43 protein-coding genes and 1 pseudogene (2 of these 44 only partly in view) are annotated in these 42392 nt (G+C 68.0%); 11 read left to right on the top strand and 33 right to left on the bottom strand.

All coding sequences use genetic code 11. The annotated features are described in order from the left end of the window. Positions 1 to 120: 120 nt before the first annotated feature. The 3 genes from HNP02_RS39500 to HNP02_RS39490 are packed head-to-tail and all read left to right on the top strand — an operon-like array spanning position 121 to position 2672. Positions 121 to 651, top strand: a complete 531-nt coding sequence (locus tag HNP02_RS39500; RefSeq protein ID WP_184446107.1) for a putative immunity protein — start codon at positions 121 to 123, stop codon at positions 649 to 651. Between the two features lie 46 nt (positions 652 to 697). After that, positions 698 to 1927 carry a serine hydrolase domain-containing protein gene (locus HNP02_RS39495; protein WP_184446106.1) on the top strand — a complete coding sequence of 410 codons (1230 nt, stop codon included), beginning with the start codon at positions 698 to 700 and terminating at the stop codon, positions 1925 to 1927. Positions 1928 to 1952: 25 nt separating this feature from the next. Continuing rightward, the gene (locus tag HNP02_RS39490; RefSeq protein ID WP_184446105.1) at positions 1953 to 2672 is read left to right on the top strand and encodes a type 1 glutamine amidotransferase; all 720 of its coding nucleotides are present in this window, start codon (positions 1953 to 1955) and stop codon (positions 2670 to 2672) included. Here HNP02_RS39490 and HNP02_RS39485 read toward each other — a convergent pair. Continuing rightward, positions 2654 to 3941 (bottom strand): annotated as a pseudogene (locus HNP02_RS39485) (TIGR01777 family oxidoreductase). The gene HNP02_RS39490 and the pseudogene HNP02_RS39485 overlap by 19 nt on opposite strands. Here HNP02_RS39485 and HNP02_RS39480 point away from each other — a divergent pair. Further along, the gene (locus tag HNP02_RS39480) at positions 3934 to 4665 is read left to right on the top strand and encodes a phosphoribosyltransferase (RefSeq protein ID WP_184446104.1); all 732 of its coding nucleotides are present in this window, start codon (positions 3934 to 3936) and stop codon (positions 4663 to 4665) included. The pseudogene HNP02_RS39485 and the gene HNP02_RS39480 sit on opposite strands and share 8 nt — an antisense overlap. A 13-nt stretch (positions 4666 to 4678) precedes the next feature. Here the strand turns inward: HNP02_RS39480 and HNP02_RS39475 are convergent, their stop codons facing one another. The 19 genes from HNP02_RS39475 to HNP02_RS39385 form a co-directional block, all read right to left on the bottom strand. Beyond that, positions 4679 to 5038 (bottom strand): hypothetical protein, encoded by a 360-nt coding sequence (locus HNP02_RS39475; protein WP_184446103.1) that lies wholly within the window; start codon positions 5036 to 5038, stop codon positions 4679 to 4681. 11 nt (positions 5039 to 5049) lie between these two features. Next, positions 5050 to 5877 (bottom strand): DivIVA domain-containing protein, encoded by an 828-nt coding sequence (locus tag HNP02_RS39470; protein ID WP_184446102.1) that lies wholly within the window; start codon positions 5875 to 5877, stop codon positions 5050 to 5052. 180 nt (positions 5878 to 6057) lie between these two features. After that, on the bottom strand, positions 6058 to 6348 hold the full coding sequence (locus HNP02_RS39465) for a YggT family protein (RefSeq protein WP_184446101.1): 291 nt from the start codon (positions 6346 to 6348) through the stop codon (positions 6058 to 6060). A 108-nt stretch (positions 6349 to 6456) separates the two neighbouring features. Then, a complete protein-coding gene (locus HNP02_RS39460; protein WP_184446100.1) occupies positions 6457 to 7107 on the bottom strand; it encodes a cell division protein SepF in 651 nt (216 codons plus the stop codon). A 64-nt stretch (positions 7108 to 7171) separates the two neighbouring features. Next, the gene (locus HNP02_RS39455) at positions 7172 to 7924 is read right to left on the bottom strand and encodes a YggS family pyridoxal phosphate enzyme (protein WP_184446099.1); all 753 of its coding nucleotides are present in this window, start codon (positions 7922 to 7924) and stop codon (positions 7172 to 7174) included. Beyond that, positions 7921 to 8622, bottom strand: a complete 702-nt coding sequence (pgeF, locus tag HNP02_RS39450) for a peptidoglycan editing factor PgeF (protein ID WP_184446098.1) — start codon at positions 8620 to 8622, stop codon at positions 7921 to 7923. Before pgeF ends, HNP02_RS39455 begins: the two co-directional genes overlap by 4 nt. A gap of 32 nt (positions 8623 to 8654) precedes the next feature. After that, on the bottom strand, positions 8655 to 9797 hold the full coding sequence (gene ftsZ / locus HNP02_RS39445) for a cell division protein FtsZ (protein WP_184446097.1): 1143 nt from the start codon (positions 9795 to 9797) through the stop codon (positions 8655 to 8657). A 177-nt stretch (positions 9798 to 9974) separates the two neighbouring features. Further along, positions 9975 to 10910 carry a cell division protein FtsQ/DivIB gene (locus tag HNP02_RS39440; RefSeq protein WP_184446096.1) on the bottom strand — a complete coding sequence of 312 codons (936 nt, stop codon included), beginning with the start codon at positions 10908 to 10910 and terminating at the stop codon, positions 9975 to 9977. A gap of 28 nt (positions 10911 to 10938) precedes the next feature. Next, positions 10939 to 12384, bottom strand: a complete 1446-nt coding sequence (murC, locus tag HNP02_RS39435) for a UDP-N-acetylmuramate--L-alanine ligase (protein ID WP_184446095.1) — start codon at positions 12382 to 12384, stop codon at positions 10939 to 10941. Further along, positions 12381 to 13502 carry an undecaprenyldiphospho-muramoylpentapeptide beta-N-acetylglucosaminyltransferase gene (gene murG, locus HNP02_RS39430; RefSeq protein ID WP_184446094.1) on the bottom strand — a complete coding sequence of 374 codons (1122 nt, stop codon included), beginning with the start codon at positions 13500 to 13502 and terminating at the stop codon, positions 12381 to 12383. Before murG ends, murC begins: the two co-directional genes overlap by 4 nt. Next, positions 13499 to 15079, bottom strand: a complete 1581-nt coding sequence (ftsW, locus tag HNP02_RS39425) for a putative lipid II flippase FtsW (RefSeq protein WP_309241864.1) — start codon at positions 15077 to 15079, stop codon at positions 13499 to 13501. The genes murG and ftsW overlap by 4 nt, the downstream gene beginning before the upstream one ends. A 146-nt stretch (positions 15080 to 15225) precedes the next feature. Continuing rightward, complete coding sequence (gene mraY, locus HNP02_RS39420; protein ID WP_184446093.1) at positions 15226 to 16305, bottom strand: phospho-N-acetylmuramoyl-pentapeptide-transferase; 1080 nt, start codon at positions 16303 to 16305, stop codon at positions 15226 to 15228. After that, a complete protein-coding gene (murF, locus tag HNP02_RS39415; RefSeq protein WP_184446092.1) occupies positions 16302 to 17819 on the bottom strand; it encodes a UDP-N-acetylmuramoyl-tripeptide--D-alanyl-D-alanine ligase in 1518 nt (505 codons plus the stop codon). Before murF ends, mraY begins: the two co-directional genes overlap by 4 nt. Then, positions 17816 to 19348 carry a UDP-N-acetylmuramoyl-L-alanyl-D-glutamate--2,6-diaminopimelate ligase gene (locus tag HNP02_RS39410; RefSeq protein WP_184446091.1) on the bottom strand — a complete coding sequence of 511 codons (1533 nt, stop codon included), beginning with the start codon at positions 19346 to 19348 and terminating at the stop codon, positions 17816 to 17818. The genes murF and HNP02_RS39410 overlap by 4 nt, the downstream gene beginning before the upstream one ends. Positions 19349 to 19420: 72 nt before the next feature. Then, complete coding sequence (locus HNP02_RS39405) at positions 19421 to 21328, bottom strand: penicillin-binding protein 2 (RefSeq protein ID WP_184446090.1); 1908 nt, start codon at positions 21326 to 21328, stop codon at positions 19421 to 19423. Further along, a complete protein-coding gene (locus HNP02_RS39400; protein ID WP_184446089.1) occupies positions 21325 to 22344 on the bottom strand; it encodes a hypothetical protein in 1020 nt (339 codons plus the stop codon). The genes HNP02_RS39405 and HNP02_RS39400 overlap by 4 nt, the downstream gene beginning before the upstream one ends. Then, positions 22344 to 23498, bottom strand: coding sequence for a 16S rRNA (cytosine(1402)-N(4))-methyltransferase RsmH (gene rsmH / locus HNP02_RS39395; RefSeq protein WP_184446088.1), 1155 nt, complete (start codon positions 23496 to 23498; stop codon positions 22344 to 22346). Before rsmH ends, HNP02_RS39400 begins: the two co-directional genes overlap by 1 nt. Next, complete coding sequence (gene mraZ, locus HNP02_RS39390) at positions 23473 to 23904, bottom strand: division/cell wall cluster transcriptional repressor MraZ (RefSeq protein WP_184446087.1); 432 nt, start codon at positions 23902 to 23904, stop codon at positions 23473 to 23475. Before mraZ ends, rsmH begins: the two co-directional genes overlap by 26 nt. A gap of 378 nt (positions 23905 to 24282) precedes the next feature. After that, positions 24283 to 24687 (bottom strand): DUF3040 domain-containing protein, encoded by a 405-nt coding sequence (locus HNP02_RS39385; RefSeq protein WP_184446086.1) that lies wholly within the window; start codon positions 24685 to 24687, stop codon positions 24283 to 24285. Between the two features lie 226 nt (positions 24688 to 24913). On the opposite strand from HNP02_RS39385, the gene HNP02_RS39380 reads away from it, so the two are divergent. From HNP02_RS39380 to HNP02_RS39365, 4 genes are all read left to right on the top strand, one after another. Next, positions 24914 to 25495, top strand: a complete 582-nt coding sequence (locus HNP02_RS39380; protein WP_184446119.1) for an N-acetyltransferase — start codon at positions 24914 to 24916, stop codon at positions 25493 to 25495. Between the two features lie 86 nt (positions 25496 to 25581). Continuing rightward, positions 25582 to 26229: an LppM family (lipo)protein gene (locus HNP02_RS39375; RefSeq protein WP_184446118.1), complete on the top strand. Its 648-nt coding sequence runs from the start codon at positions 25582 to 25584 to the stop codon at positions 26227 to 26229. 88 nt (positions 26230 to 26317) lie between these two features. After that, on the top strand, positions 26318 to 27400 hold the full coding sequence (gene idsA2, locus HNP02_RS39370; RefSeq protein WP_184446085.1) for a bifunctional (2E,6E)-farnesyl/geranyl diphosphate synthase: 1083 nt from the start codon (positions 26318 to 26320) through the stop codon (positions 27398 to 27400). A 5-nt stretch (positions 27401 to 27405) separates the two neighbouring features. Next, positions 27406 to 28941: an alpha-(1->6)-mannopyranosyltransferase A gene (locus HNP02_RS39365; protein ID WP_184446084.1), complete on the top strand. Its 1536-nt coding sequence runs from the start codon at positions 27406 to 27408 to the stop codon at positions 28939 to 28941. A gap of 11 nt (positions 28942 to 28952) precedes the next feature. Here HNP02_RS39365 and HNP02_RS39360 read toward each other — a convergent pair whose 3' ends face one another. Further along, positions 28953 to 29357, bottom strand: a complete 405-nt coding sequence (locus tag HNP02_RS39360; protein WP_184446083.1) for an Rv2175c family DNA-binding protein — start codon at positions 29355 to 29357, stop codon at positions 28953 to 28955. Positions 29358 to 29379: 22 nt separating this feature from the next. Here HNP02_RS39360 and HNP02_RS39355 point away from each other — a divergent pair, with 22 nt between their 5' ends. Further along, the gene (locus HNP02_RS39355) at positions 29380 to 30552 is read left to right on the top strand and encodes a protein kinase (RefSeq protein WP_309241862.1); all 1173 of its coding nucleotides are present in this window, start codon (positions 29380 to 29382) and stop codon (positions 30550 to 30552) included. On the opposite strand, the gene HNP02_RS39350 is transcribed toward HNP02_RS39355, so the two are convergent. From HNP02_RS39350 to HNP02_RS39335, 4 genes are read right to left on the bottom strand one after another with little or no spacing between them, the layout of a single operon-like run. After that, a complete protein-coding gene (locus tag HNP02_RS39350; protein ID WP_184446082.1) occupies positions 30549 to 30893 on the bottom strand; it encodes a putative quinol monooxygenase in 345 nt (114 codons plus the stop codon). The two genes, HNP02_RS39355 and HNP02_RS39350, sit on opposite strands and share 4 nt — an antisense overlap. A gap of 3 nt (positions 30894 to 30896) precedes the next feature. Beyond that, positions 30897 to 32294, bottom strand: coding sequence for a class II 3-deoxy-7-phosphoheptulonate synthase (locus HNP02_RS39345; protein ID WP_184446081.1), 1398 nt, complete (start codon positions 32292 to 32294; stop codon positions 30897 to 30899). Between the two features lie 52 nt (positions 32295 to 32346). Then, positions 32347 to 32871: a polyadenylate-specific 3'-exoribonuclease AS gene (locus tag HNP02_RS39340; RefSeq protein ID WP_184446080.1), complete on the bottom strand. Its 525-nt coding sequence runs from the start codon at positions 32869 to 32871 to the stop codon at positions 32347 to 32349. Positions 32872 to 32873: 2 nt separating this feature from the next. Then, positions 32874 to 33698, bottom strand: coding sequence for a hypothetical protein (locus HNP02_RS39335; protein WP_184446116.1), 825 nt, complete (start codon positions 33696 to 33698; stop codon positions 32874 to 32876). A gap of 147 nt (positions 33699 to 33845) precedes the next feature. Between HNP02_RS39335 and HNP02_RS39330 the strand changes: the two genes are divergently transcribed. After that, complete coding sequence (locus tag HNP02_RS39330) at positions 33846 to 35168, top strand: glycosyltransferase 87 family protein (protein ID WP_184446079.1); 1323 nt, start codon at positions 33846 to 33848, stop codon at positions 35166 to 35168. On the opposite strand, the gene HNP02_RS39325 is transcribed toward HNP02_RS39330, so the two are convergent. The 5 genes from HNP02_RS39325 to HNP02_RS39305 form a co-directional block, all read right to left on the bottom strand. Next, positions 35165 to 35893: a 1-acyl-sn-glycerol-3-phosphate acyltransferase gene (locus tag HNP02_RS39325; RefSeq protein ID WP_184446115.1), complete on the bottom strand. Its 729-nt coding sequence runs from the start codon at positions 35891 to 35893 to the stop codon at positions 35165 to 35167. The genes HNP02_RS39330 and HNP02_RS39325 overlap by 4 nt on opposite strands. A gap of 97 nt (positions 35894 to 35990) precedes the next feature. Next, positions 35991 to 36356, bottom strand: coding sequence for a hypothetical protein (locus HNP02_RS39320; protein ID WP_184446078.1), 366 nt, complete (start codon positions 36354 to 36356; stop codon positions 35991 to 35993). Continuing rightward, positions 36353 to 37624, bottom strand: a complete 1272-nt coding sequence (locus HNP02_RS39315) for an ArsA family ATPase (RefSeq protein WP_309241861.1) — start codon at positions 37622 to 37624, stop codon at positions 36353 to 36355. The genes HNP02_RS39320 and HNP02_RS39315 overlap by 4 nt, the downstream gene beginning before the upstream one ends. After that, positions 37621 to 38058 (bottom strand): SRPBCC family protein, encoded by a 438-nt coding sequence (locus HNP02_RS39310; protein WP_184446077.1) that lies wholly within the window; start codon positions 38056 to 38058, stop codon positions 37621 to 37623. Before HNP02_RS39310 ends, HNP02_RS39315 begins: the two co-directional genes overlap by 4 nt. A 94-nt stretch (positions 38059 to 38152) precedes the next feature. Then, positions 38153 to 38542, bottom strand: coding sequence for a polyketide cyclase / dehydrase and lipid transport (locus tag HNP02_RS39305; RefSeq protein WP_184446076.1), 390 nt, complete (start codon positions 38540 to 38542; stop codon positions 38153 to 38155). Positions 38543 to 38641: 99 nt separating this feature from the next. Between HNP02_RS39305 and HNP02_RS39300 the strand changes: the two genes are divergently transcribed. Further along, positions 38642 to 40444: a long-chain fatty acid--CoA ligase gene (locus HNP02_RS39300; protein ID WP_184446075.1), complete on the top strand. Its 1803-nt coding sequence runs from the start codon at positions 38642 to 38644 to the stop codon at positions 40442 to 40444. Here HNP02_RS39300 and HNP02_RS39295 read toward each other — a convergent pair. Beyond that, positions 40441 to 41583 (bottom strand): glycosyltransferase family 4 protein, encoded by a 1143-nt coding sequence (locus HNP02_RS39295; RefSeq protein ID WP_184446074.1) that lies wholly within the window; start codon positions 41581 to 41583, stop codon positions 40441 to 40443. The genes HNP02_RS39300 and HNP02_RS39295 overlap by 4 nt on opposite strands. Position 41584: 1 nt before the next feature. Further along, positions 41585 to 42392, bottom strand: partial view of a peptidase gene (locus tag HNP02_RS39290; RefSeq protein WP_184446073.1) — the 3' portion only. The gene runs 29 nt beyond the window's last position; 808 of the gene's 837 nt are visible here — the last part of the coding sequence; its start codon lies beyond the right edge, outside the window — the gene reads right to left on this strand; its stop codon occupies positions 41585 to 41587. Then, on the bottom strand, positions 42390 to 42392 hold the 3' portion of the coding sequence (gene ripC / locus HNP02_RS39285) for a peptidoglycan hydrolase RipC (protein ID WP_221318522.1). Its footprint extends 1137 nt past the window's final position; 3 of the gene's 1140 nt are visible here — the last part of the coding sequence; the start codon falls outside the window, past its right edge — the gene reads right to left on this strand; the stop codon is at positions 42390 to 42392. Before ripC ends, HNP02_RS39290 begins: the two co-directional genes overlap by 32 nt.

The raw sequence follows: 42392 nt of genomic DNA, 5'->3' as shown, positions 1-42392 counted from the left end.
CCCAAAACCGAGGAAACCGTCACCGAAGTCCTGACACACCCACCGTCACCGATCTCCTGATGCAGAACTGTCACCGATGTCCCGAGACATCACACTGCGGACATATCGGAGGATGTGAGAGTGCCCGGCGACTTCGATCTGTCCACCGACGAACTGCGCATCGTCGCTCGCTTCGTGGCGGAGACGGCTGACGAGCTACTCCCGGTCTTCGAGGACGCCCATCCCGGCGATCCGTGGCCGCGCGCCGCCGTGGCCGCGGCGTGGCTCTTCGTAGACGGCGCGCCACGAACCAAGCTCCAGCGAGTCGCATCGATGGATGCGCACCGGGCCGCGCAGGAAGCGTCGACCGAGGCATCTCGCCTTGCCGCGCAAGCAGCGGGCGACGCCGCATCGGCCGCCTATCTACATCCGATCGCCGACGCTCACCAAGTCGGCCACATCCTGCGTGCCGCCGCGAATGCCGCACGCGTATCGGAGATCAACGCCAGCTCAGACCCCGAGGCCGCGGTCGAGATGATTCAAAGGGCGCGACAGCGCGCCACACCGGCGCTGACCGACATTCTCCTTCGCTATCCACCCGCACCTACAGGCGCGAGCCGTATCGCCCAACTGATGGCGACCTTGGACACTGCCCTGCGAGCACGCCTCTGAGCCGAGTTGCCGCGCCGCGAGACCACCCTCTGCCAAGATCCCGGGTATGCCCCTCATCTTCCGCGCCACGACCCTGCTGTGCGCGCTCGTCCTGCTGACCAGTTGCGCGTCCGCCGCACGGCAGTCCGAGTCACCGGCCACCCCCACGGACACCGCCAAGGCCGACGCGGTGATGCGCATCGTCAACGACGTCGTGAAGCAGTCGCACCTCAAGGCGGCCATCGTGCGGGTCACCGAGAACGGCAGCGAGGTCGCCACCTTGGCAGTCGGCGAGTCGATGACCGGCGTGCCAGCCACCACGGCCATGCACTACCGTAACGGCGCCGTCGCGATCTCCTATGTCTCCACGCTTCTGCTCAAACTCGTCGACCAGCACAAGGTCAGCCTCGACGACAAGCTGTCGAAGTGGCTGCCCGACGTGCCCAACTCCGACCGCGTCACGCTACGCCAGCTGGCCCAAATGACCTCCGGCTACGTCGATTACGTCATCGGCAACACCGAGTTCGAGAAGGCGCTCTACGAGAATCCCTTCCGTCAATGGGAGCCCGACCAGCTTCTCGGCTACGCGACGTCGCGTCCATTGCTCTACGAGCCAGGAACCAACTGGAACTACGCGCACACCAACTACGTCCTGCTCGGCAAGGCACTCGAGAAGGCGACAGGGAAGGACATGCCGAAGATGTTGGAGGACGAGGTTCTCCGGCCACTCGGGCTGACCAACACCGCCAACTCTTTCACGCCGGAGATTCCGGCACCCGTGCTGCACGCGTTCACCAGCGAACGCCGTGCGGCACTCAAGATACCCAGTGGCACACCGTTTTACGAAGAGTCGACGTACTGGAATCCGTCGTGGACCATCACGCACGGCGCCATCCAGACGACCAACATCTACGACATGGAGGCCACAGCGGCAGGCATCGGGTCGGGCAAGCTGCTGTCGAAGGAGTCCTACGACACGATGGTGTCCACCGACCTCCGGGGCAAGACCCATGCGTTGCCCGGCTGCACCACGTGCGGGGAGTTGAACGACGTCTTCACCTACGGGATGGGGATCGTCATCTCGGGCGACTGGCTGCTGCAGAACCCGCTGTTCGCGGGTGAGGCCGGGGTCGAGGCATACCTGCCGTCGAAGAAGATCGCGATCGCCGTCGCCGTCACCTATGAACCCGAGGCATTCGACGACCAGGGCAACTACGTCAACGCGGCCGACACGCTGTTCCGGAGGATCAGCACCGAGCTCGCCCCCGACGACGCCCCACCCATGCCGCCCAAGTGATCGCCATGCGGGAGAATGGGTCACCGTGGCTCCCACCGTGCTCTTCATCGTCAACGACCCCGTCGCACCACCGGCCATGCTCGGCGACGTGTTCTCCGAACTCGGATACGACACCGACACGTTCGCCGTCGTTGCCGAGGATCGAGTCCTCGACCCGGCGTGCGCCGTGCAGTTCCCCGATCCACTGAACTACGACGTCGTCGTGCCCCTCGGCGCCCGCTGGGCGGTCTACGACGAACGACTGCAGGAGACGTGGGTGTCCGACGAGATGGCGCTGGTGCGCGCCGCGGACGCCGCAGGGGTCGGTGTGCTCGGCGTGTGTTTCGGCGGGCAGTTGGTCGCCCAGGCGTTCGGCGGGGCCGTACGGCGATCGGCCGACCCAGAGATCGGCTGGCACCAGGTCAGCACCGATGAGCCCGACCTGGTTCCCGGCGGTCCGTGGTTCCAGTGGCACTACGATCGCTTCGACGTGCCGCCGGGGGCGGTCGAACTCGCCCGCAACGGCCGTGCGGCACAGGCTTTCGTGATCGGCCATAGCTTGGGGCTTCAGTTCCATCCCGAGCTCGACGGCCCGCTACTGGAGGCGTGGCTGGACAACGACGGGGCCGAGGCGATCGCACTGGGCATCCAGCCCGACGAATTACGTTCCGCGACAGTTCAATTGCACGACGACGCCGCTCGTCGACTCCGCGCCCTGGTGCGTGGCTTCACCGACCGGGTGGTCCGTCAGCCATGCCCGAGCTGATGGGCGAGCGCGTCCTCGACGACCGGCTGCCGAAACCGGTGGCCAAGCGCCTGCAGCTTGACCGGCACCACTCGCTGATCGGCCTCCGCCAATTCGCGGGCACCACGCTCCCCCAACAGAAGTCGCGGTCCCAGCGACGGGACCGGTAGCACCGCGGGGCGGTGCAACACGTGGGCTAGCGCCGTCGTGTAGTCGACGTTGCGCACCGGGGTCGGCGCCACCGCATTGACCGGCCCGGTGAGCCGCTCGTCGTAGATGGCGCGGTAGTACACGTCGATGAGGTCGTCGAGACCGATCCACGACAGCCACTGGCTGCCGTTGCCGAGACGGCCGCCCAAGCCAGCCAAGAACAGCGGGCGCATCAGCCGCAACGTGCCACCGTTGGCAGCCTGCACGATCCCGGTGCGCACCAATGCAACACGGAGTCCGGCATCGGCGGCGGGCGCGGTCGCGGCCTCCCAGTCGGCGACGACGTCGGCCAGGAATCCGTCGCCACGCATGCTCTCCTCGCTCAGCAGCGCGTCTCCACGGTCGAAGCCGTAGTAGCCGATCGCCGACGCGCTGACGAAGGCCCGCAGACCCGTGGTGCGCCCAGCCAGTTCGGCCAGGCGCCGGGTCGGTTCGATGCGGCTGGCGCGGATGGCGGTCTGGTGGGCATCGGTGAACCGGCCCGCGATGGACTCACCGGCTAGGTGCACGACGGCGTCCACGCGTCCAGCAGCCCCGGCGCGGGATGCTGCGGATCCCACTGCCGCTCACCGTCGTTGCGCGGCGTGCGGCGGACCCGTCACCGCCACCACCAGCGAAGCGGCGCCCGCCCCGGCGGCATCGCGGTGGGCGGCGAGGTCGTCGGCCAGTTGGCGGTGCCGGTAGACGAACGTCGCGCGCAGGGCCGCGCCGGGCACGGGCGCCTCGACCCTGTCGTGTACCCGGGTACGTGCCGAGCTGGCATCGGAGACGTCTTCGAAGTCGTGGGTGTGCCGCCACCTGGCCACCAGCCGGGGCGGTAGGGAACGCGGCCCGTCCGAGGACAGCACCTCGACGAAGCGGCGCGGCGGGTCGTAGCCGGTCGGATCGTGCTGCGCCACCCAGCAGCAGCCCGCCGGGGAGTCCCAAGATCGCCTGCCCGTCGGCCAGTGACTTCGTCTCGGCCACCACCGTCATCGGCTGCCACGGCGGAATCAGCCGCGTCATCGCGCCCGGCCGGGTGTGCCATGCAAAGACGTCGTCCAACGGATGGTCGACCACGCTCTCGAATTCGATGCCCACGATTTCACGATGGCACACTGGCTCGAGTACCCATCGGCTTAGGCTTGCGGGCATCCCGAGCACATCCTCGAAACGGACGTTCCGGGACCGCCGCGAGGCCGGCCGCGTCCTGGCAGGTCTTCTGGCGGGCAGGCGCGGGAGAACCGACGTCGTCGTGCTCGGTCTGGCGCGCGGCGGCGTTCCGGTCGGGTGGGAGGTCGCTGCCGCCCTGCAGGCGCCGCTCGAGGTGTTCCTGGTCCGCAAGCTCGGCGTCCCCAACTGGCCCGAGCTGGCGATGGGCGCGATTGCCAGTGGTGGCGGCCTGGTCGTCAACGATCACCTGATCCACAGTCTTGGCATCACCTCCGAACAGCTCGACGCTGCGATCCGCAGGGAGACCGACGAACTGCATCGGCGCGAGGCGGCCTATCGAGGCGACGACCACGTCGTCGAACTCGGTGGCAAGGAGGTGATTCTGGTCGACGACGGCATCGCGACGGGGGCGAGCATGTTCGCCGCGCTCCAGGTGGTCCGCGCCACCGGCCCAGCTCGGGTGGTCGTGGCGGTGCCGGTGGGCCCGAGGTCGGTCTACCGACGGCTACGCGACGAAGCCGACGAAGTGCTGCTCGCGGTGATACCCGACCGGTTCGAGGCGGTCGGACAGGTGTTCAATGACTTTCATCAGGTCAGCGACGACGAGGTACGAGCGGTGTTGGCCACGCCTACTGTGCCCAGTGGCGCATGAAATCCGTTGCGCGCTAGTCAGTCTTGCTGCGAGTGGTCTCGTCGGCCTGCTCGGCGTGGACAGCCGTGGTGGAGTCGTCCGACTCGACGTCCGCAGACGTCTCCGACTCCTCGGCGACCTCCGCGATCTGCGACGTCGGCTCGTCCGGGTAATCCTCAGCGGGCACCGTCTGCGCAACGAAGGCGGTGGTCTCGTCCGCTTCCTCGTCCTCGGCACCCCTGGAACGTTCCCGCAGCGCGTCGACGATGAGCAGCAGCACTCCGATGACGCTGGCACCGATGCACACCCATGCGATCAGCTCGTTGCTGGTCACGACGGCAGTGACGAGGGCGGCCAGCCCGATGACCGCGAGAACTAGCGCAATGATCAGCATCTATAAGCCGATCAGTTGTTTCCTCGGTTGAACTGGTTGAATCCGCCGCCGTCGTTGTTGGCGGTCGAATCAACCGGTGCCGCGGAGCCGCGCTGGCCAAGCTCCTCGAGCTGCGACTCCAGGTAGGTCTTGAGGCGGGTTCGGTACTCGCGCTCGAACGTCCTGAGCTGTTCGAGGCGACTCTCCAGCACGGTGCGCTGTTGGTTGATGGTGCCCATGATCTCGGAGTGCTTGCGCTCGGCGTCGGCCTGCAGTGCGTCGGCCTTCTCCTGGGCCTGCCGCAGCTGGGTCTCCGACCGGGTCTGCGCGTCGGCCAGCATGGCGTCAGCGCGGGCCTTGGCCTCGGCGACGGTGGTCTCGGCGGTGTGCCGGGCCTCGCTCACCATGGCTTCGGCCTGTGCACGGGCGTCGGCGAGTGTCTTGTCGGCCTCGGCCTTGGCGGTGCCGGTCAGACGGTCCGCCGTGTCCTGCGCGAGCCCGAGCACCTTCGCCGCCCTGACGTGCGAATCGTCGCTGACGTACGCGGGAGCCGCGGGGGGCGCCTCGTACGCCGGCTGCGGCGGTGGCGCCGGCGCTGGCTCGGGTTCCGGTTCCGGCTGGTACAGCGGGATGGCCTGAGTGGGCTGCGGAACACTGCCGCCGCTGGATCGGGCGGTCCCGAGTTCCTGGTCCAGCTCGGCGACGCGCTGACGCAAGTCGGCGTTCTCCTCGATGAGCCGAGTCAGCTCGTTCTCAACCAGGTCGAGGAATGCATCGACTTCGTCCTCGTTGTAACCGCGCTTGCCGATTGGTGGCTTGCTGAACGCGACATTGTGAACGTCGGCTGGTGTGAGCGGCATTGTCTGCCCCCTTGGAGTCTGGACCGTCAACCGGTCTCAAAGTGTAGAGCCATAGTGGTAGTAACTGGCGTCCATCCTGTCACAGCAGACCCGGCGGTTGCATGAGAGGTCGAGAATTAAGAGCGAATTTCAATCTTGACTGCACTGAATATCGACTCCGGCAAACCCACTCCGGCAACGTCAGGCTGCCGCGCCGAACGCAAGTTGCATGCCGACGAAGGCCGCGAGTAGCAACACCATGATCGACAGGTCGAAGCGCACCGCACCTATCGTGAGCTGCGGGATGATCCGGCGCAGCAGCTTCACCGGCGGATCCGTCAACGTCAAGATGACCTCGAGGATCACGACCGTGAAGCCCTTGGGGCGCCAGTCGCGACTGAACGAACGAATGAACTCGACAACGACTCGGGCGATCAGCAGCAGCCAGAAGACGAACAGCGCGAAGCCCAGAATCTCGAAGAACAGGGCCAACTGGGCGACCTCACTCCAAGCGGTGTGACATTGAATACAGGCAGGCATACAGGCGGTACGACAAGCGATTTGCCGCCAGCCTACCCGTCCCCGATGAGACCGCCCGACCTACTGGTAGGCGTAGAACCCGGCCTCTGCGATCCGCCTGCGCTCGTCGGCGCTGACGTCGACGTCCGCGGGCGAGAGCAGGAAGACCTTCGTCGCGACCTTGTCGAAGGAACCGCGCAGTGCGAACGCCAGGCCGGCGGCGAAGTCGACCAGTCGCTTGGCATCGGCGTTGTCCATCGACACCAGGTCCATGATCACCGGGGTGCCGTCGCGGAAGCGTTCGCCGATGGTGCGGGCTTCGCTGTAATCCTTCGGCCGCAGCGTGGTGATCTTCGAGAGCGGGCTGCCCTCGTCGAACAGCGCCGCCATCCGGCGGGGCTCCATGGCCACCGCGCCGCGGGTGGCACCGCGCAGAGTGTTGAACCGCGGGCGCTCGGCTTCGCGCCTTCCGCGGAAGGGTGCGTCGTCGGCGTAGCCGCCGCGGTACCCGGCAGGCACCTCGGCGAATTCACGCTCGAACTCGCGGCCGCCGATGCGCTCCTCGTAGCCCCTGCTCTCCAGGCGCCCGTAGCCCTCGTCCTCGAAGCGCTCCTCACGGGGGCGGCGCGAGTAGGACCGCGCAGAACGATCCTCATCGTCGTAGTACTCGTCGTCGTAGTCGTCCATCGGCGCCATACCGAAGTAGGCCTTGACCTTATGCAGTGTGCTCATCGGAGACCCTTCTGATGACTGAGTTCTGTGTTGTCTGTGATGAAGATGTGACTGGAGTGACTACTCAGGGTGACGTTAGAGGACGGTTCCCCAGAACCGCGGTACCGACACGCACACAGGTCGAGCCATGTTTCACCGCCGTCTCGAGGTCCGCGGACATACCTGCCGAAAGACCGAGCCGCTGCTGGTAGAGGCCTTGTACCCGGTGCAGCTCGGCTTCCAAACGCGCGAACGCCTCGTCCGCGTCGACGCCGAGGGGAGGGACGGCCATGAGGCCGACGAAGTCCAGCCCGTCGGTCGAGTCGGCGAGGGCGCACAGCTCGTCCACGAGATCCGGGCGACCGATGTCGACGCCACCGCGGGCCGGGTCGCCGTCGAGGCTCAATTGGAGGTAGACCCGCAGGGGCACGGTGCGCCGTCCGTCCTCCAGTGCCGTGACCGCCGCCCGGCCGAGCGCACCGAGCAGCGCGTCGCTGTCCACCGAGTGCGCGGCGTACGCCCACCCCGCGACCGTGCGCGCCTTCTTGCGCTGGATTCTGCCCACCATGTGCCAGCGAATTGAGGGCGCAGGCAATTCACCAGACAAAAGAGCCGCGACTTCGGCGACCTTATTGGACGCCTCCGGTTCGCGGGATTCACCGAATGCGGTGCACCCGAGTTTGGTCAGGAGAAATACATCGGAGGCCGGAAAGAATTTCGTGACGGTAAGTAATTCGATTTCTCCTGCGTCACGGCCCGCGGCAGCCGCGGCACGATCGAGGCGCGCCTGCACCGCGGCCAGCGACTCCGCGAGCTCGGCTTGCCTCGGGCTGCTCATTCCATCCACACCAACGACGCCAGCCGCCCGGTCGGCGCTCCTCGCCGATGACTGAACAGCGCGCCGTCCTCGATGGTGCAGCGCGGGTCTACTGCGATCGACACGACACCCAATTCCGTTAATTGCCTTGCGATTCCGGCCCGCAGATCGAGTCCGTCCGTGCCAGCGGAGGTCTTGGTACGACTGCCGGGCAACGCAGCCTCCACGTCGGCAGCCATGACCGCGGGCACCTCGTAGTTGCGCCCGCTGGCGGACGGACCGAGCAGCACGGAGATGTCCGCCGCGTGCGCACCTGCCCGCAGCATCGCCTCGACCCCGCGGACCACGACACCGTTCTGCGCGCCGACGCGGCCGGCGTGCACGGCGGCCACCACACCGGCCCGTGCGTCAGCCATTAACACCGGGACGCAATCGGCGGTTACCACCGCCAATGCCAATCGAGGTTCGGTCGTCACCAATCCGTCGGCATTGTCGACGGTGGGACCTGGACCGTCCACCGCCACCACACGGTCACCGTGCACCTGGTGCATCCACACGATGCGGTCTGCAAGCCCGATCTTGTCGGCAAGACGTCGGCGGTTCGCCGCGACCGCGTCGGGGTCGTCGCCGACGTGGTCTCCCATGTTGAAGGTGTCGAACGGCGCCGACGACGCACCGCCCGCACGGGTGGTGGTCACGCGGCGGATTTTGAAGCTCACGGTTGCCAGTATCGCGGCGGAGCCGAACGAACTCAGTGGCGCATGAAGGGCGGCACGTCGACGTCGTCGTCGTCATCTCCGCCGCCGCCACCGATGCTCACCGTCGCCCCATTGGTGTGGATCGGCACACTCGCCGGGTCGACCGGTTCGAAGACCGGCGTGGTGACCTTGCCGGCCTTGCCCGGCGCGATGCCGAGCCCGGCGCCGACGACCGGCTTGCGGCTCGGCCCCTGAGCGTCGAATCCTGCGGCGATCACGGTGACGCGCACCTCGTCGCCGAGCGAGTCGTCGATGACGGTGCCGAAGATGATGTTGGCTTCGGGGTGCGCGGCGTCCTGCACCAGCGATGCCGCTTCATTGATCTCGAACAATCCGAGGTCGCTGCCGCCCGCCACCGACATCAGCACGCCCTGGGCGCCCTCCATCGAGGCTTCGAGCAGTGGTGAATTGATCGCGATCTCGGCGGCCTTGAGCGCACGGCCGTCGCCACGCGCGGCACCGATGCCCATCAGGGCGGTGCCCGCGCCCGACATGATGCCCTTGACGTCGGCGAAGTCCACGTTGATCAGACCCGGCGTGGTGATCAGGTCGGTGATGCCCTGCACGCCGTTGAGCAGCACCTCGTCGGCGCTGCGGAACGCGTCCATCAGCGAGACGGCGGCGTCGCCCATCTGCAGCAGGCGATCGTTGGGGATGACGATGAGGGTGTCGCAGCTCTCCCGAAGCGCGCCGATACCGGTCTCGGCCTGATCGCTCCTGCGCTTGCCCTCGAACGAGAACGGCCGCGTCACCACGCCGACAGTGAGTGCACCGAGCTTGCGCGCGATCGTCGCGACGACGGGCGCACCACCGGTGCCGGTGCCACCGCCTTCGCCAGCGGTGACGAAGACCATGTCGGCGCCGCGGAGCAGCTCCTCGATGTCGTCCTTGGCGTCCTCGGCTGCCTTGCGCCCGACCTCTGGGTCGGCGCCTGCTCCGAGGCCGCGGGTGGAATCACGGCCGACGTCGAGCTTGACGTCGGCGTCGCTCATCAACAGCGCTTGGGCGTCGGTGTTGATGGCGATGAACTCCACGCCCTTCAGACCCTGTTCGATCATCCGGTTGACGGCATTCACGCCGCCGCCACCGATGCCGACCACCTTGATGACGGCGAGATAGTTGTGCGGGGGCGTCATGGCCGAGTTCCTCCCTGATTAATCGTGGTGCCGGAACTCCTGACCGCAAACCCTAAACCTCAACCATAGGCTTAGAGTTATGTCAAGTAGTTCCGTGCAAACAGAACGGTAGGGCGACCGTGCGGGGTATCCGTGCAGGCGCGCCGACAGTTTCCACGCATTTTCCTGCGACTTGCGTTACTTGACCGTCGGCAAATCCGGGCTGGACACGTCATAGGTGCGACCGGGCTGGGTCAGCAGCGCCCCCAGTTTGAGGGCCTTCTCCTCGGTTCGGTCGGTGGTCCCCCAGATCACCTCCCTGCCGTCGACGAGCGTCAGGGTGATCGACGCCACCGACGGCGCCGCGATCCGACTCACCTGACCCGACACCTCGGGCCGCAGCGCGAGCAGCACCTGCAGGGCCGCCTTCGTCGGGTCGTCGCTCGGGCCGGGGTTGTCGGCATCCAGATACGGCAAGCCAGGCGGTGGCGGCGCAGAGGCGAAGTCCACCCCGTCCCGATCGAAGAGGTGCGAGCCGTCGGGATAGTCCTTGACGACGACGGGCACGCGCTCGGCGACGGTGATGCGCAGCGTCGAGGGATATTCGCGTTGCACCCTCGCGCTGGCCACGCGCCGGATGGTCGCGACACGTTCGGCGACGGCGTCGGTGTCGATCTGCAGCAGCGGCGTCCCCGGCACGATCGCCGCGGCCTGCTCGACCTCCTCCTTGCTCACCGTGTTCAGGCCGCTGATCACGGTCTCGCGGGCGGCCATGACGGGCGTGAAGTACAACACCAGGCCCAACCCGACCACCACCACGCTGACCAACGCAGACCACATCAGCAACTTCAGGCCCCGGATCAGCCCTCGCGCAGGGGTTTTCGACTGATCGACCGGTTTCCCTGCGGCCCGCTTCTTGGCCTCGCGGCGCGCTTGCTCGATTGCCGTCGCCCTGGCCTGGGCCGTGCGACGTTCCTCGCGCTCGCGCCGCGCGCGGCGCCGCGGGCCCTCGAAATCGGCGGCCGCGGCGGTGTCATCGGTTTCGGTGTCGTCGGGGGTGTCGTCAGGGGTTTCGTCGGGTTCGCCGGGAACCGGATCCCCAGTCTCCTCGCCGGTGTCGGTGGGGCCGCTCATCGCCGCCCTCGGCTCTTCGCGCAAGCGCTCATCGCTGCTGCGGCCCTGGCGCGCGGCGATCCGCCTCCACCTGCAGGGCCGACAGGATCTCCTGTCCGAGGAGCGTGACGTCACCAGCGCCCATGGTGACGATGACGTCGCCTGGCCGGGCCGCGGCGGCGACGGTCGCTGCCACAGTGGAGAAGTCGGGCAGGTAGCGCACCCGGGCCGTCACGTGATCGGCGATGCTGGCGCCGCTGATTCCGGCCAGAGGAGATTCGCGGGCGGCGTACACGTCGAGCACGAAGACCTCGTCGGCACCGGACAGCGCGGACGCGAACTCGTGGGCGAAGGTCTTGGTCCTCGAGTAGAGGTGGGGCTGGAACACCACGATCGAGCGCGACTCCCCCGCGACACCGCGCAGGGCCTCGAGAGTCGCGCGGACCTCGGTGGGATGGTGTGCGTAGTCATCGAAGACCCGGACGCCGGCGGACGTGCCGACCGACTCGAAACGCCGCCGCACGCCCTCGAATCCGGCGAGGCCGTCGAGCACCGATGCCGCGCTCCCGCCGACCTCGGTGGCCGCGAGCAGCGCGGCCAACGCGTTGAGCGCCATGTGCCTGCCCGGCACCGCAAGCCGCATTCCGCGGGGATGCGACTCGCCAGCCAACTGAACGGTCGCCACACCGCCCGTGCCCTGCTGTTCCCAATTCACCAGGGCTCCAGCGAGATTCGGGTCATCGCCACTCCCGTAGCGCAGCACCCGCACACTGCTTTCGCCGACCCGCTCGGCCAGCGCGGCGGCGCCGGGATCGTCGACGCAGACCACCAGCGCGCCGCCGGGACGAAGCCGCTCGACGAACTTGTCGAAGACCGCGGTGTAGGCCTCCGCGCTGCCGAAGAAGTCCAGGTGGTCGGGATCGATGTTGGTCACCACCGCGACGTCGGGGGTGTACTCGAGCAGCGAGCCGTCGCTCTCGTCGGCCTCGGCGACGAAGACCGTGCCACTTCCGTGGTGGGCGTTGGTGCCTGCCTCGCCGAGGTCGCCCCCGACCGCGAACGATGGGTCGAAACCGCCGTTCTGCAGGGCGACGATGACCATCGACGTGGTCGTCGTCTTGCCGTGCGTGCCGGTCACCATCACCGTGGTGTAGCCGTCCATCAGCGCTGCCAGCACCGCGGGACGCATGATCACCGGTATGCCGCGGCGCCCTGCCTCGACGAGTTCGGGGTTGGTCTTGGGGATCGCGGCGTGCGTGCTGACCACGGCAGTCGGGCCGCCGGGCAGCATGTCGAGGGACGACGCGTCGTGGCCGATGCGGATCTGCGCGCCGCGGGCACGCAGCGCGGCCAGCCCGCGGGACTCCTTGGCATCGGAGCCCGATACCTGCCCGCCGCGGTCAAGCAGGATGCGGGCGATGCCCGACATTCCGGCTCCCCCGATGCCGACCATGTGCACCCGCTCCAACTCGGCGGGCAGTGCGGGAACGCTCATCGCGACCGCCTCGGGAACTCGGCGGCGACGGCGACCGCCACCTCCGCGACGCGTTGCGCGGCGTCGCGGTGACCGGCCAGCGCTGCCGATGTCGTCATCGCCGCAAGCCGCGACGGGTCGGCGAGCAGCCCACCCACGGTGTCGGCGACGAACGCCGGGGTCAGGTCGGCATCGTCGACGAGCAGGCCGCCGCCCGCGTTGACCACGGGAAGCGCGTTGAGCCGCTGTTCACCGTTGCCGATCGGCAGCGGCACGTACACCGCGGGCAGGCCGACGGCGCTGACCTCGGCGACCGTGAGAGCGCCGGACCGGCAGATCGCCAGGTCGGCGGCGGCGTAGGCGAGGTCCATCCGGCTCAGGTAGGGCACCGCGACGTACGGCGGATCGTCGGCAGCGGGCGAACGAAGGTCGAGAACGTTCTTCGGCCCGTGCGCATGCAGCACTGAAACACCCACCGCGGCAAGATCTTCCGCGGCTCCTGCGACGGCCCGGTTGATCGATTGCGCGCCCTGGGACCCGCCGAACACCAGCAGCACCGTGGCGTCGTCGGAGAAGCCGAAGTGGGCGCGGGCCTCGGCGCGCAGCGCCTGCCGGTCGAGCGACGTGATCGTCGCCCGCACGGGGACGCCGACCACCTCGACGTGGCGCAGGCCAGGATCCGGGACCGCGGACAGCACGCGTCGTGCCGAACGGGCGCCCACCCGGTTGGCCCACCCCGCGCTCGCGTTGGCCTCGTGCACCACCACCGGCACCGACCTGCGGCGCACGCCGGCGCGGGCGGCGAGATAGGCGGGCAGTGCGACGTACCCGCCGAAGCCGATGACCACGTCGGCCTCGACGTCGTCGAAAACCGCACGCGTCTGCCGAATGGCCCTGCGCACCCGCAGTGGGAGCCGCATCAGGTCACCCGACGGCTTGCGCGGCAGGGGTACCGGGGTGATGAGTTCGAGGTGGTAGCCACGCTCGGGCACCAACCGGGTCTCCAATCCACGTTCCGTGCCGAGCACCGTGATCCGAATGTCCGGATCAAGCGCCACCAGGGCATCGGCAACGGCCATCGCCGGCTCGACGTGCCCCGCGGTACCCCCACCTGCGAGGACGACGGACAGTGCGTTCACCCGTGACGTTGGCCTTCCAGTGAGCGAGCCCGACGGCCCTCTTCGCGTTGACGGCCTCCATGATGCCCTGCGTGCCGCACCGACCGGTCGGCCGCCTGGCTGGTTCGCCTCCGCTCGTCGCTGACCGGCGTGCGTCCTGGCTTCGGCTTCGGGGTCTTCTTGGGGTTCGCCTTGGCCTTGGATTTAGGTTGAGCCTTGGGCTTCGATACCGGCTTCGGCTTGGGTTTGGGTGCCGCCTCCGCCTTGGGCCGGGTGCGCAGCCGGTCGCGGGCCACCTCGAGCCGGGTGGGCGAATAGTGCTCTGGCATGGGCAGCCGCAAAAGGCGGTTGAACCGGTCGTCACGCCCTGCGCGCAGCGCGGCCACCGCGTCGGGTTCGTGCCGCGCCGCGTTTGTCATCACGCCCATCATCAGAAGCGTTGTGGCCGTTGATGTTCCGCCCGCGGATATCAGTGGCAACTGCAGGCCGGTGACGGGAAGCAGCCCCACCACGTAGCCGACGTTGATGAAGACCTGGCCGAGTACCCACAGTGTCGTGGTGGCGGTCAGGAGGCGCAGGAAGGGATCCGCCGAGCGCTTCGCGATCCGCATGCCGGTGTAGGCGAAGAGGCCGAACAGCAGCAGCAGCCCGACGGCCCCGACGAACCCCAGCTCCTCGCCGATGATCGCGAAGATGAAGTCGTTGTGCGCGTTGGGCAGATAGTTCCACTTCGCGGTGCCCTGGCCGAGGCCGTCGCCGAACACGCCGCCATTGGCCAGCGCGTAACGGGCCTGCCTGGCCTGATACCCCGAGCCTTGAGAGTCGGCGCCAGGGTTGAGCCAGGACTGGACGCGGTCGGACCGATAGCCCTCCGACATCGCCAGCACGGCCGCCGCCATCATGGCCGCCGCCAGTGAGCTGAGGAATACGCGCAGCGGGAGACCCGCGTACCAGAGCAGACCGAGCAGGATGATGCTCAGCGACACCGTCTGACCGAGGTCGGGCTGCAGCACGATGAGGAAGAGCGCAATCACCGCTGCGGGCACCAGCGGGAACAGCATCTCGCGCAACGACGCGTGCTCGAGGCGTCGTTGAGCCAGGATGTGCGCGCCCCAGATGGCGAACGCGATCTTGGCCAGCTCGGAGGGCTGCATGGAGAACCCGGCGACGACGAACCAACCGCGGGAACCGTTGGCCTCCTTGCCAATTCCGGGGATCAGCACCAGGACGAGCATGATGATCGTCATGACGAAGCCGGGGAAGGCGAGCCGCCGCATCAGGTTCACCGGCATGCGTAGGGCGGCGTAGAACGCGACGAGGCCGACGATCGTCCACAACACCTGCTTGGCGAAGATGATCCATGGCGAGCCGTCCTCGTCATACGAGTGCACCCCTGAGGCCGACAGCACCATGGTCAGGCCAAGGGTGACGAGCAGCGCGGCCACCGCAATGATCAGGTGGAAGGACGTCATCGGACGGCCCAGCCAGGCGCCGAATCGAGTGCGCGGGACGGTCTCGGTCTGGACCTGCGTGGCCTGGTCGGACGCATCGTCGGCGCCGCCCCGCCTCAGCCGCAATCGGGCAAGGATTGTGCTCACTGTCAGCTACCTGACCGCATCGATCTCAGCAGTCACATGAGCAACAGTAGACCCGTTTGTCCCTTGCACCCCAAAATCCTCCCCCGTCACCCCCGTAACGCCGGGTACATCCGGCGCGTGTCGCGAAATGCGCAGAAGAGCGCCAGCTAAGCCCCTACCGTGGCCAGCCATTCGCTGTAGAACAGCGCAACGCCGAGACCGCAGGCAATCGCCGTCAGCAGCCAGAACCGGATGATCACCGTGGTCTCTGCCCACCCGACCAACTCGAAGTGATGGTGGAAGGGCGCCATGCGGAACACCCGCCTTCCAGTGGTGCGGAACGCCAAGATCTGCACGACGACCGAGGTCACCTCGGCGACGAACAGCGCTCCGAGCACGACAGCGAGTGTCTCGGTGCGGCTGGTCACCGACAGACCCGCGATGATGCCGCCAAGTGCCAACGACCCCGTGTCGCCCATGAAGATCTTGGCCGGTGGCGCGTTCCACCACAGAAATCCGATGCAGGCGCCCGCAGTGGCCGCGGCGACGAGAGCCAGGTCGAGCGGGTCGCGTACGTTGTAGCAACCCAATCCTGGGCTGGTTGCGCAGGCGTTTCGGAACTGCCAGAACGTGATCAGCACGTAGGCGGCGGTGACCATGGCCATGGCCCCGGCAGCCAGCCCGTCGAGGCCGTCGGTGAAGTTCACCGCGTTGGACCACGCGCTGACGAGGATCACGACGAACACCACGAACACCAATGGCGCCAACGTCACCGTGGCGATCTCGCGCACGTAGGACAGCTCGGCGCTGCCCGGCGTCAGCCCGTCGGAGTTCCGGAACTGCAGGGCGAGCACCCCGAACAGCACCGCAGCGACCAGCTGGCCGACCGTCTTCGCCGTCTTGTTCAGGCCGAGATTGCGCGAGCGGCGGATCTTGATCATGTCGTCGATGAACCCGACGGCGCCGAGCGAGGTGGCCAACCCGAGGACCAGCAGGCCGGAAGCGGACGGATCGCGTCCGTCGATCACCAGCCCGACCAGGTGGGTGCCCAGGTAGCCCGCCCAGATGCCGGCCATGATGGCGACGCCACCCATCGACGGCGTGCCGCGCTTCTTGTGGTGACTGGGCGGCCCGTCCTCGCGGATCTCGTGGCCGAGCCCCTGGCGGGTGAACAGCCGGATCAGCGCGGGTGTCAGCAGGATCGACACCGCGAGAGCGATCCCGACGGCGATGAGGATCTGTCTCATGCGGTTTCGTCTCCGACGAGCGCATCATCTCCGACGAGCGCGTCGGCCAACGCGCCAAGGCCTGCCACTTTGGATGCCTTCACCAGCACCACGTCCCCCTCGCGCAATTCGGCCCGCAACAGCTCCATTGCGGCGCCGGCATCGGCGACCACGGTGGACTCACTGCCCCACGATCCCTCCATCACCGCCCCCTGGTGCATCGCGTTCAGTGATCTCCCGGTTCCGACGACCACGAGTCGTGACACATCTAAGCGCACGGCCAGTCGACCGATGCTGTCATGCTCGGATATCGCGTCGTCGCCGAGTTCGGCCATCTCGCCGAGGACCGCCCAGCTGCGGCGCCGGTCGCCGCCATTGGCCGCATCGCCCCGAGCCATCCAGGCCAGCGCCTTGAGCCCGGCCCGCATCGAGTCCGGGTTGGCGTTGTAGGCGTCGTTGATCACGGTCACTCCGTCACTTCGCGTGCTCACCTGCATCCGGCGGTGTGACACCGGCCCTGCCGCCGCGAGTGCCGCGGCGACCTGATCCAGGGTGGCCCCGCATTCCAGCGCGACCGCGGCCGCGCACAACGCGTTGGACACCTGATGGTCGCCGTGCACCGCGAGTTCGACGGGGACCGCGCCGGACGGGGCGTGCAACGTGAAGCGCGGCCGGGCCACCTCGTCGAGGGTGACGTCGTCGGCCCAGATGTCGGCGCCCGGCGAACGCGACACCCGGACCACGCGGGCCGCCGTCAGGTCCGCCATCGCGGCCACCGCGGTGTCGTCGGCGTTGAGGATCACCACGCCGGACGCCGGAACCGATTGCGGCAGTTCACCCTTCGTCGCGGCGATGGCATCGCGGGAACCGAACTCGCCGAGATGGGCGGTGCCGACGTTGAGCACTACGGCGATCGACGGCGGCGCGATCCGCGCCAGCGCGGCGATGTTGCCCCTGTGCCGCGCCGACATCTCCAGGATCAGGTAGTCGGTGTCGGTGGTGGCGCGCAGCACGGTCCACGGGTGACCCAACTCGTTGTTGAACGACCCCGGTGGTGCCACCACCGAACCCAGTGGGCTGAGCACCGCGGCGAGCAGGTCCTTGGTGGAGGTCTTACCCGACGACCCGGTTACCCCGACGATCGTCAAGCCCCCTGCGACCAGTTCGGCGGCCACCGCCGCAGCCAGTTTGGCCAGCGCGGCCAGCACCGCGGCACCCGATCCGTCGGTGTCGAATTCGAGGACGCCCGTGCCCGCGTCGACGTCGCTGCCCGCGGGGCTCACCACGACGGCTGGCACTCCGACGGGACGGGCGGCGAGCACCGCCACCGCACCGGCGGCCACCGCTGCTGCGGCGAAGTCGTGCCCGTCCGACCGCTCGCCGGGAAGGGCCAGGAACAGCCCGCCCTTGGCCACGGCGCGGGAATCGAACTCGACGGTGCCGGTGACCCGGATTGCCTCGGCGTCGCTTGGCGAGACGTCGGCGAGATCGCCGCCGACGATGTCAGCGATCTGCGCGAGTGTCAGGTCGATCACGCGTGATTCCCCAGCGCCTCGAGCGCGCGGGCCAACTCGCCGCGGTCGTCGAACGGCCGGGTCGTGCCCCCGCTGGTCTGGCCTGCCTCGTGGCCCTTGCCCGCGATGACCACGACGTCGCCGTCATTGGCCCATGCCACCGCGTACTCGATGGCCTCCCGCCGGTCACCGATCTCGACGACGCTGGTCGCCGGCCCTGCCGCAGCCTCGGCACCGGCCACGATGGTCGCGCGGATGTCGGCGGGGACCTCGTCGCGCGGATTGTCGTCGGTGATCACGACGAGGTCGGCGAGTTCGGCCGCGACGCGGCCCATCGGCTCGCGCTTGCCCTGGTCGCGGTTGCCGCCCGCCCCGAAGACCACCACGACGCGGCCCGGCGTCTGCTGGCGCAACGTCTCGAGCACCGCCCGCAACGCGCCTGGCTTGTGTGCGTAGTCGACGAGGGCAAGGAAGCCCTGGCCACGGTCGATCGGTTGCAGGCGGCCGGGCACAGCGGCCGTCCGCAGGCCGGGCGCGGCCGCCTCCGGTGACACGCCGACGGCGTCGAGCAGCGCCACCGCCAGCAGTCCGTTGGCGACGTTGTAGCGGCCGGGCAGTCCGATCCGGAGTCCGTGGTGCACGCCAGCCGGGTCCACCACGACGAATTGCTGGGCCCCATTGGGGATCGCGTGGATCTCCTCCGCCCGCCAGTCCGCCGCGACGTTATCGACGCCGACGGTCACCGGCCGATCTGCCAGCGCCGCGATGGTCAGGCCTGCCTCGTCGTCGACGCATACCACGGAAACCTCTGCGTGGGTTGATGACTGGGGATCGAAGAGCCGTGCCTTGGCGTTCAGGTAGTCCTCCATCGTTGGATGGAAGTCGAGATGGTCGCGCGATAGGTTCGTGAAGCCGCCGACCGAGAAGTGCAGGGCGTCAACCCGGCCCTGTGCCAATGCGTGGCTCGACACCTCCATCACCACGGTGTCCACCCCGAGTTCGGCCATCACGGCGAGCAGCGCCTGCAGATCGGGCGCCTCGGGAGTGGTCAACGCGCTTGGCTCGTCGCGGCCGTCGATGCGAATCCCCACGGTGCCGATCAGGCCGGGCACGCGCCCCGCCGCCCGCAGGCCGGCCTCCACCAAGTAGGTGGTGGTGGTCTTGCCCGACGTGCCGGTGACGCCGATGACGCGCAGCTGCCGCGACGGGTGACCGTAGACGGTGGCGGCCAGCTCGCCGAGCACCGCTCGTGGCGACGGGTGGGTCACTACGGGCACGCCGACGTCGCTACCCAGCAACTCGACGCCCGCCGGATCGGTGAGCACCGCGACGGCACCGCGACCCACGGCGTCACGGGCGTACACGGCACCGTGTGCCGACCCGCCAGGCAGTGCGGCGAACAGGTCGCCCTCGCGGGCGTCCTGGCTGCGCAGCGTCACCCCGGTGACACGGACCTCCGAGGCGTCCGAACCAGGCGCGGTGACGGCGTGCACGTGTTCTGCCAGTGACGCGAGGTCGACACCTTGGGGGCGGCTGGGACGCAATTTCATGGCCTTGACACAGTACCGGCCCGACTCACACATACTCCTCGCGCAAGCGCTCGTCGGTACGCGACCCGCAGCTCAGGCTTGCAGCATCAGTGGCGGGCCGGGATCGGCCGAAAGCGGCACGTTCTCCCGCTGCAGCAGCCAGGCATCGATGTTGTGGATCAGCGGCGCGGCCGTGGTTCCCGGCGACCCATCGGCGGTGTGGTGCGGGTTGTCCATCATGACGCCGACGACGTAGCGGGGATCATCGGCGGGCGCCATGCTGGCGAAGGTGATCCAGTAGACGTCGTCGTAGTAGCACCCGCAGCCCGGGTTGATCTGCTGGGCGGTCCCCGTCTTGCCTGCGATCTGGTAGCCCTCGACTGCCGCCCCCGACCCGGTGCCCTGCTGGACTCCAGCCGGATCGCGCTGGGTTACGGCCCTCAGCATGTTCCGCACGGTCTTCGCCGTATCCGGTGACACCACGCGCACGGCGTCCGGCCGGGGCTCGTCGAACCGCGTGCCGTCGGCCGCGATCGTGGACTTGATGATGCGCGGCGGGATCCGCAAGCCATCGTTGGCGATCGCCTGGTACATCCCCGTCATCTGCAGCAAAGTCATCGAAAGGCCCTGTCCGATGGGCAGGTTGGCGAACGAGCTGCCGGACCACTGGTCGATGGGTGGCACCAAACCCGAGCTCTCACCCGGCAGGCCCACGCCGGAGCGCTGACCGAGGCCGAACTTCTCGGCCATGTCGGCCCACCGTTCCGGACCGACCCGCTGGGCCAGCATCAGCGTGCCGACGTTCGACGACTTTCCGAACACTCCGGTGGTGGTGTACGGCGCGACGCCGTGTTCCCAGGCGTCGTGCACGGTGATGCCGCCCATGTCGATCTCACCCGGTACCTGCAACACCTCGTCGGGGTTGGTCAGACCGAACTCGATGGCCGAGGCGGCGGTGATGATCTTGTTCACCGAGCCGGGCTCGAACGGCGACGACACCGCGAGGTTGCCGAGTTCGCGGTTGTCCTGCCTGCCGATGTCCTGGCTCGGGTCGAAGGTGTTGTCGTTGGCCATGGCCAGCACCTCGCCGGTCTTGGCGTCGAGCACGACGGCGGACACGTTCTTGGCGCCCGACAGGTCGCGGGCCTGCTGCACCTGCTGCTGGACGTAGTACTGGATGTCGTCGTCGATGGTCAACTGGATCGTCGAGCCGTCGACGGCGTCGTGGCGGTTGCGGTAGCTGCCGGGGATCACCACCCCGTCGGAACCGCGGTCGTAGGTGACCGCGCCATCGGTGCCTGCGAGCTTCGCGTCGAGCGAGTCCTCGAGACCGAGCAATCCGTGCCCGTCCCAGTCGATCCCACCGACGATGTTCGCGGCCAGTGACCCGCCCGGGTACTGGCGGATGTCCTGACGCTCGGCACCCACCTCCGGGTACTTCGTGGTGATCGCATCGGAGATCGCGGGGTCGACGGCGCGGGCCAGATAGACGAAGGAGTCCTTGCCGCTCAGCTTCTTCAATATGGTCGCGGTGTCCGGCTTGTTGTTCAGCAGACCCGAGACGCCTGCGGCGATCTCCGCGAGCCGCTTGGCCGGGTCCGGCGCGCTTGGCGTCTTTGCCTTGGTTTCGGCGAGCTGCTTCTGCACCTTGACGGGCTGGAAGGTCAGCGCGCGCGCCTCGATGGTGAACGCCAGCTTGTCGGCGTTGCGGTCGACGATGCTGCCGCGCACGGCCTTCTCGACGTCGGTGACCTTGAGCTGACCGGCCGCCTCGGCGCGCAGGCCTTCGGCCTTGGGCACCTGGAGGTTGAACAGCTGCGCGGCCGCGATCAGAAGCAGCACCGCGATGACCGAGTTGCCCACCCTGCGGCGGAAGGCGAATGACGCAGTGCGCGTTCCGGTGTCGGCTGCCGCCTCCCTGGTGCGACGGGCACGCGCGGAATGCGACTGATCGGTTCGCGGCTTCGAGGGGGCGGACTTCTTGCGTTCGCTCCGGCTCATGCCTGGGGGCCCGGGACCGGCGCGACGGGGAGCTCGATGCCTGGTGGCGGTCCTGGCAACGTAGCTCCCTGCGGTGCGATGTGTGTTGTGTCAACGACGGGGGGCAGGTCGGCGGGAGCCGGAGCGGGCACCTGCGCCGGGTCCACCGGTACAGGCGCGGCTAGCGGCACACCGGGGGCTGCAGGCGCGACGACCGGGGCACCGGGGGCGGCAAGCGCTGCGGCAGGAACCGGTATCTCCGGATTGACTGGTGCGACGGCCCTCGGCGGCAGGTGCACGGCCACCTCGCGGGGATCAACTACGCGCGGTGCGGGCGGAGGCGGCGGCGCGGCCGGAAGGTCCTCGGGCAGCGGCGAATTCAGCGGTGGCGGAGGAACCCCTTGGGCCGGTTTGGGAGTGCCAACCACCATCCAGTTGCCCGACGGATCCTGCACGAGGTGGGCGGTGTCCCTGGAGGGGATCATGCCGAGGTTGCGTGCTGCCTCGGCAAGGGCCGGTGCGGCCTGCGCCTCGAGCACGCCGCGCTCCAAGGCCTCCTTCTGCTGCAGCAGTGCCTGATTGGTCTCCCGGACGTGGCCCAGCTGGTACGAGCGCTCGGCGGCGTCGGTCGACAGCCACAGCGTGACGGCGAGCCCGAGACCCAGTGCCCCGATCACCAGTACGACGAACGGAACCCTGGTGACGATCCGGCGCGGGTCGAGCTCGATCGACGACAGTTTGACGAGCAGCCGCTCGCGCAGTGGCAGCCGAACGACCTTGGGCGCCTTGGCCTTGCGCGCCTTCGCACGCGCCTTGGCCTGGGCGGCGTTCTTCGGCCTGGCTTGCCCTTCGGTGATCCTCGGGATCGGGCTGGTCTGTGGCGCCGGTCGCGGCGGGCGCTGCTCACGTGTGGGGCGCTGCTCGCGCGTCGTGCGACGGTTGCGCGGCGGCGCATCCTTGGGGCGGCGCTTGGCCGGCTCCCGCGTGCCGCGGCGGCGATCATCTCTGTTGCGAATTGGTTCGGGTCGCTTGGCCATCACGAAACTTCCCTTCTGACAACCTTTTCCAGAGCCCGCAGCCTTACTGATGCACTACGAGGATTGAGGTCGATCTCGGCGTCGTCCGCCTTCTCGGCGCCACGGGTCAGTGACACGAAATCCGGTTCGTGGCCGGGTAACTCGATCGGCAGGCCGGCCGGCGTTCGCGACGCGGTCGCGGCGGCGAACAGGCCCTTGACGATCTTGTCCTCCAGCGACTGGTAGGCCATGACGACGATGCGTCCGCCCGACGACAATGCCGACATCGCCGCGGGAACCGCGTCGCTCAGCGAGTCGAGTTCGGCGTTGACGGCGGTCCGCAGGGCCTGGAAGGTGCGCTTGGCCGGGTGACCGCCAGTGCGCCGGGCCGGGGCCGGGATGGCGGCGTAGAGCAGCTCCACCAACTCCCCCGTGGTGGTGAACGGCTTGCGGGCCCGCCACCGGACGATCTCGCGGGCGATCTTGAAGGCGAAGCGCTCCTCGCCGAAGTCCCGCAGGATTCGGTTCAGCTCCTTGGCGTCGAAGGTGTTGACGATCTCGGCGGCGGTCAGCGGGGCGTCGGGGTCCATCCGCATGTCCAGCGGCGCGTCGTGGGAGTAGGAGAAGCCGCGCTCGGCGAGATCCAACTGCATCGACGAGACGCCGAGGTCGAACAGCACGCCGTCCACTGTCTCGTCGTCGCGGTCGGCCCAGTAGCCGTCGTAACGGGTGCGGACGAACGTGACCCGGTCGCCGAACGGCGCCAACCGCTCCCCCGCTATGCGCAGCGCGGTGGGGTCACGATCGAGGCCGACCAGCCGCAGTCCTGGGAGGTCGGTGAGGAATCGCTCGGCATGGCCGCCTGCACCGAGCGTGGCGTCCACCAGGATGGCGCCGGCACCGGTTGCGTCGTGCCGGGTCAGTGCAGGTGTCAGCAGCTCGACGCACCGGTCGATGAGGACCGGGACGTGGCCGTGTTGTTGATCTCGAGAATCCGGGGGCATCGCAGCACCTTCGCACCGGTGGTGAAGGGTGGCCCTTGCAACGAGGTCTCTGTCCGAGATTACGTACCTGGCGTTGGGGAAGTACGCCAGGGCCGGTTCGGGCAGAGGCCACGTTGCACGGGCCGTGTCCGGCACGAGGGCCGGGTCAAATGATGTCGCGCAGAGTTTCATCGCTGGCCGCGGAGAAGTTCTCTTCGTGTGTCTCCTGGTAGTCCTGCCAGGCCTGGGCGTCCCAGATCTCCAGGTACTGAATCGAACCGATCACGACGCACTCCTTGGTCAGGTTTGCGTACCGGCGGTGATCGGCCGTCAGGGTGATGCGGCCTTGTGCGTCGGGATGTTGTTCGTCGGTGGCTGCGGCCAGGTTGCGCAGGAAGGCGCGGGCTTCCGGGTTGCTCCGCGACGCCTGTGTCAGCCGGTCCGCCAATGCCTCGAACTCGGCGCGCGGGTAGACGGCGAGGCTGTGATCTTGGCTCTTGGTGACCATCAGTCCTCCTGCCAGCGCGTCGCGGAACTTGGCGGGCAGCGTGAGCCGCCCCTTGTCGTCGAGTTTTGGCGTGTAGGTGCCGAGAAACATCCCGCCACCTCCTGCCACCCTCACTTCAACTCAGAGCCCCGGTCGCTCCGATGCACGCCACTTTACCCCACAATCCCCCACTTTGCTCCATATGCTGGCAACAGTTTGGGCGCACGCCCCACCTATCCACCACCGACCTGTCACTTTTCGGGCGCGCGTCGACACCGAAAAGGTCGCACCCAGGCGGAAAACCGCAGCTAGAGGTGCTCAATCACGAGAGTGGGGCGCAGTGGGGGGAGCTACCTGCCAACCGGCCGCGCAGGCGCAAATCCGGCGTGTCGGGCCTCATGGCGAAACGCCAGGAGGCAAACCCCAAGAAGAAGAAAAGGGGCAGCTCCCCACGAATGTGCGGAAACTACCCCTTGACCGACGAGACGATCACTCGTCGAAGCGCCTGCGGAACCTGTCCTCCATGCGATTGGTGAACGAACCACCCGAGCCCTTGGACTTCTTCTGCCGTGGCCCACCGGGTTCCGAACCCGAACGATCCTTGCCACCTGCGACCCGCGGTCCGGTGATCGCGTACACGACACCGCCGAACATGATCACGAATCCCACCACGGACAGAATCGGCAAGCCGCCGATCCACGTCGCCCGAAATGCGATGCCGGACACCAGCATGGCCAGGCCGATCACGAACAGTGAGGCACCCTGCAGCCGGCGCCTCGCCGAAGGGGCGCGCAGATTGCCACCACGCACGCTCGACGCGAATTTGGGGTCCTCGGCATAGAGAGCGCTCTCGATCTGGTCGAGCATGCGCTGCTCATGATCGGAGAGTGGCATCCGTGCCTCCCTTTGGCCGCGTCCGTCACGATTGTCAAAACCGTCGTGTGCGCTCGGTGTACGAGCAACTAACACTAATGATACGAGGTCGATCTGAGCCGTACCACCTAGTTCAATGCCCGATTGTACGACGTTGGCCACACGTGCCGAGCCGCCATGCCACTGACGAGAGCGTGACCGGATAATGGCATCGACTCCGCACTCAGACCGCGAGGGGCACCAAGAGTTGTCGACGTTTCTCATCGAGCTGTCGCAAGGCGACATGAACAGGCGCCTCGGCGACGCTCTGGCCGTCTACGTCGACGCCATGCGGTACCCGCGCGGTACGGAAGAGCAACGCGCGACGATGTGGCTGGAACACTCCCGCCGACGCGGCTGGAAGGCCGTCGCCGCCGTCGACGCGCCCCACGCCGACGCCGACATGACCGACGCACCCATGCTCGGGGTCGCCTACGGCTACTGCGGTGCACCCGATCAGTGGTGGCAACAACAGGTGATCATCGGCCTGAAGCGCGGCGGATCCGACAACTCGCACATCGCTGAGCTGATGACCAGCTACTTCGAGCTCACCGAGCTGCACATTCGTCCGGACGCCCAGGGCCACGGGCTCGGCGAAGCCCTGGCCCGACGGCTGCTCGCCGGACGCGGGGAGCCGTACGTGTTGCTATCCACCCCGGAGATCAACGGTGAGTCCAACCGAGCATGGCGGCTGTACCGCAGGCTCGGCTTCACCGACGTGATCCGCGGCTACCACTTCGCGGGCGACCCTCGGCCGTTCGCCATTCTCGGCCGGTCACTGCCGCTGTAGGGCGAGGTATCTGGCACGATGACCGGGTGCCCGACCGCCGGAGCCGAACCCACGGCCGCACGCCACACCGCACGCGGGTGCTGGCCATGCTCCTGCTGCTGGCGATCGTCCCCATGGCGGTGGGCTGCGTGCGGGTGCGCGCATCGCTGACGGTCTCGCCCGACGATCGGGTGTCCGGCCAGATCATCGCGGCAGCCAAACCGCGCAACGGTGACGACAAGGGCCCTCAGCTCCTGAACACGCTGCCGTTCAGTCAGAAGGTGTCCGTCTCGAACTACGAACGCGACGACTTCGTCGGCACGCAGGCGGTGTTCTCCGACCTCACCTTCTCCGAACTCCCTCAGCTGGCCAACATGAACCGCGACGCGGCAGGCGTCGACATCTCCCTGCGGCGCGCCGGTGACCTGGTGATCCTCGATGGCCGTGCCGACCTGACGTCGCTGAACGACCCGGACGCCGACGTATCGCTGAGCGTGTCGTTCCCAGGCGAGGTGACGTCGACCAACGGCGACCAGATCTCCTCGGACGTCGTCGAATGGAAGCTTCGGCCCGGCGTGGTCAGCACCATGAGCGCCCAGGCGCGCTTCACCGATCCGAGTGCGCGCTCGTTCACCGGCGCCGCGCTCTGGCTCGGCTTTGCGGCGTTCGTGGTGGCGGCCATCATCGGCGGGATCGCGTGGATGAGTAGGGACCGCAGCCCCGTGCTGGCCGATCCGTCCGAACCGCCGCGCTGACCCACCTGCGCACGGAGTTGCTCCGAACGGCTCGGCACGCTCTAGTCTGATTGCACTCCCGGGGTAAGGAAAGGGGCGCCCGCTGAGCGTGGAAGCCGCGGCACCGTCAGCCGTCGAACTGGCGGGCGCCGTCACTGATCAATTGCGTGACTATCTCCGCGAGCGTCGGCGCGGTGCCGAATACATCGGTGCCGATTACGCCGAGCTGACTGCTTCGCTGGAGGAATTCGTGCTGCGCGGGGGCAAACGGCTGCGACCCGCGTTCGCGTACTGGGGCTGGCGCGCGGTGTCCGCCGACGACACGGCAGGCCCCGACGTGCTGCGACTGTTCGCCGCGCTCGAACTGCTGCACGCCTGCGCACTGGTGCACGACGACGTCATCGACGACTCGGCGACGCGACGCGGGCTGCCCACCGTGCACAGGCTGTTCGCAGACCGACATCGCGAGCGCAACTGGCACGGGTCACCCAACCAGTTCGGCCTTTCCGCGGCCATCCTGCTCGGCGACCTGTCGCTGGTGTGGGCCGACGACATCGTCGCCACCGTCGATCTGCCGCTCGACGCGCACCGCCGCGTGCAGCGCGTCTGGGCCGACATCCGGACCGAGGTGCTCGGTGGTCAGTACCTCGACATCGCCGCCGAGGCCAGCGGCGCGGAGTCGGTGGCGTCGGCGATGACCGTCAACACCTACAAGACGGCTTCGTACACGATCTTGCGGCCGCTGCAGCTCGGCGCGGCCGCCGCTGCCGACCGGCCGGACGTGCAGGCGGCGTTCCACGAACTCGGCACCGACCTCGGGGTGGCCTTCCAGCTTCGCGACGACGTGCTCGGAGTCTTCGGTGACCCGGCGGTCACCGGCAAGCCGTCCGGTGACGACCTGCGGTCGGGTAAGCGGACCGTCCTGCTGGCCGAGGCCGTCGAGCGCGCCGACAAGAGCGATCCGGCGGCCGCGAAGCTGTTGCGCACCTCGGTCGGCACGGTGCTGACCGACGCGCAGGTCCAGGAGCTGTGCCAGGTGATCGAATCGGTCGGGGCTCTTGCCGCGGTGGAGGAGCACATCGACATGCTCACCCGACGCGCGCTGGACGTGCTGGCCGCCATGCCGATCGACGTGCACGCCAAGGCAGGCCTCGCCGAACTCGCCGGACGGGCGTCAAACCGGTCCGCCTGAGGAGCATGACTACCCCGACGTCGACGCGCGCCCCGAGATCCGGGTTGGCGTCCGGCATTTCACGCCTGGCAGCCTTCGCGACGTCACAGGAGGCCCGGCCTGCCCTATTCGGCTTGGCGGGTGCCTCGCTGATCACCCTCGGCGGTCTCGGCGCGGGCAGCACCCGACTGCACGACCCGCTGCTCGAGTCTTTGCACCTGTCCTGGCTGCGGTTCGGCCACGGTCTGGTGGTGTCGTCGGTGCTTCTGTGGGGCGGCGTTGCGGTGATGCTGGTGTCGTGGCTGTGGCTGGGACGGCGGGTGGTGGACCGCACTTCGACCGAGTACACGATGGTTGCGACGACGGGTTTCTGGCTGGCGCCGTTGCTTTTCAGCGTGCCGGTGTTCAGCCGAGACGCCTACTCCTATCTGGCGCAGGGCGCGCTGCTTCGCGACGGCCTCGACCCCTATGTCGTCGGGCCGATAGACAACCCGAACTCGTTGCTGGACAACGTGAGTCCGATCTGGACCACGACCACGGCACCGTACGGTCCCGCGTTCATCCTGGTCGCCAAGTTCGTCACCCTGGTGGTCGGCAACGACGTCGTCTCGGGAACCATGCTGCTCCGGCTGTGCATGCTGCCAGGCCTGGTGATGCTGATCTGGGCCGCACCAAGGGTGGCCCGTCACGTCGGCGCCAACGGCGCTGCGGCGCTGTGGATCTGCGTGCTCAACCCGCTGGTGATCATCCACCTGATGGGCGGCGTGCACAACGAGATGCTGATGGTCGGGTTGATGATGGCGGGCATCGCGCTGACCTTCGCCAACCATCCGGCATGGGGCGTCAGCCTGATCGCCATCGCGGTCGCCGTAAAGGCCACCGCAGGAATCGCGTTGCCGTTCCTGGTGTGGGTCTGGATGCGCCAGTTGCGACAGCGCAGGAGTCTCGGATCGGTGCCCGCCTTCGCGACGGCGACGGCAGGCTCGGCGGGCATCTTCGTCGTGGTGTTCGCCGTGCTGTCGTGGCTGGCCGGCGTCGGGCTCGGCTGGCTCACCGCGCTGGCCGGTTCGGTGAAGATCATCAACTGGTTGACCGTGCCGACTGCGGCCGCGAACCTCATCAACGTCGTCGGCGGGCTGCTCCTTCCTGTCAACTTCTACGCCGTTCTGGACGTCACCCGCATCATCGGCATCGCGATCATCGCCATCTCACTTCCCTTGCTGTGGTGGAGGTTTCGCCACGACGACCGCGAGGCGCTGGCAGGCATCGCGCTGGCGTTGCTCGTCGTCGTGCTGTTCGTCCCAGCGGCGTTGCCCTGGTACTACACGTGGCCGCTTGCGGTGCTCTCCGCGCTGGCGCAGAGTCGGTCGGCCATCGCGGTGATCGCCGGTTTCTCCACGTGGATCATGGTGATCTTCAAGCCCGACGGCTCACACGGCATGTACTCCTGGTTGCACGTACTGCTGGCCACGACGTGCGCCGGGCTGGCCTGGTACTCACTGTCCAGGGCGCCCGAAACGCCGGAGCCTGCTGCGGAACAACAGGCCCTCAGTAGCCCATAGACGGCGAGCCGTCAATAGCCCATAGCCTGCGCGCGGCGCACCACTTCGCGGGCCTGATGGGAAGACAGCGCGTCGACGGGACGTCCGTTGGGCTGCGGTTCTGCGCCCCCATCGCGGCTGATCGTCAACGACGGGTCCGGGGTGAACAGCCAGCGCACGATCTCGGTCGGGTTGTATCCGCCGTCGTGCAACACCACCAACAATCCGGGCAGCGATTTGACCAAGTGTCCGGCGTCGTCGAAGAACGCCTTCGGCACGACGGTGATGCCGTCGCGGCGCACAGCGATCAGGTGTCGTTCACGCAGGCGCTGGTGCACCTTCGTGACCGGGATGCCCAGCAGGGACGCCACAGTGGGTAGGTCGTAGACGGCTTCGTCGGGGTCAAGAACGTCCTCGGCGGCCGGAATGGTGCTCACGGTGCGAGTCTAGGATGCTGGCGTGGAGACCAGCCAGCGATCGGACCCGCTTGTCGGCGCCGTTCTGGACGGCCGCTACCGCGTAGACGCGATGATCGCGACCGGCGGCATGTCCACCGTGTACCGCGGCCTCGACATCCGGCTCGACCGGCCGGTCGCTCTGAAGGTGATGGATTCCCGCTACGCGCAGGACCAACAGTTCCTCACGCGGTTCCAGCGCGAGGCGCGCGCGGTCGCCAGGCTGAAGGATCCCGGCCTGGTATCGGTCTATGACCAGGGCTTCGACGCTCACCACCCGTTTCTCGTCATGGAACTCGTCGAGGGCGGCACGCTGCGCGAGCTCCTGCACGAACGCGGCCCGATGCCGCCGCACGCCGTCGCCGCAGTCTTGGCGCCGGTGCTCAGCGGGCTCGCGGTGGCCCACCGCGCGGGTCTGGTGCACCGTGACGTGAAGCCGGAGAACGTGCTGATCTCCGACGACGGCGACGTCAAGATCGCCGATTTCGGTCTGGTTCGCGCCGTCGCCGAGGCGAAGATCACATCGACCAGCGTCATCCTCGGCACCGCGGCCTACCTGTCACCCGAACAGGTGGGCACCGGCGATGCGGGCCCGCGCAGCGACGTGTACGGCGTCGGCGTGCTTGCCTACGAACTGCTCACCGGCGACACGCCGTTCAAGGGCGACAGCGCATTGTCGGTGGCATACCAGCGGATGGACAACGACGTGCCACCGCCGAGTACGGCGATCGCAGGCGTCCCAACGCAATTCGACGAACTGGTGCTGTGCGCGACGGCGCGCAACCCGGCCGACCGCTACGCCGACGCGCAGGACATGGGCGCCGAACTCACGACGATCGTCGAGGAGCTCGGGCTTCCGCCCTTCCGGGTGCCCGCGCCGCGCAACTCGGCCCAGCACGCGTCGGCCGCGGCTCAACACGTCAGCGTGCACGCCGAACGGACCACCGAGGCCACCGCGCAGCCGCCACGCCAGCACACCCGCGAGTTCACCCGTGGACCGGAGGACTGGCCGCACGATCCGGATCGGTTCGCGGGCATCGAGATCGACGAGTTCGAGTGGGCCAGACAGCGCGCAAGGCGGGCGACCCTGTTCTGGGTGATCGCCGTCCTGACGCTGGCCGGGCTCGTCGCCGTCGGCGCGTGGACGCTCGGCAGCAATCTGGACGGGTTGTTCTAAACCGTCTTGGGAAGGCCGTCGTCGTTCAGCGGCTCCCACGGACTCTCGATCATCCGGTACGTGGTCATGATCCGCCGCTGATCCCAAAGTGGCTCGGTGTCCCGGAGGTACGGCTCGCGCCAGGCCGCCCGCATGCTCGCCTCGAAATCCGCGCGGTCGGCCCAGTGCTCGTAGAGCAATATGTGAGCGGGATCCGCGTCATCGCGGTGAAGCCAAAAGCGCAGCATCCCACGCTCTTCGACGCAGGCCGGGCCATAGGTGTCCAGCATCAAGCGCAGCCATTCATCCACCCGCTCGGGCTTCAGCCGGAACTCAGCGGTGACGACGATCGCTTCGCTCATGGATCAGTCCCGCAGCATCTCCGCGACGAGGAAGGCCAACTCGAGGCTCTGCTGGGTGTTCAGGCGTGGGTCGCACGCGGTCTCGTAGCGGCCAGCCAGGTCGGAGTCCGAAATGTCCTGTGCCCCACCGAGACACTCGGTGACGTTCTCGCCGGTGATCTCGACGTGGATGCCGCCGGGGTGGGTGCCCAGCGCGCGGTGCACCTCGAAGAAGCCCTGCACCTCGTCGACGATCCGGTCGAAATGCCGGGTCTTGTAGCCCGTTGACGACTCGTGGGTGTTGCCGTGCATCGGGTCGCACTGCCAGATCACCTGGTGGCCGGTGGCCTGCACCTTCTCGATGATCGGCGGCAGCAAGTCGCGCACCTTGCCGTTGCCCATCCGGCTGACCAGCGTCAGGCGACCGGGCTGGTTGTGCGGATCGAGCCGTTCGACGTACTCGACGGCCAGTTCCGGCGTCATGTTCGGCCCGATCTTGACGCCGATCGGGTTGGCGATCACCTCGGCGAACGCGATGTGGGCGCCGTCGAGCTGGCGGGTGCGGTCCCCGATCCAGACGTAGTGCGCGGACAAGTCGTACAGACGCGCCTCGGGGGCCTCGGACGGGTACTCGTCGGACAGCCGCAACATCGCGCGTTCGTAGTCGAGCACCAGCGCCTCGTGGCTGGCGTAGATCTCGGCGGTCTGCAGGTTGCGGTCGTTGACCCCGCACGCCGTCATGAACTTCAGCCCACGATCGATCTCGGCGGCCAGCGCCTCGTACCGGGCACCCGCGGGTGAAGTCCTGACGAACTCACGGTTCCAGTCGTGCACCGAATGCAGCGACGCCAGCCCCGACGACGTCAGCGCCCGCACCAGGTTCATCGCGGCGCTGGCGTTGGCGTAGGCCCGCACCAGACGCGACGCGTCGTGATCGCGGACCGAGGCGTCCGGCGCGAAGCCGTTGATCATGTCGCCGCGGTAGGACTTCAGCCCGAGCGCGTCGAGATCGGCCGAGCGCGGCTTGGCGTACTGCCCCGCAATGCGAGCCACCTTGACGACGGGCATGCTGGCGCCGTAGGTCAGCACGACCGCCATCTGCAGCAGCGTGCGAATGTTGGCGCGGATGTGCGGCTCGGTGTTGTCGACGAAGGTTTCGGCGCAGTCGCCGCCCTGCAGCAGGAATGCCTCACCACGCGCGACGTCGGCAAGCAGCCCCTTGAGCCGCTCGATCTCCGACGGCACGGTCACCGGCGGGACGCTCTCCAGCACGGTCCGCATCGCCTTGGCCTGATCGGCCGGCCAGTTGGGCTGCTGCGCGGCCGGCTTCGCCAGCGCGGCGTCGAGCCTCGTCCGCAGGCTGTCGGTCAGCGGCGGCAAGTCCGGCAGCTGGTCGATGGGTACGTCGACGGTCCAGTTCACCCGTCTATGGTAACTGGACGAAAGAGCCGGTTTCGCCAGCCATACCAGCAGCTCAGGCGCGTGCGGCCCAGGCCCCGTCGTCTCCGTCTTCGTCAGAGCGGCCGCCCGTCATCACCTGGAACCGGAGCAGATTGTGCTTGGCGTCGACGAGCGCGTCATGCGCGTCGCGCGGTCGCGGTGGCATCCGCGGGGAGCCCCGCTCCTCCCAGAACTGGCGCAATTCCCTGGTGAACCGCGGGATCGCGGGCGGCAGGTCGGTCATCGGGCCCCACAGCTGGCACATCACCACGTGGTCGTAAGCGGCGACCCATGCCCACAGCTCGATCGTGTCGTCCCCGTCGACACCGAAGAAGTCCTCGAGGTCCGCGCGAATCTGACTGCGCGACCGCCACAGCTTCGACGACGGTGACGGCAGCTTCGGGAGCACGTGCTTGCGCACCCACTGGCCAGCCCGCTCCGGGTCGAATTCCGTTGAGATGGCGTAGTACTCGCGGCCGTCCTCGGCGGCCACGCCGATCGAGATCAGCTCGATGGTGCGGCCATTGTCGATGAACTCGGTGTCGTAGAAGTAGCGCATGGTCAGGTCGCGTCCACACTCGCGGTGACCGGCGCGGGTGCCGGGTGGATCTCACGGTCCAGCTGCGCGTTGACCTCGCTGTCGTCGGGGAAGTGCGGCTCCCCCGCGACCACGTGCTGCAGCCACAGCTTGGCCTGGACGACGGGGCGGCGCAGTCGTCGCTCCCGTTCCAGCGCGCGGTGCATCCTTCTGGGGCGGTCGGCGTAGCGCCACCGCGCCCAAGGCGCGTGCGGGCGCGACAGCCGGACGGCTCCGATGATCAGCAGTGGTGTGATGAACATCCCGACGAGCCCGGTCCACACCTTGCCCTTGAGCAGCACGATCACCGCGAGCAACAGGGTCAGCACCGCGACCCCCACCACGGCGGAGCGCGCCAGCAGGGTGTCGTCGGCCCTCCAGATGTCGATGTCGAAGAACGACAGCGGATTGAGTCCCATGATCAGCAGGCCGGCCACCGCCACCGCAGCGAAGACGGCATCCACCGAGGTCCTGCCGTCCTCGGACCAGTAGACGTCCTGAAGGTGCAGGATCAACGCGAACTCGTCAAGCACCAGGGCCGCGCCGATCCCGAAGAAGATTGCTGCCGCGGTGAATTCGGGCACACCCCCGTCGACCGCGAGGGTCACCATGGTCACGCCGGAGATCATCACGAGGATCACGCCGACCACCACGTGGTGGATGTGCATGCCGCCTGCGCCATCCGAAACCGAGATGTTGCGGGGTTGCCACCACTTGGGCGGAGTGGTGCGGTCGGCGTTGTGACGGATGTAACGGACGATCGTCCTGGTCACCAGGAACGTCAGCAGAAACGCGATCAGGCACCACATCAGCGGCAGTCGGCCAGGCGGGATCGCCAAGGCGAACCTCAGGTCGAATTTCGGATCGAGCACGGGCAAAACTTACGCCGACCTGCGCGCGTCACGCACCGGATGGTGTCCGACTCGCCGTGGCGCACCGATAGGCTGTCCGGCGAGATGAGTATTTTCCAGGCCCCCGGCAGGGCCCATCTTTGGCCGACCATCGGCTGGCGGCTGTTCCAACTACTGACGCTGGCCGCACTGGCGTGGGCGACCTGGCGCTTGCTGTTCGACGCGCCGTACCGCATCGACATCGATGTCTACCGGATGGGCGGGCGCGCCTGGCTCGACGGCACCCCGCTCTACAGCGACGGCACCATGTTCCACACCCGCGCCGGTCTGGACCTTCCGTTCACCTATCCCCCGCTGGCCGCAGTCGTGTTCGCGCCGTTCGCATGGCTGTCGCTGTCCGGCGCTGGCGTCACCATCACGGTGATCACCCTGCTGCTGCTGGTCGTCTCGACCTGGATCGTGCTGACCCGGTTGCAGGTCTTGGAACGCGCGGCGTTCGCCCAAGGGCCTGCCTGGCTGCGACGTGGCTGGCTGGCGGTGGCGATCGTCGCCCCTGCCGTGGTCTATCTGGAGCCGATCCAGGCGAACTTCGACTTCGGCCAGATCAACGTCGTACTGATGACGCTGGTGATCGCCGACTGCGTGCCACGCCGGACACCGTGGCCGCGCGGACTGCTGCTCGGCGTGGCGATCGCGCTGAAGCTCACCCCAGCGGTCTTCCTTCTCTACTTCCTTCTGCGCAGGGACACCCGAGCCCTGATCGTCGCGGCGGCGTCCGCAGTGGCGGCCACACTGGTCGGGGGCGTGTTGGCGTGGCAGGACTCCTTCCAGTACTGGACCCGGACCGTGCACGACACCGACCGGATCGGCACCGCGACGCTGAACACCAACCAGAACATCGCAGGCACGCTGGCGCGCTTTGGCCTCGCCGACACCCCGCGGTTCGTGGTGTGGGTCGTCGCGAGCTTCGCGGTGCTGGCGCTCGTGGTGTGGGCGGCCAATCGGGTGCTCAAGGCGACGGGGCCCGAAGGCTCGGATGCACGGGCCGGCGAGGCGGCCGTCCTGGCCCTGGTGTGCGTCGCCATGTTCGGATTGATCGTCTCGCCGGTGTCGTGGTCGCACCACTGGGTGTGGACGCTGCCGACGATCCTGGTGACCACCGTGGTGGCCTACCGGCACCGCAACATCGCGCTGGCGGCGGTCACGGCTGCGGGCATGGCATTGCTGATCTGGACGCCGATCACGCTGATGCCCAAGCACCACGAGACGTCCGCGTCGTTGTTGCGCCAGCTGGCAGGCGATTCCTACCTGTGGTGGGCGATCGTCGTGATCGTGATGATCGGTTCAGTGGCCGGTGCCATCACCGGGCCTGCGCATCAGACGAGGAGGGCTGCCCGCGACGCAGCCCCGGTCGTTGCGGCGAACTAACCCGCCGCAGTGGTCGGGAAACGGGCGGCCGGCTTGCCGTCGTTCGGGCCGTCCTCGCTGTCCTTGACGTCGGCCGCGTACAGGTCGACGTACTCCTGGCCGGACAGCTGCATCAGCTCGTAGACGACCTCGTCGATCACGGCACGCTCGATGAACCGGTTGCCTGCCAGACCCTCGAACCGGCTGAAGTCCATGGGCTTGCCCAACCTGACCTCGACACGACCGAACCGCCACATCTTGGTGCCGGGCGGGTTGACGACGTCGGTGCCGACCATCGCGACGGGGATGACCGGAACGCCGGTCTCCAGCGCGAGTCGGGCCAGCCCCGTCTTGCCCTTGTACAACCGGCCGTCGGGCGAGCGGGTGCCCTCCGGGTACATGCCGAGCACCTTGCCCTGGCTCAGCACGCGCTCGGCCGTGACAAGCGCGGCCTGCGCGGAATCGGCGTCGGTGCGGTCGATCGGCACCTGACCCGCTGCGGTGTAGAACCAGCGGCTGAACCAGCCCTTGATGCCGGTGCCGGTGAAGTACTCGGCCTTGGCAAGGTAGGTGATCCGCCGCCTCACCACCAGACACAGGTAGAAGCTGTCGGCGACGGCGAGGTGGTTACTGGCCAGGATGACTGGACCGGAGTCCGGAACGTATTCCAGCCCTACAACTTTCGGGCGACCCAACAGCGAAAGCAGGGGTCCCATGAAGATGTACTTGAACAGCCAATACCACATCGAACCTCCCGCGTCGGGCGCCCGGACGGTGCCCTGCGACAACTTTACCCACGCTCCGTGGCTGCGACCACGTAGACCGCGGTCCTGGGTGCGCGAGTCACTCCTCGACGGTCACCGGGATGTGCTGATATCGGCCGGGCCCTGCGGGCGGCGGCTCGTCGGGTGGACCGTCCGGCGTGCTGGGCGGCTCGGGCGTCTCGGAGGCACCGGCACTGTCGGCCATTGCTCTGACGACCGCCAACAGCGCGACGCTGTGCTCGGCGATCACGCTCAGCATCGGGTGCTGCTCGCCGTTCACCAGCGCCGCCAGCGCACACACCGGGCACCACACCTGTTGGCACTTGCCATCGCCACCGGCCGATAGCCGCGCCGCTGCGAGGCGTACCGCCGGGTCGAGCTGGTCCAGGATGGTCTGCGCCAATTGTCGCAATTCCGGACCAATGTCAGAGTGAGACCCACTCACGCCGGCCACACCTCCGGATCTGGTCGAAAACGTACCGTCAGCTCGCTGCCACGCAGCTGGGCGTCCACCACGATGCATCGCCGCAGCACGGACGCCAACCGAACCCGCCGCCGCATGCCTCCGGCGCCGATGATCAAGTCATCGTCGACCCGGCCCAGCGTCAGCGCGCCGGAATCGACCTGCGGCAACTCTAGCTGCAACCGATAGATCGCATCGAGCCCGGAGCCCGATTCGCGGTCGACGACGGGTCGCAGCGGCCCTGGCGGCGGCGAGCCGTCCCTGCTGCGGGCGCTGTCCAACAGCTCGCCAAGCGCCTTCGGCCCGATCGGCTCACCCGGCAGGTGCGGCACCAGCACGAGCTTGACGTCGCCGATGGCGGTGTCGAGCTCGTCGAGTACCGCCCGCTGTTCGGAGATGCGCTCGGTGTACCAGTCGAATGCCGGGTGTTCTGGCAGGTTGCGGTACTCGTATGAATCGTCCTGCATCAGAATTTGATTCACGATGAGCTCGTCGACGGACACGCCCATCAAAGCCAACGAGCCGAGGGTGCGCACCGCTTCGGCGGCCACCACCCGCTCCGGGGTGAGCACCAGGTGCGCGCGGACGCGCGATCCGTCCACCAGCAGGGATCCGAGTCGCTCCGTTGCCGCGCTGATCCGCTCCAGCAACTCGACCGCGCCGGTGGACCGGGCGTCCTGCGCCGCCAGCGACAGCCTGCGGTGCCTGGGCCAGGCGCGCTCCAGGTAGAGGCCGAACGTGGCGGGCAGGGTCAGCATGCGCATCGCGTCGGCCGTCGATGCGCAGTCGACGACCACGTGATCCCACCGGCCCGAGTCGGCGAGGTCGGCCACCTCGTTCAGGCCGAGCACCTCTTGAATCCCCGGGAATGCCGAAAGCTCCTCTGGTGCAACGTTTCCCAAGTCGGATTCGGGGAACCTGGCGGCCAGGACGCCTGCCACCTCACGCCAGCGGACTTCCAACAGCGCCAGGGTGTCCAGAGCCAGCGCATCGAGGAATCCGCCACCCGCGCCGACGTCCAGGTCGGCCAGCACGCGGGTCGGAAGTGGCTCGCCGGTCGGCGTCACCGTCGCGCCGAGCACGTCACCCGTGGAGTGCGCCTGATCGGTCGACACGATCAGCACCCGCTCGCCGGCGCGCGCGTCGCGCACGGCGGTAGCGGTCGCCAACGTGGACTTGCCTACCCCGCCCTTGCCGACGAAGAGACTGATCCGTACGGCGGCGGCCGGGTCGGGATCAGTTGCGATCACTCAGCCTCGACTCGTTTCTTGAGATCCTTCAACGCGGTATCGGTGAGCCTGCGCTCGGCCTTGCGCTTGAGCAGACCGATCATCGGGATGATCAGGTCGACCGACAGCTCGTAGGTGACATCCGTACCAGAACCCTTGGGCGACAAGCGATACGATCCATCCAACGCCCTCAACAGGGAGCTCGATACCAGCGACCAGGTGACCGACTTGCGGTCCGCGGGCCAGACGTAGGCCAGCACCATGGTGTCCTTGAGCACCGCGGCGTCGAGCAGCAGTCGCGCCGTGCGCGGGTAGCCCGCGTCGTCGACGTCGAGGACCTCGGTCTCCTTGTACTCCTTGACCCAGTCCGGGTACGTCCCGATGTCGGCGATGACGTCCATCACGGTCGCCGGGTCGGCATCGATGTAGATCGTCTGCGCAGTCTTGTCCGCCACGTGTTCTCTTCCCGGGTCGCTCGGTGCGCTGGAGGGCAGATCCGCGCCCTTCAGCACAAAAATGTACCCGCAACCGTCAATCCCCGACGGGTGGTCACGCCAGCCGGGAGACCCCGACCGGGCGGGTTTCCTCCAGTTTGCGTTTCACCTCGAAGGCCATGTTCTTGCCAGCCACCCGGCGCCTGTGGTTCGCCTTGGCCAGGTCCATCCTGGACAGCTCCCATGCCGTCGCACCCGAAGGCTCGGCGTGCAGGAAGTAGTGCAGGACGACGCCGTCGAGGACGGGCTCCAGCCACACCTCCATGGTCCCGGTCAACGCGCCGGTCACCGTCCAGCGGTGCCCGATCGGACCGCGGTCCTCGACCACCGTCAGCCGAAGGTCCGGCCACCACCGCCGCCAGTTCGCGGGGTCGGCAACCGCAGCGCCGACCTCGACCGGGTCGGCGCAGACGAAGGTCTCGTCCGCGATCTGGATGCTGTTCATCGCAGAACAGCTTCACACACGAGAGGCCGTCGGTGTGACTAGGCCGCCGACTAGGCTATTCGCAGGCAATGCCGCTACCACTGCTGAGAGGCAACGACCGTGCTCGAGTTCAGTGTTCCCGCTTCGTTCACCGTCGGCGACAACGACACCGTCGTCAGCTCCGTGTTCGACCACGAGCGCGACGATCCCAACCACGTGATCATTCAACGGCTGATCAACGGGACATGGTCGAACGTCACCAGCGCCCAGGTGGCCGCGCAGGTCCGATCGACCGCCTTGGGTCTGATCGCCGAAGGCGTCCAACCCGGTGACCGCGTCGCGATACTGTCCGCGACCCGCTACGAGTGGCCGATCATCGACTTCGCGATCCTGTCCATCGGCGCGGTCACCGTCCCGATCTACGAAACCTCCTCGGCCGAGCAGATCAGCTTCGTGCTCTCCGACTCCGGTGCCGTCGTGGCGTTCGCCGAGACCGACGGGCACGCCGACAAGATCGAAGAGCTCAAGGGCGACCTACCGGAGCTGCGCAAGATCCTCCGGATCGATGGAATCGGTCCGGCCGCACTCGAGGAGCTGGCCGACGCAGGCGCGGCCACCGACCCGGCCGAGCTGACGGCCCGGCTCTCGGCCATCAAGTCGGTCGACGTCGCGACGCTCGTCTACACGTCGGGTACCACCGGTAGGCCCAAGGGCTGCCAGCTGACCCATTCGAACCTGCTCTACGAGATGCGCGGCGCAAAGGCCTGCTTCCCTGCACTGCTGGACAAGGGCGAGAAGCTGCTGGTGTTCCTCCCCCTGGCCCACGTCCTTGCCCGCGCCATCACCATCTCGGCGTTCAGCAACAACGTGACGCTGGGATTCACCAGCGACGTGAAGAACCTGGTGCCCACGCTTGGGGTGTTCAAGCCATCGCTGGTGGTCTCGGTGCCCCGGGTGTTCGAGAAGGTCTACAACACCGCCGAGCAGAACGCCCGCAACGACGGAAAGGGCCGGATCTTCGAGATCGCGGCGGCCACGGCGATCGAGTGGAGCCAGGCTCAGGACACCGGCGGCGCGGGCCTGCTGCTCAAGGCCAAGCACGCGGTGTTCGACAAGCTGGTCTACGGCAAGCTGCGCGCCGCGCTCGGCGGCAACTGCCGCGCGGCCATCTCCGGCGGCGCCCCGCTCGGCGCACGCCTCGGGCACTTCTACCGGGGTGTCGGCCTGACCATCTACGAGGGCTACGGGCTGACCGAGACCAGTGCCGCCATCACCGTGAACCGGGTCGACGGCCTCAAGGTCGGTTCGGTTGGAAAGTTGTTGGGCGGCAACAGCATGCGGATCAATGACGACGGCGAACTTCTGGTCCGCGGCGGCGTGGTGTTCGGCGGCTACTGGCACAACCAGACCGAGACCGACGCCGTGTTCTCCGATGGTTGGTTCCACACGGGTGATCTCGGGGCGATCGACGACAACGGCTTCCTGACCATCGTCGGCCGCAAGAAGGAGATCATCGTCACGGCCGGCGGCAAGAACGTGGCCCCGGCTCTGCTCGAGGACCGGCTGCGCGCACACCCGTTGATCAGCCAGGCCTTGGTCGTCGGGGACGCGCAGCCGTTCATCGCGGCGCTCATCACCATCGACCCGGAGGCCTTCCCCGCGTGGAAGACCCGCAACGGCAAGGACGTGGGAGCTTCCGTCGGCGACCTGGCAGAGGACCCGGACCTGACGGCCGAGGTCGAGCTGGCCGTCAAGGAAGCCAACCAGGCGGTGTCGCATGCCGAGTCGATCCGCAAGTTCCGCATCCTGCCGGTCGACTTCACCGAGGACACCGGCGAACTCACCCCGACGCTGAAGGTCAAGCGCAAGGTCGTTGCGGAAAAGTTCGCGAGCGACATCGAGGCGCTCTACGGCAAGGGCTAACCGGTCAGTAGTTCACCGAGGCGCTGCGCCTTGGTGTGCCACTGCCAGTTCTCGACGACCCATCTTCGGCCTGCCGCGCCCATCTGCGTGGCCCGGTCGGGATCGGCAAGCAGGTCGCCGACCGCGACCGCGATGGCGCCGACGTCCCCACCGTCGACGACCAATCCCGTCTCGCCGTCGATCACCGACTCCGGTGCGCCACCGGACCGGCCTGCCACCACGGGCACGCCGGATGCCGACGCCTCGAGATAGACGATGCCGAGGCCCTCGACGTCCAGCCCCGCTCCCCTTGTCCGGCATGGCATCGCGAACACGTCGGCCATCGCATGGTGCGCGGGCAGCTCGTCGCCAGGCACACCGTCGGTGAACACCACGTGTTCTGCGACCCCGAACTGGTGCGCCAGCTGGTGCAGCATGGTGCGGTACGGCCCACCCCCGACGATCACCAGGGCGGCACCGTCGATCCTTTGCCGGATCGCGGGTAGTGCGCGGATCAGCATGTCCTGCCCCTTGCGCGGCACCAGGCGCGAAAGGCACACGATGACGGGCCGCTCGCCGAGCCGGTAGCGCGCCCGCAATTCGGCACGTGCGACGGAATCCGGTTCGAACCGATCCGTGTCGACGCCAGGCGACAGCCGTTCCAGAGCCGCTCGCGGCCCGAACGCCGAGGCGAACCTGTCGCGGGTGTACTGGCTGATGAACGTCACCACGTCGGTGTCGTTTCCGATGCGCCGCAACGCCGTTCGGGCTAGCGGCAACATCGACCAGCCCACCTCGTGTCCGTGCGTGCTGGCGATCACGCGGCTCGCCCCAGCGTCGCGGGCCAGCGGCGCCAGCAGGGCCAGCGGCGCGGCGGCGCCGAACCACACGGTGTCGACGTCGTGGCTGGCGATCAGCCGTCGCATCCGTATCGCCACCGACGGTTCGGGCACCATCAACGTCGTCGGATGACGCACCACCTCATAGCCGTCAGTGGCGGCCTCGAGGTCGAAGGCCTCGCATCCCTTCCACTTCGGTGCGTAGACCGTCAGCGTGTGCGTGCCCGTCTTGACCAGCCCGCCCACCAGGTTCTCAAGGTAGGACTGGATGCCGCCGGAACGCGGCGGAAAGTCATTGGTCACCAGCAGAACTGAAGTCATATTATCCGCTCAACCACTGGCGCCAGGAGGCCACCACCTGGGTCAGGTCGGCGCCGAGGGTGTCGCGGATGGCGGTCGCGACGTCGGGGTGACCGGGACGGCATGCCTCCAGGTACAGCTTGCGCAGAGTCGGCATCCCGTACCGGTCGGCGACGAAGCGGCTGAACCACCACGCCCGGTCGTAGGCCAGCGACCGTGTCGCGCCAGGGGTGTCGAGATCGGCGTCGGTCGGGATCTTGGCCAGGTCGGCGGCCAGTGCGGGCCCCGGCCGCGGCTGAGGCGGGCGTCCGACGAAGTCGGCTACGCCCTCGGTCAGCCAGCGCGGCGCGTCGGCTGCGGTGTCGGCCCGCGCCGCGTAGTGGAAGAGCTCGTGACGCAGCACGATCCGGAGTGCCCCGTCGCTCATCGCCGCCGCGCCGGGAGCGAACACGATCCGCTGGGGTGTCGTCGCCGCGGCGATGTCGGAACCGGGAGTGCCCATGTCCGCGAACTCCTCGTCGGTGCCCGTCGCCACGATCTCGATGTCGCGCCGCCAGCCGTCACCCCAGAACGCGGTGACGGCGTCGGTGGCCGCGTCGAGTTCGGCGGCGATCCTGGCGGTCAGAGTGCTCGACCGGGCGCCGCCGAGCGGGAGCAGGGATGCGGTGCGGCCGTCGCGCAGGGTCAGCGTCTGCGAGGTGAGCACGGGCGTGCTCGATGCGACCGGGGGCGGCGCTGGCGGCGGGACTTGCGCCGGCGCGGGACGCCAGAGCAGCGCGACGGCGACGATCAGCTCGACGAGTAGAAGGAGGCCCAGAAGTGGGCGTTCA

This window comes from Mycobacterium sp. AZCC_0083 (genome assembly GCF_014202335.1).
Classification (GTDB): Bacteria; Actinomycetota; Actinomycetes; order Mycobacteriales; family Mycobacteriaceae; genus Mycobacterium.
The sequence above is the reverse complement of the archived record's forward strand: the minus strand, read 5'-3'. Positions and strand labels throughout refer to the sequence as shown.

Coding starts and splice junctions, on each gene's coding strand:
- HNP02_RS39495 (WP_184446106.1), top strand. CDS start 698: ATGCCCCTCATCTTCCGCGCCACGACCCTGCTGTGCGCGCTCGTCCTG.
- HNP02_RS39480 (WP_184446104.1), top strand. CDS start 3,934: ATGCCCACGATTTCACGATGGCACACTGGCTCGAGTACCCATCGGCTT.
- HNP02_RS39475 (WP_184446103.1), bottom strand. CDS start 5,038: ATGCTGATCATTGCGCTAGTTCTCGCGGTCATCGGGCTGGCCGCCCTC.
- HNP02_RS39470 (WP_184446102.1), bottom strand. CDS start 5,877: ATGCCGCTCACACCAGCCGACGTTCACAATGTCGCGTTCAGCAAGCCA.
- HNP02_RS39460 (WP_184446100.1), bottom strand. CDS start 7,107: ATGAGCACACTGCATAAGGTCAAGGCCTACTTCGGTATGGCGCCGATG.
- HNP02_RS39455 (WP_184446099.1), bottom strand. CDS start 7,924: ATGAGCAGCCCGAGGCAAGCCGAGCTCGCGGAGTCGCTGGCCGCGGTG.
- ftsZ (WP_184446097.1), bottom strand. CDS start 9,797: ATGACGCCCCCGCACAACTATCTCGCCGTCATCAAGGTGGTCGGCATC.
- HNP02_RS39440 (WP_184446096.1), bottom strand. CDS start 10,910: ATGAGCGGCCCCACCGACACCGGCGAGGAGACTGGGGATCCGGTTCCC.
- murC (WP_184446095.1), bottom strand. CDS start 12,384: ATGAGCGTTCCCGCACTGCCCGCCGAGTTGGAGCGGGTGCACATGGTC.
- mraY (WP_184446093.1), bottom strand. CDS start 16,305: ATGAGACAGATCCTCATCGCCGTCGGGATCGCTCTCGCGGTGTCGATC.
- HNP02_RS39410 (WP_184446091.1), bottom strand. CDS start 19,348: ATGAAATTGCGTCCCAGCCGCCCCCAAGGTGTCGACCTCGCGTCACTG.
- HNP02_RS39405 (WP_184446090.1), bottom strand. CDS start 21,328: ATGAGCCGGAGCGAACGCAAGAAGTCCGCCCCCTCGAAGCCGCGAACC.
- HNP02_RS39400 (WP_184446089.1), bottom strand. CDS start 22,344: ATGGCCAAGCGACCCGAACCAATTCGCAACAGAGATGATCGCCGCCGC.
- rsmH (WP_184446088.1), bottom strand. CDS start 23,498: ATGAAACTCTGCGCGACATCATTTGACCCGGCCCTCGTGCCGGACACG.
- mraZ (WP_184446087.1), bottom strand. CDS start 23,904: ATGTTTCTCGGCACCTACACGCCAAAACTCGACGACAAGGGGCGGCTC.
- HNP02_RS39385 (WP_184446086.1), bottom strand. CDS start 24,687: ATGCCACTCTCCGATCATGAGCAGCGCATGCTCGACCAGATCGAGAGC.
- HNP02_RS39375 (WP_184446118.1), top strand. CDS start 25,582: ATGCTCCTGCTGCTGGCGATCGTCCCCATGGCGGTGGGCTGCGTGCGG.
- HNP02_RS39365 (WP_184446084.1), top strand. CDS start 27,406: ATGACTACCCCGACGTCGACGCGCGCCCCGAGATCCGGGTTGGCGTCC.
- HNP02_RS39350 (WP_184446082.1), bottom strand. CDS start 30,893: ATGAGCGAAGCGATCGTCGTCACCGCTGAGTTCCGGCTGAAGCCCGAG.
- HNP02_RS39340 (WP_184446080.1), bottom strand. CDS start 32,871: ATGCGCTACTTCTACGACACCGAGTTCATCGACAATGGCCGCACCATC.
- HNP02_RS39335 (WP_184446116.1), bottom strand. CDS start 33,698: ATGTGGTGCCTGATCGCGTTTCTGCTGACGTTCCTGGTGACCAGGACG.
- HNP02_RS39330 (WP_184446079.1), top strand. CDS start 33,846: ATGAGTATTTTCCAGGCCCCCGGCAGGGCCCATCTTTGGCCGACCATC.
- HNP02_RS39325 (WP_184446115.1), bottom strand. CDS start 35,893: ATGTGGTATTGGCTGTTCAAGTACATCTTCATGGGACCCCTGCTTTCG.
- HNP02_RS39305 (WP_184446076.1), bottom strand. CDS start 38,542: ATGAACAGCATCCAGATCGCGGACGAGACCTTCGTCTGCGCCGACCCG.
- HNP02_RS39295 (WP_184446074.1), bottom strand. CDS start 41,583: ATGACTTCAGTTCTGCTGGTGACCAATGACTTTCCGCCGCGTTCCGGC.